Origin of the sequence: Streptomyces sp. B21-105 (genome assembly GCF_036898465.1) — a bacterium.
Lineage (GTDB): Bacteria > Actinomycetota > Actinomycetes > Streptomycetales > Streptomycetaceae > Streptomyces.
Genome location: NZ_JARUMJ010000001.1, coordinates 3,553,931 through 3,610,582 on the forward strand (window position 1 = coordinate 3,553,931; position 56,652 = coordinate 3,610,582).

The following is a 56,652-nucleotide window of genomic DNA, read 5'->3' on the forward strand; positions in this document are numbered from 1 at the left end:
ATTTATGCCGACTACTGGTCCGACCCCTCGCAGCAGTTCGGCGTAGAGAGAGTCGAAGGGCGTCCGGTCGGCCGTGGCGAACTGCCGAACGGACTCCGGCTCTCTGCGGTCGTACGGTGTACGCAGCCCTCGTAAGGAGATGGCATACCCCTCGTGCTGGTCGGCCCAGCGCGAAAAGGCCTCCTTCATCCAGGAGTCGAAACTCAGGGCCGACAGAACAGCCGGCGCGACCTCGTCCGCCCGGAAGTACCCCTCGCGGTACGATTCGAGATCGACGGCCTGCCCGCCCCCCACAAGGCCGAAGAAAAATCTCTGATTGACATCGTGGCATGTGACGGTGTGTCCGGAGTTCCGCTCGACGTACCCCTTGAGCAGAGGAAGTGCGGAGTGCGGCATCGCGGGATCATGGGCGGGAGGGAAGACCAGGTCGATGTGCATGGCATGTGCTCCCGGAAGCGTTCCAGTTCAGTGGTGAAGGGTGTACCTGCTCGTCGAATCCATGTGGCGCATGATGTCGACCTGTTCCACTACCTTCCGACCGAACTCACTCCGGCAGTTGGAGGTGATGTAAGCCCGGTTGAGAAGTTCGGTGGCTCCCGATCCGGGGTTCATGAAGAAGTTGATTCCCCAGTAGGCGTCGTCGTCCGCGATGATGCAGTGCATGACCGGGCCGACACGGGTCTCGAAGTACCGGAAGCGGTCCACCACCTCCGGTTGCAGAGTCCCCTCAGCCACTCGGTCACGGCAGATGTCGCTCAAGACGTCACGGTAGTGCTGTTGCTCGCGTCGCATCACGTCGGAACTGCCCAGGGTGAGCATCTTGGACATGCTCGTGTATGTCTCGTCGTTGGCGTCGCATGCGACCGCGAAGACCTCGACCACAAGGTGCGGGTGCTTCTTGAGCTGACGGAAGATCTCCTCCAACAAGCCGACATTGAGCACCCGCGAGTTGCGCCACGTAACGATGCACAAGCGCCGTGTCACGCGTTTTACGGCGTCACTGGCGAAGGCGTCCGTCCAGTACCCGTCACGATAGAGCTGGGTACCCGTGAGGCTGGGGCCGTCGGTGGTTCCCGGTACGAGTATGCGAGTGGCCGCCTCGAGTTCCGCGCTGAGCTTCAGCAGGTCGGACTTGACCAGTTCTTGTTGTCGTGGTGTCGCGCTTCCGTCCAGTGTCTCGGCGTCGGCCGTGAGCGACGAGTTGAGATCTCGCAGCCGCAGAGCCTTGGAGACCAGTTCCCGTTCGTCCTTTCTGGCCGTACTGATCCGCTGGACGCGGAGCAGGATGACAACGGAGACGACGACACCTCCGATGCCGGCCAGGTTCGCGATGAGCCCGATCCAGTCATTGGCGGTATCGCTGACCGGAAGCGCTGTGAGCATCCTCATCCCTTCAGGTACGCCACGAGTCTGTCGATCAGTTCGTTGTCGAGGCGGTCATTGGACTCCACCGTCAGACCCGCCACGTGCGGTGTGACGATCACGTTGGGCCGTTTCACCAGTTCGGGTGCCGCGTGGTCGTAGTCACCGCCGTATGCCGCGAGACGCCCACTGTCAAGGGCCTGGAGGATGGCCTGTTCCTCCACGACCTCGGCCCGTGACGTGTTGACGAGAATCGCACCTGGTCGCACGTCGGCAAGGGTGTCAGCATCGAGGAAGGCGCGGGTCCCTTCGGTCAGGGGCACGCTGACCGAGAGCAGATCACTCTCCTCGAGGACATTCCGCAGAGTGGCGAACCGCACGTTGCCCTCGGTTCCGGACTGCCTGCTACGACTGGTGGCGACCACCCGCATTCCGATCGCGGACGCCAGCCTTCCCAGAGTTTTGCCAATGTTCCCGTAACCGATCAGTCCCAGGGTCTTGCCACTCACCTCGAAGGGCAGCGACGGGAGTTCCGTACGCGGCCTTCCGTCGGAAGCAAGCTTGTCGCCCCACTTCAGATGCTTCGACAGAGCGAGGAGAAGCGTGAGGGCATGTTCAGCCACGGACTGAACGTTGGCTGTCGGGCAGCGTTCGACGTGGATACCCGCCTCGGCCAGTGCTGGCAGGTCCAGGTGGTCCGTGCCGACTGAGAGTGTGCCGACGACACTGGCGCGTACCGATCCCTGCCTCACCATGTCCCCGGTGATCCGCTCGCGTGCGCCGATGACCAGCAGGTCGTACTCGCCGAGGAGTAGTTGCAGCTGATCGTGATCGGGCCGGGCGGGCAGATAGTTCACCTCGTCCGCAATTCCCTTGACTCTCTCGGCGAAATACGGATTGTCCTTGAGACTTTCGATCGCCACCGCTGCACGCATGTGTTACTTCCTGTTGTTCGCTGTCTTTTCGACGGTTTCAGTGGAGGGAAATCGCTCTGCACGCCCAGTATCCAGCCTCCACGACGGTCGCCCTGCGAAAGCACACCGGGACACAGTCCGAGGGAGCGATCAGCGTTTCCGATTCGCCTTTCCTGCCTCGAACGGTCAGTATCGGCAACCCGGCCGACAGCGGTTCTCCCGGCCGGCAGTGAAGGACGACGGCTCCCGAGATGCGGGGAACCAGATCGGTCATGGTGCCCGAGAACTGCGGCGCTCCCTGGGCGTCAAGATCTTTCGACTGCGCGTCGATCTCTCGCATCAGCCGGTCCGACCAGTGGGACACCAGCGCGTCGGTCGGCAGTTCGTGGCTGGGGATCTCCAGGGTGACGGAGGTCCGCACGGCCCCGTCACCATGGGCACGCAGGCGCAGATGACATTCGTCGAAGGCTCCTGGTGTCGGGTCCCCGTACATGACGTGCGGAATGTCGTCCAGTGTGACGAGGCGACGGTCAGCGGAGGTCGCGTAGAGGTGCGGCCAGCCGAACTCGGGGGTGTGGACGTCAATGATGACGTCGTAGGTGTCCGAGAGCCGCCAAAGAGTGGAGGCCAAGGACGCGTCGACGGCCCCGCCCTGCTGGCGGGGATCTGTGAACATGCGGTTCCAGTTGATGCCACCGGCTGAGATGCGCCCCTGGCCGGTTGCCCCGGACGTGAGGTAACGACTCCAGCCGACAGGATTGGCGTTGGGGACCACGCGTACCTGGTTGGCAGGCGCGGCCGACCGTAGTCTGCGCACCAGTTCGTGCAGGACGAGCATGGCGGCGCTCTCATTGGCGTGCAGTTGTCCCTGGAGGTAGACGGAGCGCCCAAGCGCCGGATCCGGCGGCGTGAAGTCGTGCACGGGGATGTCCAGTTCACCCGCCAAAGCGAGTCCGTCGGCCGCCTGCGCGGTCACGTGTGCTGTCCTTCACGGATCCAGTAGCTGGAGAGGATGATCCGGGGGGCGTGCACCAACGGGCGAATCCGGTGCAGGCCTCTGGCGTCGAAAAGGATCAGTGTTCCGGCCTTTCCGGTGACGGTGCGGGGCTCGGTGTGCAGCCGGGCACAGAGGGCCGCCTCTTCGTGCGGCCAGAGACAGCCGACATAGGCCGAGGCCTCATCATGGATGTATCCGTCCACACCGGCCTGAAAAACACGGGCGATGTCTCGGTCGTAGCGTCTCCGCCAGGTCCCGAAATGCGTTCCGGGAATGTAAGTGAAGGGGCCATTGGCCTCCGTCACATCGCAGAGGTACAGAAACGCCTTGTAGCGGGGACGCCAGGAGTCGATATGGAAGAAATGCTCGAAGGCTCCGGTGTGGCCTTCGACAATGCGGTACTGGACGGTCGATCGGTGCATGGCGACTCTGGGGCCGAGTACTGTTCGCATGGTGTCGGTGACGAGATCACACGCGAAAAAGGGACTCAGTTCCGGAATGGTCGCCGCGTCGGAATAGAAGCGGGTCAGTGTGCCCTCGGGGGAGAGTCTGCATTCCTCTACGGAGGGGACAGCCGCCCTCATGCGGTCGACCTGGGCCGCATCGAAGAACTCAGGCAACACGGCCAGTCCGTCCCGAAACAGAATGCTTGCGGGGCTGTCCGTGGTCGCCGCCGAGGAACGAAGCTGTGCGTACTCACGGTGCAGGGAACGGATCTGCCGCTCGTGTCTGATGCGGTGACTCAGCGAGGTACGTAAGGAGAGCCGGCCCGAACGCATGATGGTCCCCCCTGAAGAGCAGGGCCCCATGAGGCCACGCCGACCTGACCGCTCGCGCGTGCAGTTTAGCGGCGCTGGACCGGGCTCGGAAGCAGGTGCGCAGGCAGTCGGCGTCTTGGCGCGATCGCGCTGCGTCTGGTTCCGCTCCGGCGGACCAAGTGACCTCGCCGGAACCAATGGCGAGTGATGAAGCGCCCAACTGCCACCGCCTGGTAGTCACTGACGGTCGCCTGCAGCGGGTGGGCACCCGTAGGCGCGAGCGCCCTCACGCGGCAGCACCGCCCACATCCTGGTGCCGGTGCTCGGCTCGCAGTTCCCGCCGATTCCCCACTCCCCGTCACAGGCTCGCACCACCTGGTCCAACACCTGGAGCGTCACGCCTCGGTGCATCTCGCAGGCGGCCTCCAGATAAACGTTGGCGTGCCGCGGATGGTCGTCGTAGAGCGTGATACGCATCGCTCCGTCCCGGTAGCGAAGCGACACGTACACCTGAGCGGACGGTGAGAACCGGCAGGCGCAGGCGGTCAGTTCGCTCACCACCTGCACGGCCGCGGCCGTCAGTTCCGTCAGGCCGTGCGCGCGCAAGATCGTGCGCGTGGCGGCACGGGCGATTCCGGGGCTCTGCGAAGCGGCGGGAAGGGTGAGGCTGCAGGACAGAGACTCGGGGAGGGGAGGATTGAAGGGGAGTTCGGTGGGGGCGAGGGTCGGGGACAGGCAGAACCCCGAGAACGTGGGCGAGGGGCCCGCGGTGAAATTGCACCGAGGGGCGGGAGAGGGGCCGGACGCGGCTTCTGACTGCACGGCAACTCCTGTGTCGTGTCGTGATACAGGGATCGAGCGGGCGTGAAGTCATGCCGCCCGGACAGCTCGATCGCCGCCAAGGCCCGTGCCGGTGGCTTGTCTCCCTGACGCGGGCCCACCCCTCCCAGGGGAGGAGAAAGCGGGCAGGCACGCGTGATGCGCTTCCGGAGGGTCGTAACGGATTGGCGATCGATCCATCACCGACTATAGAGATCGAAGAGTCACATTGTCCATGCGATTGGAGATAATTACCCCCCCTTATTGGTGGACGAGTGAGTTCCCTACCGGCAGACTTGGGCACCACCGCGCATGAAGGGGCAGCATGGCCACGAGAAGTACGCCGACCGAGCGGCAGAAGCGATTGGGTGCGGAGTTGCGGAAGATGCGCCTCGCAGCGGGAGCCACCACGGAGTACGCCGCTGGGCTCCTGGGCATCGACCGAACCCGACTGTCCAACATGGAGTCGGGAATCCGCCCCTTCTCCGTCGAACGAGTCCGCACCCTGGCCTGCAACTACGCCTGTACGGACGGGAGCTACGTCGAGGCGTTGGCGGCCATGGCCGTCACGGGGGAGAAAGGCTGGTGGGAACAGTATCGCGGCACTCTCCCAGCCGGCCTGCTGGACATCGCCGAACTGGAATGGCATGCGACACGCGTGCGTACCGCTCAGATCATGCACGTGCCCGGACTGCTCCAGACCGAGGACTACGCCCGTGCTGTCTTCACCGCTGTACTTCCTGCCCTGAGCCGGCTGGAGGTCGAACTGCGGGTAAATCACCGCATGGAGCGTCGCAAAGTCTTTCAGCGGCCCGATCCCCTGCCGTACACCGCCTACGTCCATGAGGCCGCTCTGCACATGCCCTACGGCGGTGCCAAGGTGACCCGCCAACAACTGGAGTACCTGGCCACCCAGTCCGAGCAGGACAGCGTCGATGTCCGAGTGATTCCGACGAGCGTCGGCGGCTTCCCCGGGGCGGGACACGCGCTGCTGTACGCCCACGGAACCGTGCCCCAGTTGGACACCGTCCAGTTGGACTCGGCACATGGGCCGGAGTTCACCGGAGCGGAAGGCCAACTCACGAAGTACCGTGCCCACTTGGACTGGATGGACGACGCCTCGCTGACGTCACCGACCTCACGCGACCTCATCCGCGACATCGCTCATGATCTCTGAGGAGCAGCCATGCGAACCGACATCACCTGGGAAGAGCCCTTCTGCGGCGAGGGCAACAACTGCTTCCGCATAGGCACCGACCCCGACGGCAATGCCTACATCGCCATCGCCGGCCGGGAGGACACCCCCCTCACAGATACCCGCGAAGCCCTCCGCACCCTCATCCTGGACATCAAGGCGGGCAAGGCAGACCACCTCCTGTAGGCGGAAAGGGGCCTGTCGGCTACGGCAGCTGTAGATAGGTCTGCCGATGCGCGTCGCTGCTGTTCAGCGGCTTGAGGGGGCGGGTGTGGGCCGGGTGGGCACCTGACCGTGGAGTTCACCGCGCTTGCGGGGCTGCTGGCCTGCCGGATCTTCCAGACCCGCCCTCGCGATCCGGAAGCGAAAGGGCTGGTGGAGCGGGCCAACGGGTACCTGGAGACGTCGTTCCTGCCCGGCCTGACCTTCGCCGGGCCCACCGGCCACGGCCGCGCGGAGATCCGACGGATCAAGGTGGCCACGGTCAACAGCCTGCTCTTCCCCGGAGCCCGGCAGGCCGTCCAGATCAAGCGCCGCCGCACGACCGCAAGACCGGCAGAACCACCATCAAGACCGTTTACGCCGTCACCAGCCCCACCGCTGAGCAAGCCGGCCCCGCCCGGCTGGCGATCCTGATCCTTGATCACTGGCAGATCGAAGCACTGCACCACGTCAGAGACACCACGTTCGCCGAAGACGCCTCACAGCTGCGGACCGGCAACGCGCCCCGGGCGATGGCCACCTGGCGCAACGTCGCCATCGGCGCCCTGCGACTGGCCGGCGCGACCAACATCGCCGCCGCTCTGCGACACAACGCCCGCAACGCGGACCGCGCGCTCGCCCTGCTCGGGCTCAAGTGATCACGAAACGGACGCCCGCCGATTACGCCGAAGCCCTGCCGGATGACGCTAGTTGACGGGATCACGCCAAACCGCGACGTATCGAGCCAACCTCGACACTTGACTTTGTTCCGTCCAGTCCGCGGTGCCTATGGTCGCCGTGTTGTTGATCTTGCAACCAATGCACAGATCTGAGCCATGGCGAAGGGGGAACGAAAGTGTTGAGAAAGAAGCTGATCGTGGCCGCGATGACGGGTGTACTCGTGCTGACAGGGACGAGCGCCTTCGCCTACGGTTCCAAGAGCACGAAGTTGTCCAACGGGGTGCTGAGCATCCACGGAGACGACGGGTGTCTCGTGAGTGGCAACTGCAGCCTGTACTACTCCGCCACCAGCTACAAGAAGACCGGTGGCAGTAAGGTTACGATTCAGCTCGCAATGACCACGGGGGCTGCGCTGTACCTGGATACCCAGAAGTCGATCTCTTCGGGTCAGACGCTGTCACACAGTTGGGGCGGTAAGCGGAAGTCCGACGTTCCCGAGTGCTCGATCGCTGGCTACATGAAGGCAAGCACCGGCAACTACTACACACCCAACCTTGAGGTCTGCTAGCCCACTCCCGCAACGACCGGGGTGCTGGACCAGCACCCCGGTCGCGTGTTTTTCGAAGGCTCCAACATGATTGAAGCATCTATTGCTGCTGTGCCAGGCCTGATCTTCTCTTTTCTTATCCTCGCTGCGCTCATTGCGGTGCCTACTGCTCTCGTGGCCAAGGCGAGGAAAAAACCGTGGCCCCTCAGAATGGCTGTCGCCGCATACCTGGCCGGCATCTTGGCCGTTACTCTGCTGCCGGGCGACGCCGGTTTGCAATCCTGGCAATGCGACACCGGCGCACCCACCCATCTGTTCACGTCAGCGAGTTCCCTGCTGAACATCGCCCTCTTCGCCCCCGGTGCGCTGCTGGCCGTCCTTCTCTTCAAAAGGCCAGTGACGGTCGCGGCTGCCTTCGGGGCCCTCAGCGGGACGGTGGAAATCGCGCAGTCGGCCGGGCATCTGGGCCGCTCGTGCAGTGTGACGGACCTTGCGGCCAATGCGACCGGCGCGCTACTGGGCTCCCTGGCGGGCGCCCTCTGGATTTACTGGCGGCGGCAATCAGTCAAACCGCTGCGCGACCTCGCATGGGGCACGTCGCTTGGCGCACTCGCTGTGCTGGCCATCGGGGGCGTCTTCGAGTCCCGGATCGATCGGGTCGACATCGTCGCCATGGATGACCAGAAGCGTGCTCTTGCCGAATCCGCCGTCCAGGCCGACGAGTGGATTACCGCCGCGGCCAGAGGGGTCTTCGGAAGTGATACACAGGTGCGGGAGACCGAGACCAATAAAGATGGAAACCGTCTGCAGATCACCGCGACGACGAACCACGGCACCATCTCCGGTACTTGGCCGGCGAAGACCCTTGAGAGTGCTTGGTCCTCGAACACCCGTGGAGACGCGGGGAGTCTCAACAAGAACGAAGTCACGGCAGTTGCGGCACAATTCGCGCAAAAGTGGTTCCCTCGCAATGTGGCGGGCAGTGATCAGCGGGTCCGCTCCATCGGCGACGGCCCGACGATGGCTTATACGGTGGTGTACCGGCGCTACGCGGACAAGGTCATGATGCCGATGCGCCTCGACCTTACGATCACCACCACGGGACGGGTCATCGGGTTCTCGGCCAGAACCGTCGACGATCCGGTGCTTCCGCGAGTGACCGTCGACAAGGCCAAGGCCAAGGTGTTGGCGAAGGCCGCAACGGGGCTGCCGAGTGAGTCTGCCCTGCTGCTTGCCCAGCAGGTCAAAGGAGAGTGGCGGCCCGTCTGGCTTGTCGGCAGTGGCAAGCAGGACATCGCGATCGACGCCACGACCGGCGAACGTATCGCGGGCAAGGGGTGAGGGCGCGCACCCGCCGCAGACCCATTTCTTTGACCCGCTCCCCGTGCCTCCGCAGAGGTTTGGACGAGTCACGGCCCGGCTCCGCTGCCCGCAGTGGGGCTCGGCCGTGACCACACGCCGGACGAGATCCAGATTCATGGAGCGCCGACTGCCACCACTCGGCAGTCACTGACGGTCGCCTGCGGCAGGTGGGCATCCGTAGGCGCGGGCGCCCTCACGCGGCAGCACCGCCCACATCCGGGTGCCGGTGCTCGGCTCGCAGGCCCCGCCGATGCCCCACTGTGACAACGCCGTCCACTACATCGCGTACGTCCACGAATGCGCCCTGCGCATGCAGTTCGGAGGGAGACGCACCACCCGGGAGCAACTCCAGCACCTGTGCGAGATGTCCGAACGAGAGAGTATCGACATCCGCGTCCTCACCACCGACGTCGGCGCTTTCCCGGGCGCGGGACATGCGGTTCTGTACGCCCACGGTGCCGTCCCTCAACTGGATACCGTCCAACTGGACTCCGCACATGGCGGAGAGTTCACTCACGCCAAGGCACAACTCGCCAAATGCCGTGCCCATATGACTGGTGGCATGCCAAATCGCTGGACCAACAGGCTTCACGTGACTTCATGCACGACATCGCCCGCCAACTCTGAGGAACAGCCGTGAGAAACGACATCACCTGGGAAGACCCCTTTTGCGGCGAGGGCAACAACTGCTTCCGCATAGGCACCGATCTCGACGGCAACGCCTACATCGCCGTCGCCGGCCAGGAGGACACTCCCCTCACCGACACCCGCGAAGCCCTCCGCACCCTCATCCTGGACATCAAGGCGGGCAAGGCAGACCACCTGCTCTAGGGATTGTCCGGCGGGTCCGTTTCCCGCTCGACATCGCGCAAACCTGTAGGCGGGAAGGCCTGTCGATGGGTCATGCCAGGATGCGCGCATGACTGAAGCAATCGATCACGCGGACCTCGCCCCCCTGAGCCTTTTCGACACATCGCCCGGCAACTACAGCCTGATCCTCGGCGACAACCACTTCGCCGAGGCGAGCGACCTTTTCGAAGCCGTCGGCCAGGAGGTCAGCGGCTACAGCTGGGACGCGGTCGCGCACACTGCGGTGCGCGTCCACGCGCCGGAGCTGGCCGACCGGATCGGCGGTTTCGACCCCGAGGCCGGGATGATGTGCGTCTACGGCAATGACGAGGCGGCGCTGCGGGAGCTCGGGCTGATTCTCAGCGGCGCCTTCCACGACCGCGCCAAGCTGGCCGCGCTGATCGAGGTAACCGACCCCGGAGACTGGGACTGACCCGGATCAATCGTTCCCCACCATCGCCCCAAGCTCCTCGGACACCTCGCCCCTCACGGAGGCCGCACCCGTTCGCCCGGACTACGTCAGAACGACAGGCACGGTGATGGTCAGGCCGGATCCGGGCAGAGCCCGGACGGGGCGCGCGTGCCCGAACGGAGTGCTCGGCAAGGAGCGCGTGCGTCACCTGCCGCGGCGAGCTCACCGCCTGGGTCGGCCGGGCGTCAGACACCCGCCGCCGCCGCGAACGCGCCGCGGGCCATGCGGTGCAGGAGCTGCGCCGTGGCCGCGCGGCCGGGGAGGGAGCCCGGGCGGCCGAGGTGCGGGGTGGAGTTCAGCAGGCCGAAGACCGAGTGGACCGCGGAGCGGGCGGCGGGCTCGGCGAGGTCCGGGTACAGCGCGCGCAGCGCCTCCACCCACAGTTCGACGTACTGCCGCTGGAGCTGGCGGACCAGCTTGCGGTCGCTGTCGCGCAGGCGGTCCAGCTCACGGTCGTGCAGGGTGATCAGGGGACGGTCGTCGATCGCGAAGTCGATGTGCCCCTCGATGAGCGAGTCGAGGACCGCCTCCGCCGGGCTGCCTTCCGCCTCCGCCGGGCTGCCGTCCGTCCCCACCCGGTCGGCGTCCGGCCTCGCCCGGTCGGCGTCGGTGCCGGCCTCGGCCAGGCGGCGTCTGGCGCCGGTCAGCAGCTGGCCGCTGATGCCCACGAGCAGTTCCGCGAGCATCGCGTCCTTGCCGGGGAAGTGCCGGTACAGGCCGGGGCCGCTGATGCCGACCGCGGCGCCTATCTCGTCGACCCCGACGCCGTGGAAGCCGCGCTCGGCGAACAGCCGCGCGGCCTCCCTGAGGATCTGCTCGCGCCGGGTGGGGGCGTCGGTTCTCGTGGCCATGGGAGCAATTCTAGACAGGGAGGTTAGCGGTCGTTAACCTGGAGGAAATGGTTAACGCTCATTAACAGTCGATCACTGGCGTGAGGGGACCGCGAGAATGGAAGAGGCACCGGAGCTGACGAGCGCGGGCGACCCCGCGTCGGAGGCCTGGCGGGCCAACGAGGAGGCGCACCGCGCACTCGCCGAGGAGCTGCGCGGCAAGCTGGCCGCGGCCCGGCTCGGGGGCGGCGAGAAGGCGCGGGCGCGGCACACCGCGCGCGGCAAGCTGCTGCCCCGGGACCGGGTCGACACCCTCCTGGACCCGGGGTCGCCCTTCCTCGAGCTCGCCCCCCTCGCCGCCGACGGGATGTACGACGGGCAGGCGCCGGCCGCCGGCGTCATCGCGGGGATCGGGCGGGTGAGCGGGCGCGAGTGCGTGATCGTGGCCAACGACGCCACCGTCAAGGGCGGCACCTACTACCCGATGACGGTGAAGAAGCACCTGCGCGCCCAGGAGGTGGCGCTGGAGAACCGCCTGCCGTGTCTTTACCTGGTGGACTCCGGCGGGGCGTTCCTGCCCATGCAGGACGAGGTGTTCCCCGACCGTGAGCACTTCGGGCGGATCTTCTACAACCAGGCCCGGATGTCGGGGGCCGGCATCCCGCAGATCGCGGCGGTCCTCGGGTCGTGCACGGCCGGCGGTGCGTACGTGCCCGCCATGAGCGACGAGGCCGTCATCGTGCGCAACCAGGGGACGATCTTCCTGGGCGGGCCGCCGCTGGTGAAGGCCGCCACGGGCGAGGTCGTCACCGCGGAGGAACTGGGCGGCGGCGAGGTGCACTCCCGGATCTCCGGTGTGACCGACCATCTCGCCGAGGACGACGCGCACGCGCTGCGGATCGTGCGGAACATCGTCGCCACGCTTCCCGCGCGCGGGCCGCTGCCCTGGCAGGTGCGGCCGTCCGTGGAGCCCAAGGTCGACCCCTACGGGCTGACCGGCGCCGTGCCGGTCGACTCCCGCACCCCCTATGACGTACGCGAGGTCATCGCGCGCGTGGTGGACGGCTCCCGGTTCGCGGAGTTCAAGTCCGAGTTCGGGCAGACCCTGGTCACCGGTTTCGCCCGGATCCACGGCCACCCGGTCGGGATCGTCGCCAACAACGGCATCCTGTTCTCCGAGTCCGCCCAGAAGGGCGCCCACTTCATCGAGCTGTGCGACCAGCGCGGGATCCCGCTGGTGTTCCTGCAGAACATCTCCGGCTTCATGGTCGGCAAGGACTACGAGGCCGGGGGCATCGCCAAGCACGGCGCGAAGATGGTGACGGCGGTGGCGTGCACGCGCGTGCCGAAGCTGACGGTCGTCGTCGGCGGGTCGTACGGCGCGGGCAACTACTCCATGTGCGGCCGGGCCTACTCGCCCCGCTTCCTGTGGATGTGGCCCAACGCCAAGATCTCCGTCATGGGCGGCGAGCAGGCCGCCTCCGTCCTCGCCACCGTCAAGCGCGACCAGCTGGAGGCCGGCGGCCAGGAGTGGCCCGCGGCGGACGAAGAGGCGTTCAAGGACCCGATCCGCGCGCAGTACGAGCGGCAGGGCAACGCCTACTACGCGACCGCCCGGCTGTGGGACGACGGGGTCATCGAACCGCAGGAGACCCGGCAGGTGCTGGGCCTGGCCCTGACGGCCTGCGCCAACGCGCCGCTGGGCGAGCCCCGGTTCGGCGTCTTCCGGATGTGAGGAGGGGACTTCATGTTTGACACAGTGCTCGTGGCCAACCGGGGCGAGATCGCCGTCCGCGTCATCCGCACGCTGCGCGCCATGGGCGTGCGCTCGGTGGCGGTCTTCTCCGACGCCGACGCGGACGCCCGGCACGTCCGGGAGGCCGACACGGCCGTACGGATCGGCCCGCCGTCCGCCGCCGACAGCTATCTGTCGGTCGAGCGGCTGCTGGACGCGGCCGCGCGGACCGGCGCCCAGGCCGTCCACCCGGGGTACGGCTTCCTGGCCGAGAACGCGGGCTTCGCGCGTGCCTGCGCCGACGCGGGGCTGGTCTTCATCGGGCCGCCCGCCGAGGCGATCGCCCTGATGGGCGACAAGATCCGGGCCAAGGCCACCGTGCGGGAGGCCGGGGTCCCGGTGGTGCCGGGTTCGAGCGGCAGCGGTCTGACGGACGACCAGCTCGTCGCCGCCGCCCACGAGATCGGCGTGCCCGTGCTGCTGAAGCCGAGCGCGGGCGGCGGCGGCAAGGGCATGCGGCTGGTGCGGGACACCGCGGCGCTGGCCGAGGAGATCGCGGCCGCCCGCCGTGAGGCCCGCGCTTCCTTCGGCGACGACACGCTCCTCGTCGAGCGGTGGATCGACCGCCCCCGGCACATCGAGATCCAGGTCCTGGCCGACGGCCACGGCAACGTGGTGCACCTCGGCGAGCGCGAGTGCTCGCTCCAGCGCCGGCACCAGAAGATCGTCGAGGAGGCGCCGAGCGTCCTGCTGGACGAGGCCACGCGCGCGTCGATGGGCGAGGCGGCCGTGCAGGCGGCGCGCTCGTGCGGGTACCGGGGCGCGGGCACGGTGGAGTTCATCGTGCCGGGCGACGACCCGTCGGCGTACTACTTCATGGAGATGAACACCCGCCTCCAGGTGGAGCACCCGGTCACCGAACTGGTCACCGGCCTCGACCTGGTGGAGTGGCAGCTGCGGGCGGCGGCCGGCGAGCCGCTGTCCTTCGGCCAGGAGGACGTCCGGCTGACCGGGCACGCGGTGGAGGCGCGGATCTGCGCCGAGGACCCCGCGCGCGGGTTCCTGCCGTCCGGCGGCACGGTGCTCAGGCTGCACGAGCCGCAGGGCGACGGTGTGCGCACCGACTCCGGGCTCAGCGAGGGCGCCGAGGTCGGCAGCCTCTACGACCCGATGTTGTCCAAGGTGATCGCCTACGGCCCGGACCGGGCGACCGCGCTGCGCAAGCTGCGTGCGGCCCTCGCGGAGACGGTCACGCTGGGCGTGCAGACCAATGCCGGGTTCCTGCGGCGGCTGCTGGCGCATCCGGCGGTCGTGGCGGGCGATCTGGACACGGGGCTGGTGGAGCGGGAGGCGGAGTCGCTCGTCTCCACCGACGTGCCGGAGGCGGTGTACGAGGCCGCGGCGGCCGTACGGCTCGACGCCCTGCGCCCGGTGGGCGACGGCTGGGTCGACCCGTTCTCGGTGCCCAGCGGCTGGCGGCTGGGCGGCACGCCCAGGCCCGTCTCCTTCCCGCTGCGCGTCACCGACCCGGTGGAGCACACCCCGCGCGGCACGCACTCCGTCACCGGCGACCGCGTGTCGGTGACGCTGGACGGCGTCCGGCACACCTTCCACGTCGCCGCCGACTGGATCGGGCGCGACGGCGACGCCTGGCATGTGCGCGACCATGACCCGGTCGCCGCCGCTCTCACCGGCGCCGCCCGCGCGGGCGCCGACTCGCTCACCGCGCCCATGCCGGGCACGGTGACGGTCGTCAAGGTCGCCGTCGGCGACGAGGTGGCCGCCGGTCAGAGTCTGCTGGTGGTGGAGGCGATGAAGATGGAGCACGTCATCTCCGCCCCGCACGCCGGCACGGTCGCCGAGCTCGACGTGTCGCCGGGCTCGACGGTCGCCATGGACCAGGTGCTCGCCGTCATCGCCCCGGCCACTGCCCCGACGGGCGACCCGGGGGCCGATCCGACCGCAGCCCCGGCAGCCGACCTGTCCACCGCCCCGACGGCCGCCACGGCCGCGGCCGCAGCCGTCGTCCCGGCACAGGAGGACCGATGACACTCCCCATGGTCGTACCGGACCCGGACCTGGACCTGCCGGCCCGGGTGCGGATCCACGAGGTCGGCGCGCGCGACGGACTGCAGAACGAGAAGACGACCGTGCCGACGGCCGTCAAGGCCGAGTTCGTGCACCGGCTCGCCGGCGCGGGCCTCACCACCATCGAGGCCACGAGCTTCGTCCACCCGAAGTGGGTGCCCCAACTCGCCGACGCCGAGCAGCTGTTCCCGCTGCTGAGCGACGTGGACGCGGCGCTGCCGGTGCTCGTGCCGAACGAACGCGGACTGGACCGGGCGCTCGCCCTGGGCGCCCGCCGGATCGCCGTCTTCGCCAGCGCCACCGAGTCCTTCGCCAAGGCCAACCTCAACCGCACGGTGGACGAGGCGCTGGCCATGTTCGCGCCGGTGGTGGCCCGCGCGAAGGCCGAGGGCGTGCATGTGCGCGGCTATCTCTCCATGTGCTTCGGCGACCCGTGGGAGGGCGCGGTGCCGGTCGACCAGGTCGTGCGGGTCTGCCGCGCCCTGCTCGACCAGGGCTGCGACGAGCTGAGCCTGGGCGACACCATCGGGGTCGCCACCCCGGGCCACGTCGGGGCCCTGCTGACCGCGCTGAACGAACAGGGCGTGCCCACCGGCGCGCTCGGCGTGCACTTCCACGACACCTACGGGCAGGCGCTCGCCAACACCCTCGCCGCGCTCCGGCACGGCGTCACGACCGTCGACGCCTCGGCGGGCGGTCTCGGCGGCTGTCCGTACGCCAGGTCCGCCACCGGAAACCTCGCCACCGAAGACCTCGTGTGGATGCTGCAGGGCCTCGGCATCGACACCGGGGTCGATCTCGGCCGCCTCGTCGCCACAAGCGAGTGGATGGCCGGCCACCTGGGCCGACCCAGCCCGTCCCGCACCGTACGAGCCCTCGGTAACACGACACAGCCCCACAAGGAGCAGTGACCCCGCCATGGACCACCGTCTCTCCCCCGAACTGGAAGAACTCCGCCGCACCGTCGAGGAGTTCGCCCACGACGTCGTCGCGCCCAAGATCGGCGACTTCTACGAGCGGCACGAGTTCCCCTACGAGATCGTCCGTGAGATGGGCCGCATGGGCCTGTTCGGGCTGCCGTTCCCGGAGGAGCACGGCGGCATGGGCGGCGACTACCTCGCCCTCGGCCTCGTGCTGGAGGAACTGGCGCGGGTCGACTCGTCGGTGGCGATCACCCTGGAGGCGGGCGTCTCGCTGGGCGCCATGCCGATCCATCTCTTCGGCACGCCGGAGCAGAAGCGGGAGTGGTTGCCGCGGCTGTGCTCCGGCGAGATCCTCGGCGCGTTCGGGCTGACCGAGCCGGACGGCGGCTCGGACGCGGGCGCGACGCGTACGACGGCCCGCCTCGACCCCGACACGGATGAATGGGTCATCAACGGATCGAAGTGCTTCATCACCAACTCGGGCACCGACATCACGGGGCTGGTCACCGTCACGGCGGTGACGGGCCGCAAGCCGGACGGCAGGCCGCTGATCTCGGCGATCATCGTGCCGTCCGGCACCCCCGGCTTCACCGTCGCGAGCCCGTACTCGAAGGTCGGCTGGAACGCCTCCGACACCCGGGAGCTGTCCTTCTCCGACGTGCGCGTCCCGGCGGCGAACCTGCTGGGCGAGGAGGGGCGCGGGTACGCGCAGTTCCTGCGGATCCTCGACGAGGGGCGCATCGCCATCGCGGCGCTGGCCACCGGGCTGGCGCAGGGCTGTGTGGACGAGTCGGTGAAGTACGCGAAGGAACGGCGTGCGTTCGGCCGTCCGATCGGCGCCAACCAGGCCATCCAGTTCAAGATCGCCGACATGGAGATGAAGGCCCACACGGCCCGTCTCGCCTGGCGGGACGCGGCGTCGCGGCTGGTGGCCGGCGAGCCGTTCAAGAAGGAGGCCGCGCTGGCGAAGCTGTACTCGTCGACGATCGCCGTCGACAACGCCCGCGACGCCACCCAGGTGCACGGCGGTTACGGCTTCATGAACGAGTACCCGGTGGCCCGGATGTGGCGCGACTCCAAGATCCTGGAGATCGGCGAGGGCACCAGTGAGGTCCAGCGGATGCTGATCGCCCGCGAGTTGGGCCTGACGGACTGATCCGGCGCGGCAGTCGGCCGGGGGGACGGCCGGGTGTCGGCCGGGGGGCTGGCCGGGAGTCCGCCGGGGCCGGCGGCACCGGCACGCCCCAAGGGTGCCGCGTCGCATGCGTGGGTGGCTGGAAACAGCCCTGCCCCACGCACCCCGCGCGCTCGCCCGTCCGACAACTCCCCTACCGCGGCGGCCTCGTTGACGACTCACGAGGCCGCCGCGCCGTTCTTCGCTTCACCGGGGAAACGAGCGAACCACACCCGGTCCACCCCCGTGGCGCTCTCTCCACCCTCGATACACAGGCTGTGCTCGGAAAGCGGGCAGACACCGCTCACGGCGTCCCGCTCTCCGGGGCCGCCTTCTGGACAACAGATGAGGTTAGGCTAACCTACCTTCGAACCGTCCTCGGGTGATCCACCCCGTCCGAAAGTAGCCAGAGACATGTCCAACGTCAGAGCCGCCCGTCTCTCCCGCCGCGGCATCCTCGCCGCCGGTGGCGCCCTCGGCCTCGGCGCCGCGCTCGCAGCCTGCGGGGACGAGGACGCGACGGCCACGGGCTCCGGATCGCCGGCGAGCGCCTCCGCCAAGTCCGGTCCCTGGAGCTTCAAGGACGACCGCGGCACCACGGTGAAGCTGGACGCGATCCCCGCGAACATCGTCGCCTTCACCGGCGTCGCCGCCGCCCTCTTCGACTACGGCATCCAGGTCAAGGGCGTCTTCGGCCCGACGAAGACCGCCGCGGGCAAGGCCGACGTCCAGGCCGGCGACATGGACGTCAGCAAGGTGACCGTCCTCGGCAACGTCTGGGACGAGTTCAACGTCGAGAAGTACGCGGCCCTCGCGCCCGACGTCCTCATCTCCACGACGTTCGACAGCGCCGGCACCCTCTGGTACGTCCCCGAGGCCTCCAAGGACAAGATCGCGAAGCTCGCCCCGAGCGTCGCCGTCTCGGTCTACGACCGTCAGCTGACCGCGCCGCTGCAGCGCATGTGGGAGCTGGCCGAGTCGCTCGGCGCCGACATGACGGCGACCGCGGTCACCGACGCGAAGAAGAAGTTCGAGGCCGCCGCGGCCCGGCTGCGCGCCGCCGCCAAGGCCAAGCCCGACATCAAGGTGATGGCCGGTTCCGCGAGCGCCGAGCTGTTCTACGTCTCCGGCACCGACCTCTCCGTCGACCTGGAGTACTTCAAGTCCCTCGGCGTGAACTTCGTCGAGCCGCCGGAGAGCGCCAAGGCCCAGGGTGGCGGCTGGTACGAGTCGCTGAGCTGGGAGAACGTCGACAAGTACCCGGCCGACATCATCATGATGGACGACCGCTCCTCGACCATCCAGCCCGCCGACATCACCGAGGCGACCTGGAAGAAGCTGCCCGCGGTGAAGGCCGGCCAGGTCATCGCGCGCTCGCCCGAGCCGATCCTGTCGTACGACAAGTGCGTGCCGCTGCTGGACGACCTCGCCGCCGCGCTGGAGAAGGCGAAGAAGGTTTCCTGACCCTCGGGCGGCTCGGGTGAACGCAGCCGGGCCACCCCTCCCCGCCGACAGGAGCACCCCCGTGACCACGGCCGTCGCCGCACCTTTCCGCTTCTTCTCGCTCCGGGTCGTACGGACCGGACGGCCCGGGTCGTCGCTCGTCCGGGTCACCTTCGCCGGGGAGGACCTCGAGCACTTCCTCTCCGACGGGCGCGACCAGTCGCTGTCGCTGTTCCTGCCCCACCCGGGGCAGGACGCGCCCGCCGTCCCCTATGGACTCGGGGAGGGCTGGTGGCAGGCGTGGCGTGAACTGCCGGACGGGGTGCGGGCGGTGATGCGGTCGTACACCCTGCGCGCCCTGCGCCGCGACGCGCTCGGCCGCACCCGGGAGATCGACATCGACTTCGTGCTGCACACCCCGGCCGGTCCCGCCTCCGCGTGGGCCTCCCGCGCGGCCGCCGGGGACCGGGTGGTGCTGCTCGGCCCGGCCGTGGCCGACAACCGGGCGATCCGGTTCCGGCCGCCGCACGACACCGACCTGGTGCTGCTGTGGGGCGACGAGAGCGCCTTGCCGGCTGTCGCGTCGATCCTGGAGTCCCTGCCGGCCGGGCAACGCGCCCGGGTGTGGCTGGAGACGCACGACGCGGGAAACGTACGGGAGTTGGCGACGGCGGCGGACGCCGAGGTCACCTGGTCGGTCGGGGAGGGCTCCGTCGACGCCGTGCGCGCCGCCCGGCTGCCGGCCGCGACGCGTCCGTACGTCTGGATCGCGGGCGAGTCGGGGTGCGTGAAGGCGCTGCGCCGGCACTTCGTCCAGGAGCGCGGCATCGACCGGCGCCGGGTCACCTTCGTCGGGTACTGGCGCCAGGGCATGAGCGAGGAGCAGCTCCGCGAGGCGGAGTAGGCGTCCCGGCGTCCCGGCGTCCCGGCGTCCCGACCACCGTGCCCGCGCGGACAGTTGCGCCGGGCACGGTCGTGATCACGGTCACGGCACAGGCACGACCTCGATCGCTCAACTTAGGTTAGGCTAACCTAAGTTGAATCCTCGATTCCGCCCCTTCGCCGTCCACCCGCGGACCCCGCCCCGTCCCCACCCCCGGAGGACCCCACCATGCGCTCGCACCTGCTCAATGACACGACCGCTGAGCGGTACCGCCGCTCCGTGACCGAAGGAGTCGAGCGGGTCGCCGCCAAACTGGCCACCATCCAGCGGCCGTTCACCGGCATCACGGTCGACGACCTCGCGCCCCGCATCGACGCCGTCGACCTCGACCGGCCCCTGGGCGACACCACCGCCGTACTCGACGAGCTGGAGGAGGTGTACCTCCGTGACGCGGTCTACTTCCACCACCCGCGCTACCTCGCCCACCTCAACTGCCCGGTCGTGATCCCCGCCGTGCTGGGCGAGGCGGTCCTGTCCGCCGTCAACTCCTCCCTGGACACCTGGGACCAGTCGGCGGGCGGCACCCTCATCGAGCGCAAGCTGATCGACTGGACGACCGCCCGCATCGGCCTCGGGCCCGCCGCCGACGGCGTGTTCACCTCCGGCGGCAGCCAGTCCAACCTCCAGGCACTGCTGCTCGCCCGCGAGGAGGCGAAGTCGGACTCCCCGGCGAGACTGCGCGTCTTCGCCTCCGACGTCGGCCACTTCAGCGTGAAGAAGTCCGCGAAGCTCCTGGGCCTCGAGCCGGACGCCGTGGTCTCCGTCCCCGTCGACCACGACAAGCGCATGCAGACGGTCGCGCTCGCCCGCGAGCTGGAGCGCTGCGAGCGGGCCGGACTCGTCCCGATGGCTGTCGTCGCCACCGCCGGCACCACCGACTTCGGCTCGATCGACCCGCTGCCCGAGATCGCCGAGCTGTGCCGGCAGTTCGGCGCGTGGATGCACGTCGACGCCGCGTACGGCTGCGGGCTGCTCGCCTCCGTGAAGCACCGGAACCGCATCGACGGCATCGAGCGCGCCGACTCCGTCACCGTCGACTACCACAAGTCCTTCTTCCAGCCCGTGAGTTCGTCCGCCGTGCTGGTGCGGGACGCGGCCACGCTGCGCCACGCCACCTACCACGCCGAGTACCTCAACCCGCGCCGCATGGTGGACGAGCGCATCCCCAACCAGGTCGACAAGTCCCTGCAGACCACCCGCCGGTTCGACGCGCTCAAGCTGTGGATGACCCTGCGGACCATGGGCGCCGACGGCATCGGCCGGCTCTTCGACGAGGTCTGCGACCTGGCCGCCGAAGGCTTCGACCTGCTGGCCGCCGACCCGCGCTACGACGTCGTGGTCCAGCCGTCGCTCTCCACCCTCGTCTTCCGCTACATCCCCGCCGCCGTCACCGACCCGGCCGCGATCGACCGGGCCAACCTGTACGCCCGCAAGGCCCTGTTCGCCTCCGGTGACGCCGTGGTCGCGGGCACCAAGGTCGGCGCCCGCAACTACCTGAAGTTCACCCTGCTCAACCCCGAGACGACGACCGACGACATCGGGGCCGTCCTCGACCTGATCGCCGGCCACGCCGAGCAGTACCTGGGAGACTCCCTTGACCGCGCTTCCTGAGCCCGAGCCCGCGCCCGTGACCCAGATCCACGACTTCGTGGGCATCGGGCTCGGCCCGTTCAACCTCGGCCTCGCCTGTCTGACCGAGCCGATCGACGCGCTCGACGGCGTCTTCCTGGAGTCCAAGCCGCACTTCGAGTGGCACTCCGGGATGTTCCTGGACGGCGCCCACCTGCAGACCCCGTTCATGTCGGACCTGGTCACGCTGGCCGACCCGACCTCCCCGTTCTCCTTCCTCAACTACCTGAAGGAGAAGGGCCGGCTCTACTCGTTCTACATCCGCGAGAACTTCTACCCGCTGCGCGTCGAGTACGACGACTACTGCCGCTGGGCCGCCGACCAGCTGAGCAGCGTGCGGTTCTCCACGACCGTCGCCGAGGTGACCTACGAGGACGAGCTGTACGTCGTACGGACGACCGCCGGCGAGGAGTTCCGCGCCCGTCACCTCGTCCTCGGCACCGGCACGCCGCCGTACGTCCCGGAGGTCTGCGCGGGACTGGGCGGCGACTTCACGCACAACTCACGCTATCTCCAGCACAGGGCGGAGCTGCAGAAGAAGGAGTCGATCACGCTCGTCGGCTCCGGCCAGTCGGCCGCCGAGATCTACTACGACCTGCTCAGCGAGATCGACGTCCACGGCTACCGGCTCAACTGGGTGACCCGCTCGCCGCGCTTCTTCCCGCTCGAGTACACCAAGCTCACCCTGGAGATGACCTCCCCCGAGTACGCCGACTACTTCCGCGAGCTGCCGGAGCAGACCCGCTACCGGCTCACGGCCGAGCAGAAGGGCCTCTTCAAGGGCATCGCCGGCGACCTCGTCGACGAGATCTTCGACCTGCTCTACCAGAAGAACCTCGGCGGCCCCGTCCCCACCCGGCTGCTCACCAACTCCTCGCTCACCGGGGCGTCCTACGCCGACGGCGCCTACACGCTGTCCTTCCGCCAGGAGGAGCAGGGCAAGGACTTCGAGCTGACCTCCCAGGGGCTCGTCCTCGCCACCGGCTACCGGTACGCCGAGCCGGAGTTCCTCGCGCCCGTCCGGGACCGGCTGCGCTACGACTCCCGGGGCAACTTCGACATCGGCCGCAACTACGCCGTCGACGTCACCGGCCGGGGCGTGTTCCTGCAGAACGCGGGCGTGCACACGCACAGCGTCACCTCGCCCGACCTCGGCATGGGCGCCTACCGCAACAGCTACCTCATCCGCGAGCTGCTCGGCAGCGAGTACTACCCCGTCGAGAAGACCATCGCGTTCCAGGAGTTCGGCGCATGAACACCGTCACCGGCACCGCCACGGCCCGCGCCACGGCCGCCTCCGCCGACACGGACGCCACCCCCACGGCCGCCGTCGGTCCGCTCTCCTTCCGTCCTCTCGACCCCCTCCGGGACGCCGGGCTGCTGCACCGCTGGGTCACGCACCCCAAAGCCGCGTACTGGATGATGCGGGAGGCGCGACTCGTCGACGTCGAGCGGGCTTACATGGAGATCGCGGCCGACGAGCACCACCACGCGCTGCTCGGCCTGCACGACGGCGAGCCCGCGTTCCTCATGGAGTACTACGACCCCCGCCACCGCGAGCTGGTCGGCCTGTACGAGCCGCAGCCCGGTGACGTCGGCATGCACTTCCTGGTCGCCCCCACCGACCGGCCCGTGCACGGGTTCACGCGCGCCGTCATCACCGCCGTCATGGCCCGTCTCTTCGAGGACCCGGCCGTCGCCCGCGTCGTCGTCGAACCGGACGTGTCCAACGAGGCCGTGCACGCGCTGAACGAGGCCGTCGGGTTCGTGGCCGAGCGGGAGATCCAGAAGCCGGAGAAGCCGGCGCTGCTCAGCTTCTGCACCCGCGAGCAGTTCGCCGCGGCCACGGGGGTGACGGCATGAGCCTCGCCGACGCCGTGTCCCACCTCTCCCCCGAACGCTGGGCTCAGGCCAACCGCCTGCTGGTCCGCAAGGCCCTCGCGGAGTTCGCGCACGAGCGCCTGATCACCCCCGACCTGATCACCCCCGAGAAGCAGGACGGCCGGTACGTCGTCCGAGGCGACGACGGGCTGACGGCCTACCGCTTCACCGCCGTCCGCCGCGCCCTGGACCACTGGCAGGTGGACGCCGGCTCGATCACCCGCACCCGCGACGGGGCCGAACTCCCGCTGGAGGCGTTGGACTTCTTCATCGAGCTGCAGAAGACGCTGGGCCTCAGCGACGCGATCCTGCCGGTCTACCTGGAGGAGATCTCCTCCACCCTCTCCTCCACCTGCTTCAAGCTGACCAAGCCGCAGGTCACGTCGGCGGAACTGGTCAGGAGCGGCTTCCAGGCCATCGAGACCGGGATGACGGAGGGACACCCCTGCTTCGTCGCCAACAACGGGCGGCTCGGCTTCGGCGTCCACGAGTACCTGTCGTACGCCCCGGAGACGGCGAGCCCGGTCCGGCTGGTGTGGCTGGCGGCCCACCGCTCACGGGCCGCGTTCACGGCCGGCGTCGGGATCTCGTACGAGTCGTTCGTGCGCGAGGAACTGGGCGAGGAGACGGTCGAGCGGTTCGACGGGATCCTGCGCGAGCGGAACCTCGACCCGTCGGACCACCTCCTCATCCCCGTCCACCCCTGGCAGTGGTGGAACAAGCTCTCCGTCACCTTCGCGGCCGAGATCGCCCGCGGGAACCTGGTGTGCCTCGGCGAGGGCGACGACGAATACCTGGCGCAGCAGTCCATCCGGACGTTCTTCAACCGCTCCCACCCCGAGAAGCACTACGTGAAGACGGCCCTGTCCGTGCTGAACATGGGCTTCATGCGGGGACTGTCGGCCGCCTACATGGAGGCGACGCCGGCCATCAACGACTGGCTGGCCCAGCTCATCGACAACGACCCGGTGCTGAAGGCGAGCGGCCTGTCGATCATCCGGGAGCGGGCCGCCGTCGGCTACCGGCACCTGGAGTACGAGGCCGCCACTGACCGCCACTCGCCTTACCGCAAGATGCTGGCCGCGCTGTGGCGCGAGAGCCCCGTGACCTCCCTCCGGGACGGCGAGTCGCTCGCGACCATGGCCGCTCTGGTCCACGTCGACCACGAGGGCAGGTCGGCGGCGGGCGCGCTGGTCGAGCAGTCCGGCCTGCGCCCCACCGCATGGCTGCGCGCCTACCTGGAGGCGTACTACACGCCGTTGCTGCACTGTTTCTACGCCTACGACCTGGTGTTCATGCCGCACGGCGAGAACACGATCCTGGTGCTGAAGGACGGGGTGGTGCAGCGGGCGGTCTACAAGGACATCGCCGAGGAGATCGCCGTCCTGGACCCGGACGCGGTGCTGCCGCCCGAGGTCCGGCGCATCCGCGTCGAGGTGCCCGACGACACGAAGCTGCTGTCCGTTTTCACCGACGTCTTCGACTGTTTCTTCCGTTTCCTCGCCGCCGGCCTGGCCGACGAGGGAATCCTGGAGGAGGACGGCTTCTGGCGCACGGTCGCCGAGGTCACCCGCGCCTACCAGGAGGCACACCCCGAACTGGCCGACCGGTTCCGCCAGTACGACCTGTTCGCCCCCGAGTTCGCCCTGTCCTGCCTCAACCGGCTCCAACTGCGCGACAACAGGCAGATGGTGGACCTGGCGGACCCGGCGGGCGCCCTCCAGCTGATCGGCACCCTGGAAAATCCCGTCGCGGGGTTCTGATCGGGCGCGCGGGCGCCCCCGGGTACGGTCCCCGGGGGCGCCCGTCGCCGCGTTTGGAAGAATCCCCCCATGGCGGAAATCATCCAGCGCGACGGAACATGGGTCTTCGACGGCGACGCCCTGCGGCTGACCCCGGGCCGGGACAAGAACGTCAGCCTGCTCCGCCGGACGCTGGGCGAACTCACCGTTCCCCTGGGCGCGTTGGCCGGCGTCTCGTTCGAGCAGGGCAAGAAGACCGGACGGCTCAGGCTTCGGCTGCGCGACGGCGCGGACCCCCTGCTGCACGCGACCGGCGGCCGGCTGACCGAACCGCACGACCCCTACCAGCTGACCGTCGAGTCCGACCGGTACGGCGTCGCCGAATACCTCGTGGACGAGGTGCGCCGGGCGCTGCTGCTCGACGGGGTCCCGGCCGGCCCGGTCCACGCCTATCTACTGCCCGGCCCCTCCGTGCCCCTGTCGGTCTCCGCCGGGGACGGCACCGCGGGCTTCGACGGTGAGCGGGTGCGCCTGGAGTGGAACTGGAAGACGGAGGAGTCCAAGTCCTCGGGCGGCGCCCGCAGTATCGGCGTCGCCGAGATCGAGGGCGTGGAGTGGCAGCCCGCGGTCGGTCTCGAGAACGGTTGCCTGCGTTTCCGGCTGCGGCACGCGCCGACGAAGGCGCCGGCCAAGTACGACCCCAACGCCGTGGAACTGTGGGGGTTCAAGAAGGACCCCCTGATGGCGCTCGTCGCCGCTGCCGTGCAGGCCCGGCTGCCCCACCCGGCCGCCGCCCCCGAGAACGCGCTGCCGCCGTCCACATCGTCCATGTCCTCCACGTCGTCGGCGTCGTCCGTGTCGTCCGTGTCGTCCGCGCCGGGCCTGCCGCCGGGGGCCGTGCCCTCGCCCGCGCCCGGCCCGGACCACGACGCCCTGCTGCGCCGACTGCGCGAGCTCGGCGAGCTGCACCGCGACGGCGTGCTGACGGACGACGAGTTCGCGCTGGCCAAGCAGGCGGTCCTGCACCGCATGTGACGCTCATAACACATCCCACGTTCCGCCAGGGGCTCCTCGCCCCACACCTGCCCGAAACCGGGCAGGTTTCTTGCGAAACCGGCTCTGGTACCCCAGGATCTACCGGGTGCACGACGAACTTGTTGATCACCTGACGCGTTCCACGCCCCTCCAGCGGGGCGAGGCGCTGCGGGTGATCCAGGATGTGCTCGCCTACTTCGACGAGACGACCGAGAACTACGTCCGTCGCCGCCACCGCGAGCTCCAGGCCCAGGGTCTGGTGAACGCGGAGATCTTCGGACAGATCGAGGCGGACCTGAAATACCGGGCGGTCGCACCGCCGGAGCTCTCGCTCCGACAGCTGCGGCGCATCGTCTACGGCTGATCGAAAGCTTGGGGATACCCTTATATGTGCGGAATCGTCGGATACATCGGCAAGCGCGACGTCGCGCCCCTGCTGCTGGAGGGACTGCAGCGCCTGGAGTACCGCGGGTACGACTCGGCGGGCATCGTCGTCACCTCCCCGAAGACGGCCGGCCTGAAGATGGTCAAGGCCAAGGGCCGGGTCCGTGACCTGGAGGCCAAGGTCCCGGCGCGCTTCAAGGGCACGACCGGCATCGCGCACACCCGCTGGGCCACCCACGGCGCCCCGTCCGACGTGAACGCCCACCCGCACATGTCGGCCGACCTCAAGGTCGCCGTCGTCCACAACGGCATCGTGGACAACGCCTCCGACCTGCGCAGGAAGCTCGAGGCCGACGGCGTCGAGTTCCTCTCCGAGACGGACACCGAGGTGCTCGTCCACCTCATCGCCCGCTCCCAGGCCGACAAGCTCGAGGACAAGGTCCGCGAGGCGCTGCGCGTGGTCGAGGGCACCTACGGCATCGCCGTCATGCACGCCGACTTCAACGACCGCATCGTCGTGGCCCGCAACGGCTCGCCGGTCGTCCTCGGCATCGGCGAGAAGGAGATGTTCGTCGCCTCGGACATCGCCGCGCTGGTCGCCCACACCCGTCAGATAGTCACCCTCGACGACGGCGAGATGGCCACCCTCAAGGCCGACGACTTCCGCACGTACACCACCGAGGGCACCCGCACCACGGCCGAGCCGACGACCGTCGAGTGGGAGGCCGCCTCCTACGACATGGGCGGCCACGACACCTACATGCACAAGGAGATCCACGAGCAGGCCGACGCCGTGGACCGCGTGCTGCGCGGCCGCATCGACGACCGCTTCTCCACCGTGCACCTCGGCGGCCTCAACCTGGACGCCCGCGAGGCTCGCCAGATCCGCCGCGTCAAGATCCTCGGCTGCGGCACCTCGTACCACGCGGGCATGATCGGCGCCCAGATGATCGAGGAGCTGGCCCGCATCCCCGCGGACGCCGAGCCCGCCTCCGAGTTCCGCTACCGCAACGCGGTCGTGGACCCCGACACCCTGTACATCGCCGTCTCGCAGTCCGGTGAGACGTACGACGTGCTGGCCGCCGTGCAGGAACTGAAGCGCAAGGGCGCCCGGGTGCTGGGCATGGTCAACGTGGTCGGCTCGGCGATCGCCCGCGAGGCGGACGGCGGCGTGTACGTGCACGCGGGCCCCGAGGTCTGCGTCGTCTCGACGAAGTGCTTCACCAACACCACCGTGGCGTTCGCGCTGCTCGCCCTGCACCTGGGCCGCACCCGCGACCTGTCGGTGCGCGACGGCAAGCGGATCATCGAGGGGCTGCGCAAGCTGCCGGGCCAGATCGCGGAGATCCTCTCCCAGGAGGAGGAGATCAAGAAGCTGGCCGAGGAGTTCGCCGAGGCCCGCTCGATGCTCTTCATCGGCCGCGTCCGGGGCTACCCGGTGGCCCGTGAGGCCTCCCTGAAGCTGAAGGAGGTCTCGTACATCCACGCCGAGGCCTACCCGGCCTCCGAGCTCAAGCACGGCCCGCTGGCCCTCATCGAGCCCGCCCTGCCGACGGTCGCGATCGTCCCGAACGACGACCTGCTGGAGAAGAACCGCGCGGCACTGGAGGAGATCAAGGCCCGCAGCGGCCGGATCCTCGCGGTGGCCCACGAGTGCCAGGAGAAGGCCGACCAGACGATCGTCGTCCCGAAGAACGAGGACGAGCTCGACCCGATCCTGATGGGCATCCCGCTCCAGCTCCTCGCCTACTACACGGCGAAGGCGCTCGGCCGGGACATCGACAAGCCCCGCAACCTCGCCAAGTCGGTGACGGTCGAGTAGCCGAGCCGAACCCGACCACGAACCCGGACACGAACCCGGGCCCGGACCCCGAGCGGCCCCCCGCGTGCGCCACCTGCACGCGGGGGGCCGTTCTCGCGCCGGGGACGCCCGCATCCCCGGCGCCGGCTGCCGGTCAGCCCGCGGCCGTCACTCCGGGGCGGGCAGCGCGTCGGGAGAACGCGGTGGGCCAGTGGGCCAGCGCCGCCGTCGCCGCGTACCAGGCGACCGCGCCCGCCGCGACGGCGAACCAGCCGCCCGCCTTGGTGAGACCGTCGCTGTCGGCGAACCGGGCGACGGCCATCAGCACCAGCCCGGCGCAGAACAACCCGTAGGCGCCCTGGCCGAGTTGGTCGCCGCCGGCGAGGGTCAGCGAGAGCGCCACGAGGGCGAACAGGAGCAGGAAGAGCCCCGCCGCGTTGTCGGAGATCTGGGTTCCGGCGGAGACGGCCCAGGTGAACCAGAAGGCGCCGAGGACGGTGTAGGCGGTGCCGGTGGCCGAGTCACGGTCCCGGAGGGCGAACAGGCCGGCGACGAACAGTGCGACGCCGCCGATGTAGTGGGCGATCGATACGGCGTCCGCAGCCGTCACACCGTCGATGAGGTCGGTGTACCCGAGGCCGAAGGCCAACAGGGTGACACCCAGGGCGAGTCGGCCGGCGATCGTGGTGGTGCTGCTTCCCGCAGAGACGTCGTTGTCCACGGCGGGGCTCCCTTCAGGCATGTGCAGTTGTGTGAGCGATATATGCCCTTCACAAAGGCACAAACACCCCTACGCGTCAGTAGTTTCGCGCTGCGCGACACAAGGGGCGGGGGTACGGCCGGGGGTACCCACATCTCATCTCACCTGGGAGAAGGGCGAGTTACGGAATGACAACGACGGGTCGCTTCGCCCGCTTCGCGAGCCGCCCCGCGACGGAGCCGAAGATCCGCCCGACGAGGCCGTGCGTCGAGCCGACGACGATCGCGTCGGCCTCGTACTCCCGCCCCACCTCTTCGAGTTCGTGGCAGATGTCACCGCCGCGCTCGACCAGGATCCACGGCACCTCGGCGAGGTAGTCCGCGCACGCCAACTCCAGACCGAGCACCTCGGTGCGATGGTCCGGCACGTCGACGAAGACCGGCGGCTCACAGCCGGCCCACACCGTGGTGGGCAGCCGGTTGGCGACATGGACGATGATCAGCCCCGAGCCGGAGCGATGCGCCATGCCGATGGCGTACGCGAGAGCGCGCTCGCTGGACGTGGAGCCGTCGAAGCCGACGACCACGCCGTGCTTGAAGGCGGGATCGCAGGAATGACGTGCTTGTTCCGCCGCCAGGGGCTCGGCCGCCGTGGGATCGGCGACGGGCCGCTTACGGTCCGCTGGTTCGAAGAATTCGTGACCGGCCATGGCTGTCTCGGCGTATCGATCCTTATACGGGTGCGACGGCGGTGAGCGGCGGAGCTGTCCGGGAACGGTCTTCCCAACCCCGTACCCCCAAGGGTACGGCGGCACGCCTCCTGGGCCCAGAGCCCGCACACCCTCGGTGGGGGTTCCAGGGAGCATGCACGAGCGGACGCCCGTAACGCAATGGTTGCTGCCCCGTACAGGCGGTTTGCACAGAGTTCGCTCGCACCGGACGCGCCGCGGCAGTGACCGACGGCTCGAGCAGGCGTTGAACCCCTTGCACCGCCGCCCGCCCCACCGCCACCCGCCCCACCAACACCGGCCCCACGACCGGCCGCCCGCCCCACGACCGGCCGCCCGCCCGCCGCCGGCCACCCACGACCCGATCACCCGCCCGCCCCGCCTCCGACCGCCCCTCGTCCCGCTCTCCAGTCACGCCACCGCCGACCGCCAGTCACCCCGCCGCAGCCACCCCGCCGCCAGTCGCCAGTAGCCCGTCGCCCCGCCGTCCGGGAAGGAGCCCGCCCCGTGCCGTCGCCCCGCGTCCGCCCCGAGAACCGCCCCGGCGACGACCGGACCACCGACCTGATCCGCTGGGCGGCCTTCACCTGCGTCCTCGTCCCGGTGATCCTTCTCTGGTACGGGACGTCACTGGCCGGCACGACCGGAACCGCCGTCGGCCTCGCCGCCGTCACGGCCGTCTGCCGGCTGCTGCTGCGCCGGTCGGAGCGGTATCCGGCCCGGTCGCTCGCCGAGGAACAGGCGCCGCAGGCACACCACCGCGGGCGCCGCCAGCGGGCCGGATCGGGGTCGCACCGTGGCGGTCGTCACTCCGGGGGAAACTCACCGGTCGGTTGACCGGTTTTCACACATGGACCCGATTCTTTTCAGCCAACTTCCGGTCCGTGCGCTTCTCTTGCCGTAACTACCCCCCACCCCCCGTTCCACCTGCACGGAAAGGGTCTTCGGGGCCCTGCGCACCCTACGGGGATTGGCCACCACACCGAGGCGCACTTCCCTGCACGGCCCACGAGTGCAACGCTTCGTGATCGAATGCTTCACGCCAAGTTGCCATGTCGACAATCCGCCGGGTGGTGAACTGGCCACGCCGGCATTGTGCGACACGTTAGATTCGATCTTGACTGTCTACGGCGGGGGACTCGTGCAGGACCGAGGGGAAACGTGCAGGAGCGACAAGCCCGACAAGTTAGGGGCGCCGCGACCACCGAGGGGGGCTTAGCAGGATGAGCCACGACTCCACTGCCGCGCCGGAAGCCGCGGCCCGGAAGCTCTCCGGGCGACGCCGCAAGGAGATCGTCGCGGTGCTGCTGTTCAGCGGCGGCCCCATTTTCGAGAGTTCCATTCCGCTGTCGGTGTTCGGGATTGACCGCCAGGACGCCGGCGTGCCGCGCTACCGCTTGCTGGTGTGCGGCGGCGAAGAAGGCCCGCTGCGGACCACAGGGGGCCTGGAACTCACCGCGCCACACGGCCTGGAGGCGATCGCGCGGGCGGGCACGGTCGTCGTGCCGGCCTGGCGTTCGATCACCTCGCCGCCGCCGGAGGACGCGCTCGACGCACTGCGCCGGGCGCACGAAGAGGGCGCCCGCATCGTGGGCCTGTGCACCGGCGCGTTCGTGCTGGCCGCGGCAGGCCTACTGGACGGCCGGCCGGCGACCACCCACTGGATGTACGCGCCGACGCTGGCCAAGCGCTATCCGTCGGTGCACGTCGATCCACGAGAACTCTTCGTGGACGACGGCGACGTGCTGACGAGCGCCGGCACCGCGGCCGGAATCGACCTCTGTCTGCACATCGTGCGGACGGATCACGGCAACGAGGCGGCCGGCGCGCTGGCCCGTCGCCTGGTCGTCCCGCCGCGCCGATCGGGCGGTCAGGAGCGCTATCTCGACCGGTCTTTACCCGAGGAGATCGGCGCCGACCCGCTGGCCGAGGTCGTCGCCTGGGCGCTGGAGCACCTCCACGAGCAGTTCGACGTGGAGACGCTGGCGGCACGCGCCTACATGAGCCGCCGCACCTTCGACCGCCGTTTCCGGTCGCTGACCGGCAGCGCGCCGCTGCAGTGGCTGATCACCCAGCGGGTGCTGCAGGCGCAGCGGCTGCTGGAGACCTCGGACTTCTCGGTGGACGAGGTCGCGGGCCGGTGCGGCTTCCGCTCACCGGTGGCTCTGCGCGGGCACTTCCGCCGTCAGCTCGGCTCGTCGCCCGCGGCGTACCGGGCGGCCTACCGGGCGCGCAGGCCGCAGACCGAACGCTCGCCGGACAGCGAGCCGCCGCCGCCACCGCCGCCTTTGCCGTCGTCGTACCCGGAGACGCCCGGCCCGGTGCCGCCGCAGGTCCGGCGCACGGCCGCGGCGACGGCCGGCCCGGTGGGCGCGTCGGCGTCGCTGCCGTCCGAGCACGCCCGCGACTCCTATCTGGCGTCGCGCGCGAGCCTTCCGGGGCAGCGCAGCGGTCTGTGACCGGATGACAGCAGTGTGTGGACGCCGGACGGGCATCTCGCCCCGTCCGGCGTCCGCGTCCACGGCCGGCGAGCCCCGGGCCTGCCGCGGACGCATCAAAAGCCGACGTCAGCTTTAGGGTGGGTCGCATGAACGATCGCATGGTGTGGATCGACTGCGAGATGACCGGCCTCTCGCTGTCGGACGACGCTCTCATCGAGGTTGCCGCCCTCGTCACCGACTCCGAGCTGAACATCCTCGGCGACGGCGTGGACATCGTCATCCGGCCGCCGGCCAAGGCGCTGGAGACGATGCCGGAGGTGGTGCGTCAGATGCACACCGCGTCCGGACTGCTCGACGAGCTGGCGGGCGGCACGACGCTCGCCGTTGCCGAGGAGCAGGTGCTGGCGTACGTCCGCGAGCACGTGAAGGAGCCGGGCAAGGCGCCCCTGTGCGGGAACTCCGTCGGCACGGACCGCGGATTCCTGGCCCGGGACATGACGGCCCTCGAGGGCTACCTGCACTACCGGATCGTGGACGTCTCCTCCATCAAGGAGCTCGCCCGGCGCTGGTACCCGCGGGCGTACTTCAACAGCCCCCCGAAGAACGGCAACCACCGCGCCCTCGCCGACATCCGCGAGTCCATCGCGGAACTGCGGTACTACCGCGAAGCGGTCTTCGTGCCGCAGCCCGGGCCCGACTCCGACACCGCGAAGTCGATCGCCGCGAAGCACGTCCTGCCCGCCCCGTAGAAAGCCGTGCGCGAGCACCCCTGCGGACCCTGTACACTTTTTCTCGGCCGGTAGGGAGACCACAAAGTCAACTGCCGGACGTGGTGGGTGTAGCTCAGCTGGTAGAGCACCTGGTTGTGGTCCAGGATGCCGCGGGTTCGAGTCCCGTCACTCACCCTGAGTCATCAGCCGGTGACTTCCCGTAAGGGAGGTCACCGGCTGATGTGTTTCCCGGGAGCAGCCTCATGTGCCCAACCTTCCGCCCCGAGCCGATCCGCACCGCCCGGCTCGATCTCCTCCCGCTGCGCGTCGAGCACGCGGCCCGTATGGCGGTCGTCCTCGCCGATTCCGCCCTGCACACCTTCATCGGCGGCGCGCCCAGCACGCCCGAGGAGCTCCGCGCCCGTTACGAGCGCCTCGTCGCCGGCTCCCCCGACCCGTCCGTCTCCTGGTGCAACTGGGTGCTGCGGACACGGGACGACGGCCACAGCGGCGGCGACGGCAGCCTCGCCGGGACGGTCCAGGCGACGGTGACCGGCCAAGGGGCGGTGACCGGTTGGACCGAGGCCGAGATCGCCTGGGTCGTGGGCGTCCCCTGGCAGGGGCGCGGCCTCGCCTCCGAGGCGGCCCGCGGACTCGTCGGATGGCTGCGGGAGAAGGACGTGCGGACGGTCGTCGCCCATGTCCACCCCGACCACCGGGCCTCCGCCGCGGTGGCCGCCGCGGCCGGGCTCTCCCCCACACGGGAGGAGCAGGACGGCGAGATCAGGTGGCGTTCCGAAAGCCCCGGGCAGGCCTGACGTCCCCGGGCCCCGGCCCCCGTAACCCGTTCGTGCACGTCCGTCCGTCCGTCAGGAAGACGTCCGGCCCACCAGCTCCGTCGCCAGCACCACCTGTCGGCGCTCCAGGCCCCGGGAGACCGCCGGGCGGCGGTCCGCGATCTCGGTGAGGAGGAGGTCCAGCATTCTGCGGCCCATCTCCTCGATGGGCTGCCGCACGCTCGTCAGCGGCGGGTCCATGTGACGGGCTATCGCCGAGTCGTCGTAGCCGACCAGGGCCACGTCCTGCGGAATGCGGCGGCCCGCCTCGCGCAGGGCCTGGCGGGCGCCCGCCGCCATGACGTCGGAGCCCGCGAAGACCGCGTCGAGCGTGGGGGTGCGGGCGAGGAGTTCGCGCATCGCGCGGTGACCGCCCTCCTCGGTGAAGTCGCCCAGGGCGATGAGCCCTTCGTCCACCGGGTGCCCCGCGTCGCGCAGCGCGTCCCGGTAGCCGTCGACGCGCCGCTGAGCGCCGTAGACGTCGAGGCGGCCGGTGATGTGAGCGATGCGGGTACGGCCCCGGGACAGCAGGTGCTCGACCGCCGAGCGGCCGCCGCCGTAGTTGTCGGAGTCCACGGACGGGAGCGTCTCCGCGGCGGAGCGCGGGCCGCTGATCACCGCCGGGATCTCCAGCTGTGACAGCAGATCGGGCAGCGGGTCGTCGGCGTGCACCGAGACCAGCAGGACGCCGTCCACCCGGTGCGCCGCCAGGTACTGGGCCAGCCTGCGGCGTTCGCGATCGCTACCCGCGAAGATCAGCAGCAGCTGCATCTCGGTCTCCGCGAGCTCCGCGCCGACGCCGCGCAGCATGTCCGAGAAGTACGGCTCGGCGAAGAACCGGGTCTCCGGTTCGGGGACGACGAGGGCGATCGCGTCCGTGCGGTTGGCCGCGAGCGCGCGGGCGGCGGTGTTCGGGACATAGCCGAGCTCGGCGACAGCCGCCTCCACCGCCGCGCGGGTCGCGTCGCTGACCCTCGGCGAACCGTTGATCACCCGGGAGACCGTGCCCCGGCCGACGCCGGCACGCGCGGCCACCTCTTCCAGGGTCGGCCGGCCCCCGCTGCGCCCCCGTACTCCGTGGCCTGCCATGGGCTCCGCCTTCCGTCGTTCGCACTCGCCTGGAATCTAACAGTCCTGCCCGTCGGGCCCCCGGTCGCCGGGAGCCCCGGTGACCGCGGGCCCGACCCCCCGACGCCCCCGGCCCCCGGCCCCGGCTCCATGCCCGGGACCCGCTGACGCCTGCCGCCGACCGGGATCCTCGGATCCGCGTCACTTCAGACATCCGGCGGACCATTTATGCCGAACTGTGCTTTATGGGCGCCGCTTCACCTGGTTAGCTAACAGGCCGATAACTGAACGCATCTCTCCACGCTCCCACCCTTGACACCCCCGCCGGAACCGACGACTCTTCAACACATCACCTGTGGGAGCGCTCCCACGGTACCTGACACATACACATCCCGCACGTTCCCCGCCCGAGCCGCAGCGAGTAACTGACGGGCCCAACATTGCAGTTGGCCGGGGGGTCGGCACGTCAGGGCAACAGGAGGACGTAATGCGAGCACGTACCCGAACCGCCCGCCGGGCGGTTGTCCTCGCGGCCGTCGCGTCGTTGGGCGCCGGCCTGCTGGCCGGCTGTGCCGACGACGGCGGCGACGACAAGGCTTCCGACGGTTCGTCGTCCGGCAGCGGCAAGGGCAAGACCACGATCACTCTCGGTCTGTTCGGCACCTTCGGCTACAAGGAGGCCGGGCTCTACGCCGAGTACGAGAAGCTCAACCCGAACATCAAGATCGCCGAGAACGTGATCGAGCGGAACGAGAACTACTACCCCGCGCTCGTCAACCACCTGACCACCAACAGCGGTCTGATGGACGTCCAGGCCATCGAAGTGGCCAACATCGCCGAGGTCGTCGCGACCCAGGCGTCCAAGTTCCAGGACATGTCCAAGGCCGCCGGGGTGAGCAAGAGCAACTGGCTGGAGTGGAAGTGGGCGCAGGCCACGGCCAAGGACAACAAGACGATCGGCCTCGGCACCGACGTCGGCCCGATGGCCCTCTGCTACCGCACGGACCTCTTCAAGCAGGCCGGTCTGCCCACCGACCCCAAGGAGGTCGGCGCGCTGTGGGCGGGCGACTGGAACAAGTTCCTCTCGGTCGGCGAGCAGTTCAAGAAGAAGGCGCCCGCGGGCACGTACTTCATGGACTCCCCCGGCGGGCTGCTCAACGCGGTCCTCAGCAGTGAGAAGGAGAAGTTCTACGACTCCTCCGGCGAGATCATCTACAAGACGAACCCCGCCATCAAGGCCGGCTTCGACCTGACCGCGAAGGCCGCCGCGGCGGGCCTGGTCCAGCCGCAGACGCAGTTCCAGCAGGCCTGGGACACGACGATCGCCAACAGCAAGTTCGCCACCATCGCCTGCCCGCCGTGGATGCTGGGCACGATCAAGGGCAAGTCGAAGCCCGAGTCGTCCGGCAAGTGGGCCGTCGCGGTGGCGCCGAAGTCCGGGAACTGGGGCGGCGCCTTCCTGGGCGTGCCCTCCGCCGGCAAGAACGTGAAGGAAGCCGAGAAGCTGGCCGCCTGGCTGACCGCGCCCGAGCAGCAGGCGAAGCTGTTCAAGGTGCAGGGCAACTTCCCGAGCGCGCCGGGCGCGTACACGATGCCCGAAGTCACCGACGCGAAGAACCAGATGACCGGTGAGCAGAACATCGGCACGATCTTCGCGGAGGCCGCCAAGACCGCCCCGGTCCAGGTGATCGGCCCGAAGGACCAGATCATCCAGCAGGGTCTGAGCGACAACGGCGTCATCCTGGTCACGAAGGGCAAGTCGGCGGCGGAAGCCTGGGAAGCGGCGACCAAGACCATCGACAACAACCTGGACAAGTGACCCGAATGGCCACCCGCCACGACACCGCCGCGCCCCCCGCCAAGGAGGGGGGCGCGGCCCCGGGCCGCCCGCCCGCCGTCCTCACGGACGCGGATCAGCGGCGTCGGGCCCGGCTCTCCCGCCGCTGGCAGCGGGACAAGCGCTGGAGCCCGTACGCGTTCGTCTCGCCGTTCTTCCTGCTGTTCCTCGCGTTCGGCCTGTTCCCGCTGCTCTACACCGGCTGGGCCTCGCTGCACCAGGTGGAGCTGACCGCGCCCACCGACATGACGTGGGTGGGGATGCGCAACTACACGCGCATCTTCGACGACGACTTCTTCTGGAACGCGGCGAAGAACACCCTGACCATCGGGATCATCGCCACCGTTCCGCAGCTGCTGATGGCCATGGGCATCGCCCACATCCTGAACTACAAGCTGCGGGCCTCGACCTTCTACCGGGTCGCGATGCTCGCGCCGTACGCGACCTCGATCGCGGCCGCCTCACTGGTCTTCGTCCTGCTCTTCGGCCGTGACTACGGCATGATCAACTGGGCGCTGCACTTCGTCGGGATCGACGCGATCGACTGGCAGAACGACAAGTGGCCGTCGCAGATCGCCGTCTCGTCGATCATCATCTGGCGGTGGACCGGTTACAACGCGCTGATCTACCTGGCCGCGATGCAGGCCATCCCGCAGGACCTGTACGAGTCGGCGGCGCTGGACGGCGCGAGCCGCTGGAGGCAGTTCCTGCACGTCACGCTGCCGTCGCTGCGGCCGACGATCCTGTTCACGGTCGTCGTGTCGACGATCGGCGCGAGCCAGGTCTTCGGCGAGCCGCTGCTGTTCGACGCCAACAAGGGCGCGTCGGGCGGCGCGGAGCACCAGTTCCAGACGCTGGGCCTGTACCTGTACGAGCAGGGCTGGGTCAACCAGCACCTGGGCCGGGCCTCGGCGATCGCCTGGACGATGTTCCTGATCCTGATCGTGGTCGGCATCGTCAACTACGTCATCTCGCGCCGGCTGCGCGCCAGTAGTTAGGAGTACCGGCCGTGACGACGACGACAACGACCGCGAAGACCGCGGAACCCGAGGACGCCGTGCCGAAGGCCCGCAAGGTGCGGCGCCCGAAGTCCGCGCAGGCCGGCGGGCACATGCACGGCGGCCCGATCGCCTACATCATCCTGACCGTGTTCACCATCGTGTCGCTGTTCCCGCTGGTGTGGACGGCGATCGCCGCCTCCCGGGACAACAACCGGCTGGCGCAGAACCCGCCCCCGTTCGTGTTCGGCTCGAACCTCTTCCACAACCTGGACGTGGCCTGGAACGACGCGAACCTGGGCACGGCGTTCGTCAACACGACGATCGTGGCGGGCACGTCGGCGGCGACGATCGTGTTCCTCTCCACGATCGCCGGGTTCGCCTTCGCCAAGCTCCGCTTCCGGGGCCGGGGCGCGCTGATGCTGATCGTGATCGGCACGATGATGGTGCCGCCGCAGCTGAGCGTGATCCCGCTGTACATGATGGTCGCCAAGCTGGAGTGGACCGACCAGCTGCAGGCGGTGATCCTGCCCTCGCTGGTGAGCGCGTTCGGCGTGTTCTTCATGCGGCAGTACCTCATCCAGGCGCTGCCCGACGAGATCATCGAGGCCGCCCGGGTGGACGGCGCGAGCAGCTGGCGCGTGGTGTGGCACGTGGTGTTCCCCGCGGCGCGGCCCGCGATGGCGGTGCTCGGCATGCTGATGTTCGTGCAGACCTGGAACGACTTCCTGTGGCCGTTCCTGGTGCTGAGCCAGACCGGCAACCCCACCGTGCAGGTCGCCGTCGCGGGCCTGGGCCGTGGCTACACCCCGGACCAGTCCCTGATCATGGCGGGCGCGCTGCTCGGCACGCTGCCGCTGCTGCTGGTCTTCGCGATCTTCGGCAAGCAGATCGTGGGCGGCATCATGCAGGGCGCGGTGAAGGGCTGAGTTGGGCTGAGTCGCCCCCGCGCGATCAGGACGCCCATCGCACCGACACCAGGACGCCCACCGCTCACGGCGTCGGCGGCCCAGGCGACGGCCGTCATGCGTCCATGAATCTCCCGGGGGCCGGGTCACCGCCGCCTCGGCCCCCCGTCGCACCACTTCCCCCCTCAACCTCCGTCGGTCTCGACGACCACTCATGGGAGCGCTTCCATGCCTGAGCCCGTTTCTCCGGTGACCTTTCCCCCCGCCTTCCTCTGGGGCGCGGCGACCTCCGCGTACCAGATCGAGGGGGCGGTGCGGGAGGACGGCCGTACCCCCTCGATCTGGGACACCTTCAGCCATACCCCCGGCAAGACGGCGGGCGGCGAGCACGGTGACATCGCTGTCGACCACTATCACCGCTACCGCGACGACGTCGCCCTGATGGCGGACCTGGGCCTGTCGGCGTACCGCTTCTCCGTCTCCTGGTCCCGGGTCCAGCCGACCGGCCGCGGTCCCGCGGTGCAGGTGGGCCTGGACTTCTACCGCCGTCTGGTGGACGAGCTGCTGGCGAAGGGCATCAAGCCCGCCGTCACCCTCTACCACTGGGACCTCCCGCAGGAGCTCGAGGACGCGGGCGGCTGGCCGGAGCGGGACACGGCCTACCGGTTCGCGGAGTACGCGCAGATCGTCGGCGAGGCGCTGGGCGACCGGGTGGAGAACTGGATCACGCTGAACGAGCCGTGGTGCAGCGCCTTCCTGGGCTACGCGTCCGGGGTGCACGCGCCGGGCCGTACGGAGCCGGTGGCCTCGCTGAAGGCTGCGCACCATCTGAACCTGGCGCACGGGCTGGGCACGTCGGCGCTGCGCGCGGCCATGCCGGCCCGCAACGCGGTGGCCATCAGCCTCAACTCCTCGGTGGTACGCCCGCTGTCCCCGGGCGACCCGGCGGACCTGGCCGCGGTGCAGAAGATCGACGACCTCGCCAACGGGGTCTTCCACGGTCCGATCCTGCGGGGCGCGTACCCCGAGACGCTGCTCGCGGCGACCTCTTCGCTGACGGACTGGTCGTACGTCCTCGACGGCGATCTGCGCGCCATCCACCAGCCGCTGGACGCGCTGGGCCTCAACTACTACACGCCCACGCTGGTCTCGGCGGCGGACGCGTCGGTGCGCGGCCCCCGCTCGGACGGTCACGGCGCGAGCGACCACTCGCCGTGGCCGGCCGCGGACGACGTCGCGTTCCACCTGACGCCCGGCGACCGCACGGAGATGGGCTGGTCCATCGACCCGACCGGTCTGCACGAGCTGATCATGCGCTACACCCGGGAGGCGCCGGGCCTGCCGCTGTACATCACGGAGAACGGCGCGGCCTACGACGACAAGCCCGACGCGGACGGCCGTGTCCACGACCCGGAGCGCATCGCCTATCTGCGCGGCCACCTCGCTGCCGTGCGGCAGGCGATCGCGGACGGCGCCGACGTGCGCGGCTACTACCTGTGGTCACTGCTCGACAACTTCGAGTGGGCGTACGGCTACGAGAAGCGGTTCGGCGCGGTGTACGTGGACTACGCGACGCTGACCCGCACGCCGAAGTCGAGCGCCCTCTGGTACAGCCAGGCGGCGCGCACCGGTTCGCTGCCCGAGGCCGAGACCGCCTGACCGCCGGGCCGCCACCGTCTGACGGTGGCGCGAAACCGCCTGTGGGCGGTGGAGGCCGCCTGACGGTGGCCGGGACTGCACAGAGACCGCCTGACCCGGGGGGCAGGGGGAGGGGCGCGGCACGCCGTGGGGGCGTGCCGCGCCCTCTGCGTGCCCGGACACGGGACACAACCCGAAGGTGAAGCCGGTCTGAAGGACGGGGCCGCAGCAAGCGGCGTCCGCGTAGTTCGTGGCTCCGCCGGGACACCGCCTGTCCCGCATCGCCCGGCCACGTGGACAACCGGCCGAGCCCCTTGGCCTTGGCGAAGGCGACGAGCCGGGAGAACAGGCCGCTGACGGTTTCGACGCCACGCTCGCCACGTCCGGCCCTTGACCGAGGCCGGCACTGATGCGGCTGGGCGACCTCAGGCGGCGCCGGCTTCGCGCCCACTCCGCGGAGTGATGGACAGCGCCATCGGGGCCGGACCTTGCCCGGACGGGCCGGCACGCAAAAGCAGGCTGCGTGATCTGCGTCACCCTTGCAACTGCAGGTGAAATTGCACCTTTCCGCAAATTTTCATTGAAACCTGTACGGACTGGCGGATTGCCAGCTTGCGCGCGGGTAGCGCCTTCGGGCGCGGGGTGGCGAACCGTGGCGTTGCGCCACTGCAAATCCGCTGACGAGCACGCCGGGTGCCGCTGGTCGAGGGGCTGCGAAAACGGTTGCTGGAAGGAGCGCCATCGGATGGTCGGGTCCGCTTAGATCTGTTCTCCAGAGCAATCACGCTCCGGCGCCGACCACGCTGAAACCGGGTGCGTGACGGCCGGGGGCGGGCATCAGCGAAGCCGGGGCCCCCAAGGGGCCCCGGCTCGAGAGAGACCGGTGCATGGATCAGTCATGGAGCCTGAAGTACGCACATCGCCTGCAGGATCCGACAGTGGTGACATCCCTACGGCTGGCCCGGTCCGCCCGAAGGGCGTTCCTGCAGCGCCGTCGCCACCTGCCGCTGGGCCGAGGCGATGTAGGCCTCGCTCGCCGCGCGGAAGTCGGCGCCGGCCACCCGGTCGCGCACCCAGGCGTCCATCCCCGCCCTGATGACGGCGTTGGCGCTGGTTGACTCCACCGCCGCGATGGCGTGGATGCGGTCCAGGAGGTGACGGGGGAAACGGACCGACACCACAACCTGCTGGTCCTTCTCCTCGGGCTTCTCGTTCTTCCTGGGCATGTGCCTTCCCTTCATCGGGCCGCATGCCCTGCTCGTGTCAGGGACAGGGCATGCCGTTCCCGGTTCACGGGCGCGAGCGGCGTGTCGGCCGAGCGCCCTTGCTGACAACGCCTCACACACTAAGCCACTACAGAACTACGAGATGTACTGTGCGTAACATTTTTATTGCGCACATAGGTTCTGACTCACCGAGAGTCAAGCTCTGGCTGTGAGTTACAACACCTCATGAAGTTCATCGATGTCGATTCGTTGATGTAGTAGCAAGTGGGATGCTCTTTACGAACTACACGACTACATCAAGTATGGTGTGTCGCTACACAGTGAGATCAGACGAGTGCACACCGCTACACCACGGGGTGCACACCCCGGACGAACAAGGAGTTCGCGTGTACTTCCCCTTCGACGGCGACGGTCAGCTGGTCCCCCTCGGCGCAGATGGCATAACAGCCCGCGCCGCACACGCCGCGCTGGCCGAACTCCAAGCCCTGGGACGCGAATCCGCCCGGGGCCAGGACCTCACCCAGGAGCTGCCCGAGACCGAGAAACTCGAAAAGGTCCTCGCCCTGCGCACCCTGTGGCAGCCCGACCGGAACCGACCGCCTTCGGGCATCGCCAGCCAGACCGAATACTGGAACGACAGAGCCGTCCAGGCCCGGCGCCGCCTCACCGAAGCCGTCGAGAAGAACCTGCGCGAAGCGTTGAACACCTCCGGTAAGCGGGTGACCGTACTGGGCGCCGACGGCTGCCTGGAGGAGCGCACTCACCGCTTCCGCGCCTGCATCACCCAGGGCCTGCCCGTCGTCTCCGTCTCCGACAGCGGTTGCCTGCGCCGTTGGCTCTCCACCAACGACACCAGCGCCACGTCGCTGTCGATCCTCACGTTCGTTCCCGGCCGCCCCCTCTACGCCGCCGTGGTCACCGCTGGAACCGCCCTGCTGTCGGACTGCTCCGGCTCCTGGCGACTGACCCTCGCCGACGGCTGGCAGGCGATGACCGGCGAACCCCTGGTCGCCGACCCCGACCCCAACTACATCGTCCTGCCCCGCGACCTGGAACACCTCGCGCCCGCTCTGCGCAAGCACTACGAAGAACCGATCTTCCCCCGCGACACCAGCTCCGCCATCGCCCAGGCCGTCCTCGGCGGAGCCGTCCCCGTCGCCGTGCACTTCACCGAGCACGTCCTCAACTCCGCGATCTTCCCCGTCGCCGTCGGCCACGGCATGGCCGTCCGCGTCGACAGCGGCAAGCTCATAGAGAAGCCCTGGGACGCCAGCCGCCACCTCTACAAAGCCCTCACCGGCGACATTCCCTTCGGCGACGAACACGTCATCGCCCGCGACCTGTGGGCCATCAAACGGGCCACCAGCGTCCTCTCCCGCGAACGAGACCTGGCCGCACAGACACACCCCCTCGACGCGCCCTTCGACGCCGCGTACGAGGACGACCTCTTCGACTTCGGCTTCGACGATGAAGACAGCTGAGCGTCACGCCGCCGCCACAGCCGCACCGACCGGCGAACCCGCCCGCCTCCCCAAGGACAGTGACGTGACCGACCACCTCAGCATCGTCACCGACGAACCGGCCGCCAGCGGATGGCGCTTCAGCGTCATCCCGCCCAAGCAGATGTGGAGCACCTGGTACCAGCGCGCAAAAACCATTCGCCGCCCCGCCGGCAGTCTCGCCCTGCCCGCGATAGCCACCACCGCCACCTTGCACTTCACCCACACCATGCACCACGGCGACAGCCTCATGGCGCTCGCCCTCACCACCCTCACCGTCAGCTACGACGGGGTCATCGCCGTGTGCCGCACCTGGCAGAAGACCGCCGCCCGACAGCACCCCGCCACACACCACAGCACCGGCCACCAGGCGGCCTGACCCCCGGTCGGCATGCGCTGCCTCGCTCCTCCGCAGTGCTCCGCGCCGGTCCCGTCAGTGGAACGCCGAGGGGGGCGGCGCGGGTGAGGGCACCGCCGACGCGTCCGCCACCGCCGCCGCGCCGCCGGTGAAGTCGGTCAGCGCCCTGCCGTGCTCGACCCGGCCGGGGTGCGGATCGGAGGCGGCCCGACGGGTCAGTTCGGCGATCGGCAGCGGCAGGTCCGAGGCGACGAGCACGGCGTTGCCGAACCGTTTGCGCCGCAGCACGGTCGGGTCGGCGACCAGCGCGAGTTCGAGGAAGCGGGCGGCGGCGGTGGCGATCTGGCCGCGCAGATGCGCGAGCGGCGGGCCGTCGGCGAGGTTGGCGGCGTAGACCCCGCCGGGCCTCAGCGCCCTGCGGACCTCGTCGAGGAACTCGGTCGAGGTGAGGTGGGCAGGGGTCCTGGCGCCGCTGAACACATCGGCCACGACGAGATCGGCCCATCCGTCCGGCACCTTGGCGAGACCTTCGCGCGCGTCGAGGGCCCTGACCCTGATCCGGGCCCCCGGGTCCAACGGCAGTTCCCGGCGCACCAGGCGGACGAGGGCGGCGTCGCGTTCGACGACCTGCTGGGTGGAGCGGGGGCGGGTGGCGGCGACGTACCGGGCGAGGGTGAACGCGCCGCCGCCGAGGTGCACGGCATGCAGGGGCTTGCCGGCCGGGGCGGCAAGGTCGATGACATGGCCCAGGCGCCGCTGGTACTCGAAGGAGAGGTGCCCGGGATCGTCGAGGTCGACGTGCGACTGGGGGGCGTCGTCGATGAGCAGCGTCCAGGCGCGGGGCCGGTCCCGGTCGGGTACGAGCCGGGCGAGTCCGCCGTCGACGGGCTCGACGACGGCGTCGGCGTCCCTCTCGCGCCGGGTGTTCCTGGACTTTCCCATGCCCGCATTTTCGCAGGCCGCGACGGCACCCCGCGCACCCGGCGCTCACCGCGCACCCGGGGGCCCGGGGCGGACACGGCCTAACGGCAGCTGTCCGCCGCCTCGATCAGCCGGGCCGCCTCGCCCAGCGCGCGGCGCAGCACCGCCGGATCCGTCGCGAGGTCCGCCTGGCCGGGGGGCACCAGCCAGTCCGAGCCCTCGACGGGCGGCTCGGGGGCGGGTCTCAGTCGCCGGCCGTCGGTCCTGGTGCAGACGCTGCCCGGCACGTCCCACGCCGCCGCGGTGCCGGGCGGCACCACGAAGCCGAGCGTGTCGCCGCCGCCGTCGTGCAGGACAGGACCCACCGCGTCCCCGGCCGACCCGCGCCGCAGGATGTCCACCGCCTCCAACCCCTGCCGGGTCCCCACCGTCACCAGGTCGCATGCCGCCACCGACGACATACGACGATCGTTGCTCTGGCTGGTCTCCATTCCGGCCTCCACCGCACAGCCCGCCCGTAGTCCACAGGGCTCAACGCGTCATGGCGTCAAGGGCTACGGCGGAAGTCCGCCGCAAAGGATGGCAGTTCATGGCAGATCGCGGATGAGATATCCGTTTTGTAGCCAAACACCGCATGGCGGCCCGACCACAGCAGGTACGTTCTTGCCCGCCGGGAACAAGGGTGCCACTCGGACAACTCACCCCTGGTCCGGCATGGTTCGACGGTTCGCACGAGAGGACCCGGCCATGGCGTCGTCAACGGTGACCCCAGCTCGGCCCGACCGGCCGGCACGGCCCAACTCCGTCTTCCGGCAACTGCGCGGACAGCGCTCGCCGGGCGAGTTCGCCGCGCTGGTACGGCGGGCCGCGCGCGAGATCGGCGAGCGGGTCAGCTGTGACGCGCGCTACATCGGGCGGGTCGAGGCGGGCGAGATCCGCTGCCCCAACTACGCCTACGAGCGGGTGTTCCTGCACATGTTCCCCGGCCGCACACTCGCCGATCTGGGGTTCGCGCCCCGCTCGTCCGTACGCGGCCGAGGGGCGCGCGGCACCGAGGACACCCCCGCGGCTCACCCCGCGGGACCGGCGCGCGCCACCGGTGACGAGCGGCACGCGGATGAGACGCGCCGGGCGCACGAGCCGTATGACACGCAGGACCCGTACGACATGCACCACGACCACGAGGAGAGCGACGTGCTGCGTCGCGCATTCATGACCGGCGGAGGCGCCACCATGGCCGCCGCCACCCTGGGCCCCTTCTCCCTCGCCCACGACGCCTCGGCGGCGGCACGCCGGGGACGTCGCGCGGGATCGAGCGAGGCGGGCGCACTCGAAGAAGCGGTCCGCAGAATCCGGCTGCTGGACGACCGGCACGGCGCCGACGGCCTCTACCGGCGCGCGGCCGCTCCGCTGCGCGCCGCCTTCGCGCTGCTGGACGCCGGGACCACCCGGCAGACGACCGCCGACCGGCTCCACTCGGGCGCGGGGGAACTCGCCATCTCGGTGGGCTGGCTGGCGCACGACTCGGGCCGGTTCGACGACGCGCGCTCGCACTACGCGGAGGCTCTGGCGACGGCCCGGGTGACCGGGGACGAGGCGCTGGAGGCGCACGCCTTCTGCAACACGGCGTTCCTCGCGCGGGACGCGGGCCGCCCCCGCGAGGCCGTCCGCGCCGCCCAGGCCGCCCAGCGCGTCGCCCGCCCGCTGGGCTCCCCCCGGCTGATGTCGCTGCTGGCGCTGCGCGAGGCGGGCGGCTGGGCGGGGCTCGCCGACCGCACCGGCTGCGAGCAGGCCCTCGTCCGCGCTCAGGCCCTCTACGACCGCGACCGCTGCGACCACGACCCCGAGTGGATGAGCTTCTACGGCGAGGCCGAGCTGGAGGGGCTCACGGCGCAGTGCTGGTCCGCGCTGGGCGACTGGCCGCGCGCGGCCCGGCACGCGAGACGGGCCGCGGACCTCCAGGACCCGCACTTCACCCGGAACATCGCCCTGTACACGGCCGAGCTGGCGGACGACCTCGCGCGCGGGGGACGTCCCGACGAGGCCGCGGTCGCGGGGCTGCGGGTCCTGGATCTGCTGGACCAGGTCCAGTCGTCGCGGATCCAGACCATGCTCGCGGGGACGGCGCGGGTGCTGCTGCCGCACCGCAGGGCGGGCGGCGTCTCTACGTTCCTGGAGCGGCACGCCTCGACGCCGCGGACGGTGTGAGCGGCGGGCCGTGCGAGTGGCGGACGGTGTGAGCGGCGGCCTGCCGCCCCTGCGCGCGTGGCCGGACGGGTCAGACGAGGTGGCCGAGGTCGTTCCAGCTCTCGATCGCCGGCTCGCCGTAGGCCCAGCCCAGGACCGACACCGACGTGGGGTTCAGACGGATCCGCGCCGCGAAGTCCAGCGGCAGACCCAGCCAGCGTGCCCCGATGGAGCGGAGGATGTGCCCGTGGGCGAAGACCACCACGTCCCGGTCGGCCGAGCGGGCCCAGGCGACGACCTCGTCCGCGCGGGCCGTCACCTCGGCCAGGGTCTCCCCCTCGGGAACGCCGTCACGCCAGATGAGCCACCCGGGCCGGACGGCCTGGATCTGCGCGGGGGTCATCCCCTCGTAGGCGCCGTAGTGCCACTCCATCAGGGTGTCCCACACCTCGGCGCGCTCGCCGAAGCCGGCGAGCGCGCACGTCTCCCGCGCGCGGACCAGCGGGCTGGTGCGTATCTCGGCGTCGGCGAGGCCGTCGAAGGGCGGCCGGTGCAGCCGCTCCCCCAGCAATTTGGCCCCCCGGCGGCCCTCCTCCAGGAGGGGCACATCGGTCCGGCCGGTGTGCTTGCCGGACAGCGACCACTCGGTCTGCCCGTGCCGGGCCAGCAGGATGCGCGGTGCCATGGGGGACCTTTCCGGGAGAACCCTGGGAGGGACCAGGGGAAAAACGGGGGCGGATCCCCTCCATCATCGCTCACGCTGGACAGGGGCAACCCGGCGGGCGATCTCAGCGTCTTTGACATCCGGGGCCCCTCGTGAGGGGCGCGTCCGTCGGCCGTAAAGTGGCACATCCCGTGCCACCGGCGCCGCAGTGACCGAATCGGCGCCCGGACAGCACTCGGGCAGCGACCGCACATACGACCAGACAGCGACCGGACACCACCAGAAGGGGGAGGCAATCGGATGCCGCAGACCGAGACACCAGGCACCGAGGCGGCCCCGCGGACAGCACGGCTGCGCTGGTGGACCGAGCTGCCCCTGCTGGTGCTGGTGTACCTCTGCTACTCGGGGGGCCGGCTGCTCGCGCGCGGTGACGTCTCCACCGCCGTCGACCACGGTCTGGCGATCCTGCGCGTCGAGAAGGCCCTGTACCTCAACGCCGAGCATCCGCTGAACCGGCTGTTCACGGCCCACGCCTGGATCGGCGTGCCGGCCGACTTCTGGTACGCGTCGCTGCACTACCTGGTCACCCCCGCCATCCTCGTATGGCTGTTCCGGTCCCGGACGCTGCCCTACCGGGCGGCCCGCACCTGGCTGCTGGTGTCGACCGCCATCGGCCTCATCGGCTTCACGCTGATGCCGACCTGCCCGCCCCGGCTGCTGTCGGCGGGGCACGGCTTCGTGGACACGATGGCCCAGTACAGCTCGTACGGCTGGTGGGGCAGCGAGGCCAGCGCCCCGCGCGGCATGGGCGGCATGACCAACCAGTACGCGGCCATGCCGAGCCTGCACGTCGGCTGGGCCCTGTGGTGCGGGGTGATGCTGTGGCGCCACGGCCGCACTCCCCTGGCGAAGACGGCGGCCGTCGTCTACCCGCTGGTGACCACGCTCGTGGTGATGGGCACCGCCAACCACTACTTCCTCGACGCCGCCGCCGGTGCGGCCGTGATGGGCGTCGGACTGCTGCTGACGCCGTGGGCGATGCGCTCCGCGGACCGCGCCCGGGTGTGGTTCGCGTCCCGCACCCCGGCGCCCGCCCCGGCTCTCCCGGCGGACTCCCCCTCCCCTTCGGCCTCGGTTGTCAGTGGCGGATGCCAGACTTCCCCGGGTGAGCGAATTCCACGGCAGCGCGAGTCACGGCTCCACCCCGGAGTCGAACCGGACGCCTCTCCCTCGGAAGCGGGGGACGGCGCTCCGGCAACGGCTCGCTGAGCTGCGCGGCCCCGACACACCGGCCAAGGCGCTGGACGCGCGCGCTCTCGCCGCGCTCGCCGCGAACCCGGGCTGCAAGCGGCGCGCCATACTCGACGGCGCCGGTGTGAACAAGGCGGCCCTGGCGGGCGCGCTGGGCTCGCCGTCGGCCTTCGGCCAGTCCCAGTTCGCCCTCACCCGCGGCAACGCCTTCGAGGCGAAGGTCAAGGCGGACGGCGGCGCGGAACTGCTGCGGCTGGTGCACGAACGGCTGGACCCGGCCGCGCCGCCGCCCGTCGGCGCGGCCGTGCCCGACCTGTCCGCGATCGGCCCCGAGGGCCGCACGGCCCGCACCGCGCTGGCGCTGCGCGAGGCCGCCTCGGCCTCGGCCGAAGCCGCCGAAGCCGCCGGGTCCGGGTCCGGCGGCTGGACGCTCCTCGACCACCCGATGATCGCCCTCGACGTGGCGGGCTCCCCCGCCTTCCTCGAGCCGGACGCCGTGGTGGTCCACCCGGACGGCAGCTGGACGGTCGTGGAGATCAAGTCCTTCCCGATGCTGGACGGCGCGGCGGACCCCGCGAAGGTGGGCGCCGCCGCCCGGCAGGCCGCCGTGTACGTGCTGGCCCTCGAGGAGGTCGCCGCCCGTCTGGAGCCCGCCCCGCGCGTACGCGACCGGGTGCTCCTGGTCTGCCCCAAGGACTTCTCCAACCTGCCCACCGCGTCCGCCGTGGACGTACGCAAGCAGCGTGCCGTCACCCGCCGCCAGCTCGCGCGCCTCACCCGGATCCAGGAGATCGCCGACGCGCTGCCCGACGGCGTCTGCTTCTCCCCCGAGCTGCCCGCCGAGCAGCTCACCGAGGCCGTCGAGGCGGTCCCCGCGGCGTACGCGCCCGAGTGCCTGGCCGCCTGCGAGCTGGCGTTCCACTGCCGTGACCGCTCCCGCGCGGCCGGCGCGGTCACCTCGCTGGGCCGGTCGGTGCGGGCCGAACTGGGCGGGCTGAGCACCGTCGAGGACGTCCTGGCGGCGGCCCGCGGCGAGGCCGGCGATCCGCGGGACCCAGCCGTCGCCGCCCTGCGCCGGGCCGCGGAGCTGCGCCGGGAGGCCCTGGGGGCGATGTGTCCCTGATCACCGCCCTGGCCCGGCTGGAGGCCGTCGCCACCGGCCGCGCCCAGCCCGCCGCCACCGTCCGGCACCGGCATCTGTCCGAGCGGCCGCTGGTGTTCGTGCCGCTGACCACGGCCGGTGAGTCCGGCGCCCCGCTCGGCGCGCTGGTCGGCACCGACCGGGACGCGCCGCGGCTACTGGTCGTGCCGCAGCCACGCGACCGCGACCTGCGGTTCGCGTTCCTCGCCGAACTGGCCGACGTCGTCCTGCCCTACCTCGACTCCTACGCCGACGACGTGGAGGCCGCCGAGCGGGCCGAGACCGACCCGGAGACCGGCAAGCGCGTCAAGGTCGAGGTCGAGCTGTGCGCCGACGCGCCCCAGCTGATCGTCCCGAGCCGCGCGGGCGTCGACCTCGTGCGCCTGCTGGGCCGCTCCATGCGCTTCCGGCGGACGGCCGAGCAGGACCCGGAGACTCCGCATCCCGCACCCCCGCGCGTGCCGCTGCTCGGGCGGTGGCTGACGCACTTCGGGGAGAGGTCCCGGGTGCCCGGTTCCTCGCTGCTGCTGGCCCTCACGGAGGTGCTGGGCCGGCACTGGGCGACCGGGCAGTCCAGCCTGGAGGACCAGCACCTCGGCGCGCTGCTCGCCTGGATCGACCCGCCGCCCGGCGAGACGGGCGCGCGGGCGGCGCTGCACGCGGAGCTCGCGCGGGACGCCGACGGGCAGTTGCGGTGCCCGCCGGCCGGTCCGGCCACCGACCCGGCGTTCGACAACAAGCTGCTCGCCCCCGCCGTCGAACGCTACGACCGCGCGCGCACCGCCCTGGCCGCCGCCGAGGACGGCCTGCAGGCCGACGACCGGCTGGGCGCGCTCGCCGCCGCCGAGCGGGAGATCCACGAGCTGGTGCGCAGCCGGACGCTGCCCACCTGGAACGCGGTGTGGGCGGGCCTGGACCTGCTGCGGACCCTGCCCGAGGGCGCGCACGTCGAGGAGCGGTGGACGCGCGACCGCTGGTCGTTCACCGGCCACCGCGACCGGGTGGTCGCCGGCGAACCCCCGCAGCCGCGCCGGGACGACGCGGTCACCGCAGCCAACAAGCTCGCCACGCGCGAACGCGAACAGGCCCGGCTGGAGGCCCAGGAGGCGCTCGACGACCCGCTGGCCATGGCGGGCCGCCGACTGGCCGGGGAGGCCTTCGCGGGCGAGGTCGTCGACGTCGTCATGGCGTACGGCGAGGGCAGGCGGCCGACCCCCCGCCCGCTGGTCACGGTCCGGACGGACGACCGGCCGCATCTCGCCGAGCGGGCGAAGGCGTACCGGTCGCTGGACGGGAAGCCGCAGGCGGCCGAGTTCGTGGAGCGGCCCGCGGAGGACCTGGTCGTGCTGCGGATCGTCGACAAGATGGGCCGCGGCAAGGAGCCCGAGGCGGGGTCGGTGCCGGAGAAGGGCGACCGGCTCTGCTTCACCCTCTTCGAGCACGAGCAGCGCGGCGGCGCGAAGCTGCCCGACCCGGAGGACACCCCGTGGACGCACGGCGGTCCGCCCGGTGAGCAGGCGCCCGAAGCCCCCGACTCCGTCACCCAGGAGGACGTCCTGTGACTGCCGAGGCCGCTCTCGACCCCGGTACCGCCGCCGCCCGCGCCACCGACGCGATCCTGCGCGACACCCTGCACGCCACCGCGCGCGGGGTGGTCGTGGACTCCCCGCCGGGTGCCGGCAAGTCCACGCTCGTCGTCCGGGCGGCGCTCGAACTGGCCGACGCGGGGCGGTCGTTGATGGTGGTCGCGCAGACCAACGCGCAGGTCGACGACCTGGTGCTGCGACTCGCCGAGAAGAGCCCCGACCTGCCGGTGGGGCGGCTCCACAGCAGTGACGCCGACCCCTACGACAAGGCGCTCGACCAGCTGCCGAACGTGCGGAAGTCGGCGAAGGCGGGCGAGCTGGCCGGGCTGCCGGTGGTGATCTCCACCGCCGCCAAGTGGGCGCATGTGAAGACCGACGAGCCGTGGCGGCACGCCATCGTCGACGAGGCGTACCAGATGCGGTCGGACGGGCTGCTGGCCGTGGCCGGGCTGTTCGAGCGGGCGCTGTTCGTGGGCGATCCCGGGCAGCTGGACCCGTTCTCGATCGTCGGCGGCGAGCAGTGGGCGGGGCTGTCGTACGACCCGTCGGCGTCGGCGGTGAGCACCCTCCTCGCGCACAATCCCGAGCTGCCGCAGCACCGGCTGCCGGTGTCCTGGCGGCTCCCGGCGTCGGCCGCGCCGCTGGTCTCCGCCGCGTTCTACCCGTACACGCCGTTCCGCAGCGGCACCGGGCACGGCGACCGCCGTCTGTCCTTCGCCGTCCCGTCGGACGGCTCCGGCGCCGACCGGGTGATCGACGAGGCGGCGGAGTCCGGCTGGGGCCTGCTGGAGCTGCCCGCCCGGCACACGCCCCGCACCGACCCGGAGGCGGTGCGCGCGGTCGCCACGGTGGTGCGGCGGCTGCTGGACCGGGGCGGGGCGGCCGTCTCGGAGCGTTCCGCCGACCCGACCCCGCTCACGGCCGGCCGGGTGGCGGTCGGCACCGCGCACCGCGACCAGGCTGCGGCGGTGCGTGCGGCCCTGGCGGAACTGGGCGTCCTCGATGTGACGGTGGACACGGCGAACCGGCTGCAGGGCATGGAGTTCGACGTCACGGTGATCCTGCACCCGCTCTCCGGCCGCCCCGACGCCACCGCCTTCCATCTGGAGACCGGCCGGCTGTGCGTCCTCGCCTCCCGTCACCGGCACGCGTGCGTGGTGGTGTGCCGGGCGGGCGTCGTCGACCTGCTGGACGAGTACCCGTCGACGGAACCGGTCCAGCTGGGCACCCTCGTGAAGTTCCCGGACGGCTGGGAGGCAATGCTCACCACGTACCTTCACTTCCTGGAGCACCGCGTGTCCTGGCGCCCCTGACCAGCAGAAAGCCCCGCCCGCCCGAACCGGGACTTCCCCTCCGAAGACGGGCCGACACGGCGCTCCGGACGAAACGTGATCACGCAACGGCCCCTGAGCCGAAGTCAGTGATCCGCGCCATGCTCGTCACCCCGGCTTACGGGTGACGAGCATGGCGCGGATGTGAGGTCAGAGTTTACCGTTCACCGCGATCCCGTCGTACTCTCGCTCCCGGATGTTGGCCTGCCAGTAGCCCCATCTCACGTTCGGGTCCCAGGTGTATACGTGACCGGCCTGGTTGAGGCCAAAGGTGCATGTCTTGTTCTGGTTGACCCATCCGCCCACATAGTCGCCCGACTTCCACCGACGCTGGACCACCTGCCACGGCTGACCAAACCCATTAGGGGGGATCGGCTGCTCGAACGTCTCCGTGGTGCTGATCGTGGACGACTTTTGGATCGAGGGGATGAGAGACAAAACGAAGTTGTACCACTTCTTGCTCGGCGAACTAGCATTACCGAGGCTGACCTGACCACCTACAGCCCAACCAAAGTTTGTGGTCTTGTTGACGCTCCAGGAGTAATTGCAGTTGCCCGGAGAGTTGGATGCGCACTTCTTTTCAGTCCCCCTCCAGACCACGTCTTGCCAGCTGTTCCGGTCTTGCTGCCGCGCCACGGACCTGGCTTGCTCCTTGAATGAAGCAGCTTTCGGAGCGATTTTCACCTGATCCGTGTCCCCGTCACGGAGGCAACCTCCCACCGCTTGGGCAGGGTTCGCCGAGAAAAGAATCACGGCGGCTAGGAACGGAGCCGTAGCCAGTGGACGGGTCCACAACTTCTTGTTCATTCTCGTCCTCTCCCCACGGAAAACCTGACGTATACAGACAGGTGCGACTCTGCATGCCAGGAATCACGTGGACATGATGGCACTATCGGGGCCTCATCGCGCCCAATGCGTTCCAGCACGGAAGGAACCTCTGCATTCGAGGGGCGATGCCTTCTGACGTGATGAATATGGCACTCACCACTTACGCAGTCAACACTGCCGGTCAGCTTTGAAGGGATTTCAGCGAGCGTACAGAGAATGCATTTTTCGGGCAGGCTGAAGCGACCTTCCCTCTTTTCGCGAATGATGAAATTGGAGCGCGAAAAAGTGCACGGGAAGGTGGGTGAAGGACTTGCGCGCACGGGCGTGGGGGTCGGGTAGGGCTGCCGCCGCAAGCGCAAAAGCCCTGTAGGCAAAGGGAGTTGACGGCTTCTGCGATCGCGATCTTGTAGCAAGCCGTCTCCGGCGTCAAGCGCTGGGCAAGGAACGAAAAGAACGAAACGCTACCGGGACCGCGTCTCGATCGAACCGAACGGTAACTTGACGCGGGCGATTCGAGTACATGCTCACCGCCTCCCTCTCGATGGCTCCTCGTAGCGGTCGCCGATGACCTTCATATCCGCCGTTACGCCGTAAGAGGCTCGGTTTTCTGACGGTGCGTGGGGGGGGCGGCGAAGAAGGCCCGACCTCCCGGAGTGACCGCGGCGGCCCCGGTAACGCGGCCCCACGTCGCCCGGTCCGCGAGTTCGCGATGTGCTTCACCTCGTCCACGCGGGGGGCGCGACTCGCCCGGCGCCTCGTCCAGAACCAGCGCTCCTCCTCCCACCGTCCCCGCCATCCGGACTCCGTCAGCCCGACCTCGTCCAGGTGGTGACGGGTGCCGGCCAGTTGCTTGCCGCCGCGTACGACGTGCACGATGCCGCCCTCACGGTCGGCCCGCGCAACAGCCAGCCGGTGTTCGAGCACTCGCAGCCGCCGCGACTTCGCATGCCACTCCCGCCGGGACCGGTATCCCCCGGGTGCATTCTTCGCGCCCTTCGCCGACCGGCAGCGGCGGGCCAGCGCCCACTGGCCGTGCGTGGCCTTGGTGATCGCCCCCGCCCACCGCGAAGACGACAGCGGCGTCAGCTCTCTCTTACTCACCGCCCACGCCTCACCGGAATGCGAAAGACCGTCCCCGACAGCGCGCCTTGAGGTCCTTCGCCGCCAACGAGCACCACCCGTGAAGGTCACCCGTTCGATGAAGAACGTCAGTACCCCACCGAAGCCCCCACAGCCACGACACACGACCCGGCACAGACCACCCACACTCCAGCACGAGCAGCTCCGACCCCAGGAGGTCAATTTGGTGATCCCGTCTTCCCAGGGCTGGGAGGCCAGCCGCGCGGTGCTGGCGCGTCTCGGGGAACATCGGGTCGTCGGGAAGCCTTGAGAGTCCGGGCCGAATGTCTCTTGCGCCATCGGGGGAGAATGGAAGGCGGTCCGCATCCGAACCGTACGAGGAGGAGAAGACATGGCGGAGCCCACGCCGCGTCGGAACGAACCGCGGCTACGCCCCGCGCCCCTGCTCTTCGAGCCCGCCGAGGCGGCCGGCGACCCTGAGCACTTCTTCGACCTGGAGTCGATAGACGATCCGGGTGCGCTGCTGAGCCGGGCGACGGAGCTGACGCTCGCGTTCCGGGCGGCGGCCGACCGGGCGCTGGAGTTCCAGGCGATGGCGGCGGCGCAGCTCGCCGATCCACGCCGCTTCGACCGGCTGACGACGGCGGACATCGCCGATCGGGCCGAGTGGACCGAGGACTACGCGAAGAAGATGGTCGAGTTCGGCCGGGATCTTCTGCGGGGCGACGCCGACGGACGGGGGCACGCCGACCCCGTCTGAGGTGCGGCGACACACGACCTCACCAGTGGCATATGCCGGGCGGGCAAGATACTCCCTCCGCGTCCCTGCCGTCCCGATTTCGCGCAACCCTTTGAAACCACCTGCTCACAGCCGGTACACATGTGGGCATGAGCAGCGCATACGACGAAGCCCTCGGCGTCACCCCGGACGGCGCCGCCTGGCTGGCCTCCGCCGGAACGTATCCGCGCAGCACGCTCGCCTTCTGGGAGGAGCGGCCGCACGCGCCGGTCGTCCTGCCGTGCGGCGCGGTGTTCGACGTCGTCAGCGCGCCGGCGGTGTTCGGGCGGCTGATGCTCGACCGGCTGTGGGGCGAGGGGGCGGGCTCCGGACCGGTCGCCGCGTTCCGCGGCCGGACGCTGCTGTTCGCGGCGCCGGGCACGGCCCAGCGGCTGCCCTCGCTGCTGGAGTGGGAGGAGTGGGGCGCGGAAGGGCGCCGGGACGGCCGGGCCGCGACCGTGCCCCCGCTGCTGTGTCACGGCACCGGAGACGCGGTGACCGTGCCCGCGCTGGTGCCGTCGGATCCGGGGTGCGGCACCCGCTGGGTGGTCGCCCCGGACTCCCGTCATCCCTGGCTTCCGGGGCCCGAGATCCTGCTGTGGGCGGCGGTGCGAGCGGCCCGTTCGGCGGTGCGCATATCGATTTCTCCTCCCCCCGACCAGGATGCTAAGGTCTACGACGTCAGCAGGCGCCGCTAGCTCAGTTGGTTAGAGCAGCTGACTCTTAATCAGCGGGTCCGGGGTTCGAGTCCCTGGCGGCGCACGACAGTGAAAGGCCCCTCGCGCGAGCGGGGGGCCTTTCTCGTGCCGTCAGTGCTTCGCCCTGGGGGTGATTCGCAGCGTCCACGCCCCCGACGCCGAGCGGCTCTCCACGTCCACGCGGACACCCTCACCCGGGACGGTGAAGCTCTCGCCGAGGGCGACCGGGGCGTCGGCGAGCGGCGGATAGACGGAGTTCTCCCAGCAGGCCTCGGTGCGCGGGTGGGCGTCCAGCACCTCGACCGGTCCGCGGCCCGACCGGGCGGCGCTGCTGACGCGGTAGACGAGGATGCCGGCGCGGCAGGCGGCGCGGTCGTTGCCCACCGGGCCGCGCGCCTCGAAGGCGAGCGCGCTGTCGGGGCCGGTCCGGACCACCGCGAGCCTGGCGCCCCCGCCGGGCACGGGAGCCGACCGCGCGGGGGCCGGCGGCGCGGTGACCGGCTGCACGGGGGCGGGGGCCGGCTGTACCGGGGCCGGCACCTCGGGGGCCGGGGGCTGCGCGGGGGCGGGGGCCGGTTGCCCGAGGGCTTGTGCGGCCTGCTCGCCGGACCCGGCGGCCGGTGGTCGCGTGAGGGCTTGGGCGGTCGGCGTGCCCGGTGCGGCGGCGAGCGGTTCCAGCGTCAGCCGGGTCGGGCCGGGTTTCCGCAGACACAGCACCTGGCGCGGGTCCAGCCAGCCCAGCTTCCACTTGTGCCAGGCGAACAGGTCGGGGGCGAGTCCGAACTGGCTGCCCATCAGGTCCCAGTCGCCGACGTAGGTGTCCCAGTCGCCCTTGCCGTCGACGGGGCGGTGGTAGAGGTCGGGCAGGTCGAAGACGTGGCCGGTCTCGTGGGCGAGCACGAGCCGGTCCGGGGGATGCTTCTCGAACACGGTGACGACCCGGCGGATGTCGGTGCCGTCGGCGTGCAGCGGGTCGTCCAGGTTGACGACTTTCGTGGCGTCCGAGTCGACGCCGGGGGCGTCCGGATCGGCCACGAAGTAGACGACGTCGTAGCGGGAGAAGTCGACGTGGGGGTCGGCGGCGGCCAGGGCGTCGTGCAGGTAGGCGGCCCGGCCCTCGGGGCTCCAGTCACGCCGTATGGCGTAGGCGGTGGACGGCTTCGGCATGCGGATCCACTGCTTCAGCGGATGGGAGCGCAGGGAGAACCTGCCGTACGAGGCCTGCTCGAAGAAGCGGCTGGTGGCCGGGAAGTGGTCGGCGGCCAGTTCGGCGGGGGAGGGCGAGGGGGTCCAGTCGGGGAAGGACAGGAACACCATCACCGCGTCCAGCGAGCGGGCCGGGCGGGGGTAGGCGGCGTTCCAGGTGTCCAGGCCCTCCGAGTGGTGGGCCGCGGTGCGGGCCAGGGCGCAGGGCTCGGCGGAGAAGGGCTCGGCCACCGAGGGGTTGCCGATCAGGGAGGTCGCGGCGAGCGCGGT

The 56,652-nt window shown here is 70.2% G+C and carries 55 protein-coding genes, 2 tRNA genes and 1 pseudogene (2 of these 58 only partly in view); 41 read left to right on the forward strand and 17 right to left on the reverse strand.

Going from position 1 to position 56,652, the window contains the following annotated elements:
- From QA802_RS15945 to QA802_RS15970, 6 genes are all read right to left on the reverse strand, one after another.
- Positions 1-438, reverse strand: partial view of a B12-binding domain-containing radical SAM protein gene (locus QA802_RS15945; protein WP_334522752.1) — the 5' end (the start) only. 1,275 nt of this gene lie to the left of the window's left edge; only the first 438 of its 1,713 coding nucleotides appear in the window; it begins with the start codon at positions 436-438; its stop codon lies beyond the left edge, outside the window.
- Between the two features lie 27 nt (positions 439-465).
- Positions 466-1,383 carry a hypothetical protein gene (locus QA802_RS15950; RefSeq protein WP_334522755.1) on the reverse strand — a complete coding sequence of 306 codons (918 nt, stop codon included), beginning with the start codon at positions 1,381-1,383 and terminating at the stop codon, positions 466-468.
- A 2-nt stretch (positions 1,384-1,385) separates the two neighbouring features.
- Positions 1,386-2,297 carry a 2-hydroxyacid dehydrogenase gene (locus QA802_RS15955; protein WP_334522757.1) on the reverse strand — a complete coding sequence of 304 codons (912 nt, stop codon included), beginning with the start codon at positions 2,295-2,297 and terminating at the stop codon, positions 1,386-1,388.
- A 37-nt stretch (positions 2,298-2,334) separates the two neighbouring features.
- On the reverse strand, positions 2,335-3,252 hold the full coding sequence (locus QA802_RS15960; protein WP_334522761.1) for a M14 family metallopeptidase: 918 nt from the start codon (positions 3,250-3,252) through the stop codon (positions 2,335-2,337).
- Positions 3,249-4,052, reverse strand: coding sequence for a phytanoyl-CoA dioxygenase family protein (locus QA802_RS15965; protein ID WP_334522764.1), 804 nt, complete (start codon positions 4,050-4,052; stop codon positions 3,249-3,251). The genes QA802_RS15960 and QA802_RS15965 overlap by 4 nt, the downstream gene beginning before the upstream one ends.
- Positions 4,053-4,268: 216 nt before the next feature.
- On the reverse strand, positions 4,269-4,853 hold the full coding sequence (locus QA802_RS15970; protein WP_334522767.1) for an ATP-binding protein: 585 nt from the start codon (positions 4,851-4,853) through the stop codon (positions 4,269-4,271).
- Positions 4,854-5,175: 322 nt separating this feature from the next.
- On the opposite strand from QA802_RS15970, the gene QA802_RS15975 reads away from it, so the two are divergent.
- The 9 genes from QA802_RS15975 (at position 5,176) to QA802_RS16015 (ending at position 10,118) form a co-directional block, all read left to right on the forward strand.
- Complete coding sequence (locus QA802_RS15975; protein WP_334522770.1) at positions 5,176-6,027, forward strand: helix-turn-helix domain-containing protein; 852 nt, start codon at positions 5,176-5,178, stop codon at positions 6,025-6,027.
- 9 nt (positions 6,028-6,036) lie between these two features.
- Positions 6,037-6,231, forward strand: coding sequence for a hypothetical protein (locus tag QA802_RS15980; RefSeq protein WP_334522772.1), 195 nt, complete (start codon positions 6,037-6,039; stop codon positions 6,229-6,231).
- 108 nt (positions 6,232-6,339) lie between these two features.
- Positions 6,340-6,681, forward strand: a complete 342-nt coding sequence (locus QA802_RS15985) for a hypothetical protein (protein ID WP_334535211.1) — start codon at positions 6,340-6,342, stop codon at positions 6,679-6,681.
- Between the two features lie 98 nt (positions 6,682-6,779).
- The gene (locus tag QA802_RS15990) at positions 6,780-6,905 is read left to right on the forward strand and encodes a hypothetical protein (RefSeq protein WP_334522775.1); all 126 of its coding nucleotides are present in this window, start codon (positions 6,780-6,782) and stop codon (positions 6,903-6,905) included.
- Positions 6,906-7,105: 200 nt separating this feature from the next.
- On the forward strand, positions 7,106-7,495 hold the full coding sequence (locus QA802_RS15995; protein ID WP_334522778.1) for a hypothetical protein: 390 nt from the start codon (positions 7,106-7,108) through the stop codon (positions 7,493-7,495).
- A 45-nt stretch (positions 7,496-7,540) separates the two neighbouring features.
- Positions 7,541-8,815, forward strand: coding sequence for a VanZ family protein (locus QA802_RS16000; protein ID WP_334522781.1), 1,275 nt, complete (start codon positions 7,541-7,543; stop codon positions 8,813-8,815).
- Positions 8,816-9,146: 331 nt separating this feature from the next.
- The gene (locus tag QA802_RS16005; protein ID WP_334534671.1) at positions 9,147-9,476 is read left to right on the forward strand and encodes a Scr1 family TA system antitoxin-like transcriptional regulator; all 330 of its coding nucleotides are present in this window, start codon (positions 9,147-9,149) and stop codon (positions 9,474-9,476) included.
- Positions 9,473-9,667 carry a hypothetical protein gene (locus tag QA802_RS16010; protein ID WP_334522784.1) on the forward strand — a complete coding sequence of 65 codons (195 nt, stop codon included), beginning with the start codon at positions 9,473-9,475 and terminating at the stop codon, positions 9,665-9,667. The genes QA802_RS16005 and QA802_RS16010 overlap by 4 nt, the downstream gene beginning before the upstream one ends.
- An 88-nt stretch (positions 9,668-9,755) precedes the next feature.
- Positions 9,756-10,118, forward strand: a complete 363-nt coding sequence (locus tag QA802_RS16015) for an Imm51 family immunity protein (protein ID WP_334522787.1) — start codon at positions 9,756-9,758, stop codon at positions 10,116-10,118.
- Between the two features lie 224 nt (positions 10,119-10,342).
- On the opposite strand, the gene QA802_RS16020 is transcribed toward QA802_RS16015, so the two are convergent.
- The gene (locus QA802_RS16020) at positions 10,343-11,008 is read right to left on the reverse strand and encodes a TetR/AcrR family transcriptional regulator (RefSeq protein ID WP_334522790.1); all 666 of its coding nucleotides are present in this window, start codon (positions 11,006-11,008) and stop codon (positions 10,343-10,345) included.
- A 97-nt stretch (positions 11,009-11,105) separates the two neighbouring features.
- Here QA802_RS16020 and QA802_RS16025 point away from each other — a divergent pair, with 97 nt between their 5' ends.
- The 13 genes from QA802_RS16025 to glmS all read left to right on the forward strand — a co-directional run bounded on the left by QA802_RS16025 (position 11,106) and on the right by glmS (position 27,786).
- The gene (locus QA802_RS16025; protein WP_334522793.1) at positions 11,106-12,722 is read left to right on the forward strand and encodes a carboxyl transferase domain-containing protein; all 1,617 of its coding nucleotides are present in this window, start codon (positions 11,106-11,108) and stop codon (positions 12,720-12,722) included.
- Between the two features lie 12 nt (positions 12,723-12,734).
- Positions 12,735-14,771 carry an acetyl/propionyl/methylcrotonyl-CoA carboxylase subunit alpha gene (locus QA802_RS16030; RefSeq protein ID WP_334522796.1) on the forward strand — a complete coding sequence of 679 codons (2,037 nt, stop codon included), beginning with the start codon at positions 12,735-12,737 and terminating at the stop codon, positions 14,769-14,771.
- Positions 14,768-15,721: a hydroxymethylglutaryl-CoA lyase gene (locus QA802_RS16035; protein WP_334522799.1), complete on the forward strand. Its 954-nt coding sequence runs from the start codon at positions 14,768-14,770 to the stop codon at positions 15,719-15,721. Before QA802_RS16030 ends, QA802_RS16035 begins: the two co-directional genes overlap by 4 nt.
- A 7-nt stretch (positions 15,722-15,728) precedes the next feature.
- Positions 15,729-16,889: an acyl-CoA dehydrogenase family protein gene (locus QA802_RS16040; RefSeq protein ID WP_334522801.1), complete on the forward strand. Its 1,161-nt coding sequence runs from the start codon at positions 15,729-15,731 to the stop codon at positions 16,887-16,889.
- Between the two features lie 432 nt (positions 16,890-17,321).
- Positions 17,322-18,371 (forward strand): ABC transporter substrate-binding protein, encoded by a 1,050-nt coding sequence (locus QA802_RS16045; RefSeq protein ID WP_334522804.1) that lies wholly within the window; start codon positions 17,322-17,324, stop codon positions 18,369-18,371.
- 61 nt (positions 18,372-18,432) lie between these two features.
- The gene (locus QA802_RS16050; protein WP_334522807.1) at positions 18,433-19,254 is read left to right on the forward strand and encodes a siderophore-interacting protein; all 822 of its coding nucleotides are present in this window, start codon (positions 18,433-18,435) and stop codon (positions 19,252-19,254) included.
- 207 nt (positions 19,255-19,461) lie between these two features.
- Positions 19,462-20,904 (forward strand): lysine decarboxylase DesA, encoded by a 1,443-nt coding sequence (gene desA / locus QA802_RS16055; RefSeq protein ID WP_334522810.1) that lies wholly within the window; start codon positions 19,462-19,464, stop codon positions 20,902-20,904.
- Positions 20,888-22,177 (forward strand): lysine N(6)-hydroxylase/L-ornithine N(5)-oxygenase family protein, encoded by a 1,290-nt coding sequence (locus QA802_RS16060; RefSeq protein ID WP_334522813.1) that lies wholly within the window; start codon positions 20,888-20,890, stop codon positions 22,175-22,177. Before desA ends, QA802_RS16060 begins: the two co-directional genes overlap by 17 nt.
- Positions 22,174-22,785 (forward strand): GNAT family N-acetyltransferase, encoded by a 612-nt coding sequence (locus QA802_RS16065; RefSeq protein ID WP_334522816.1) that lies wholly within the window; start codon positions 22,174-22,176, stop codon positions 22,783-22,785. Before QA802_RS16060 ends, QA802_RS16065 begins: the two co-directional genes overlap by 4 nt.
- Entirely contained in the window at positions 22,782-24,566 is a 1,785-nt protein-coding gene (locus QA802_RS16070) for an IucA/IucC family protein (RefSeq protein WP_334522819.1), read from the forward strand. Before QA802_RS16065 ends, QA802_RS16070 begins: the two co-directional genes overlap by 4 nt.
- A 69-nt stretch (positions 24,567-24,635) precedes the next feature.
- Positions 24,636-25,580, forward strand: a complete 945-nt coding sequence (locus tag QA802_RS16075; RefSeq protein ID WP_334522822.1) for a DUF4429 domain-containing protein — start codon at positions 24,636-24,638, stop codon at positions 25,578-25,580.
- 106 nt (positions 25,581-25,686) lie between these two features.
- A complete protein-coding gene (locus QA802_RS16080; RefSeq protein ID WP_057574519.1) occupies positions 25,687-25,944 on the forward strand; it encodes a hypothetical protein in 258 nt (85 codons plus the stop codon).
- 24 nt (positions 25,945-25,968) lie between these two features.
- On the forward strand, positions 25,969-27,786 hold the full coding sequence (glmS, locus tag QA802_RS16085) for a glutamine--fructose-6-phosphate transaminase (isomerizing) (RefSeq protein WP_334522825.1): 1,818 nt from the start codon (positions 25,969-25,971) through the stop codon (positions 27,784-27,786).
- A 133-nt stretch (positions 27,787-27,919) separates the two neighbouring features.
- On the opposite strand, the gene QA802_RS16090 is transcribed toward glmS, so the two are convergent.
- A complete protein-coding gene (locus QA802_RS16090; RefSeq protein WP_334522828.1) occupies positions 27,920-28,486 on the reverse strand; it encodes a GPR1/FUN34/YaaH family transporter in 567 nt (188 codons plus the stop codon).
- 160 nt (positions 28,487-28,646) lie between these two features.
- Positions 28,647-29,174, reverse strand: a complete 528-nt coding sequence (locus QA802_RS16095) for a universal stress protein (protein WP_334522831.1) — start codon at positions 29,172-29,174, stop codon at positions 28,647-28,649.
- A gap of 525 nt (positions 29,175-29,699) precedes the next feature.
- Between QA802_RS16095 and QA802_RS16100 the strand changes: the two genes are divergently transcribed.
- The 5 genes from QA802_RS16100 to QA802_RS16120 all read left to right on the forward strand — a co-directional run bounded on the left by QA802_RS16100 (position 29,700) and on the right by QA802_RS16120 (position 33,161).
- Positions 29,700-30,029: a hypothetical protein gene (locus tag QA802_RS16100; RefSeq protein ID WP_334522834.1), complete on the forward strand. Its 330-nt coding sequence runs from the start codon at positions 29,700-29,702 to the stop codon at positions 30,027-30,029.
- A gap of 386 nt (positions 30,030-30,415) precedes the next feature.
- On the forward strand, positions 30,416-31,651 hold the full coding sequence (locus tag QA802_RS16105; protein WP_334522837.1) for a helix-turn-helix domain-containing protein: 1,236 nt from the start codon (positions 30,416-30,418) through the stop codon (positions 31,649-31,651).
- A gap of 128 nt (positions 31,652-31,779) precedes the next feature.
- Positions 31,780-32,382, forward strand: coding sequence for an oligoribonuclease (gene orn / locus QA802_RS16110; RefSeq protein ID WP_334522840.1), 603 nt, complete (start codon positions 31,780-31,782; stop codon positions 32,380-32,382).
- 83 nt (positions 32,383-32,465) lie between these two features.
- Positions 32,466-32,538: transfer RNA gene (locus QA802_RS16115), tRNA-His, on the forward strand.
- A 68-nt stretch (positions 32,539-32,606) separates the two neighbouring features.
- Positions 32,607-33,161, forward strand: coding sequence for a GNAT family N-acetyltransferase (locus tag QA802_RS16120; protein WP_334522843.1), 555 nt, complete (start codon positions 32,607-32,609; stop codon positions 33,159-33,161).
- A gap of 51 nt (positions 33,162-33,212) precedes the next feature.
- On the opposite strand, the gene QA802_RS16125 is transcribed toward QA802_RS16120, so the two are convergent.
- Positions 33,213-34,268 (reverse strand): LacI family DNA-binding transcriptional regulator, encoded by a 1,056-nt coding sequence (locus QA802_RS16125; protein ID WP_334522845.1) that lies wholly within the window; start codon positions 34,266-34,268, stop codon positions 33,213-33,215.
- Positions 34,269-34,734: 466 nt separating this feature from the next.
- Here QA802_RS16125 and QA802_RS16130 point away from each other — a divergent pair, with 466 nt between their 5' ends.
- From QA802_RS16130 to QA802_RS16145, 4 genes are all read left to right on the forward strand, one after another.
- Positions 34,735-36,066, forward strand: coding sequence for an ABC transporter substrate-binding protein (locus QA802_RS16130; RefSeq protein WP_334522848.1), 1,332 nt, complete (start codon positions 34,735-34,737; stop codon positions 36,064-36,066).
- A gap of 5 nt (positions 36,067-36,071) precedes the next feature.
- Positions 36,072-37,082 carry a carbohydrate ABC transporter permease gene (locus QA802_RS16135; protein ID WP_334534673.1) on the forward strand — a complete coding sequence of 337 codons (1,011 nt, stop codon included), beginning with the start codon at positions 36,072-36,074 and terminating at the stop codon, positions 37,080-37,082.
- Between the two features lie 59 nt (positions 37,083-37,141).
- Positions 37,142-38,011: a carbohydrate ABC transporter permease gene (locus tag QA802_RS16140; RefSeq protein ID WP_334534675.1), complete on the forward strand. Its 870-nt coding sequence runs from the start codon at positions 37,142-37,144 to the stop codon at positions 38,009-38,011.
- A 207-nt stretch (positions 38,012-38,218) separates the two neighbouring features.
- Entirely contained in the window at positions 38,219-39,649 is a 1,431-nt protein-coding gene (locus QA802_RS16145) for a GH1 family beta-glucosidase (RefSeq protein ID WP_334522851.1), read from the forward strand.
- A gap of 929 nt (positions 39,650-40,578) precedes the next feature.
- On the opposite strand, the gene QA802_RS16150 is transcribed toward QA802_RS16145, so the two are convergent.
- A complete protein-coding gene (locus tag QA802_RS16150) occupies positions 40,579-40,854 on the reverse strand; it encodes a hypothetical protein (RefSeq protein WP_334522854.1) in 276 nt (91 codons plus the stop codon).
- 386 nt (positions 40,855-41,240) lie between these two features.
- Here QA802_RS16150 and QA802_RS16155 point away from each other — a divergent pair, with 386 nt between their 5' ends.
- Together QA802_RS16155 and QA802_RS16160 are read left to right on the forward strand one after the other, a co-directional pair.
- On the forward strand, positions 41,241-42,335 hold the full coding sequence (locus QA802_RS16155; RefSeq protein ID WP_334522856.1) for a hypothetical protein: 1,095 nt from the start codon (positions 41,241-41,243) through the stop codon (positions 42,333-42,335).
- Positions 42,322-42,732 carry a hypothetical protein gene (locus QA802_RS16160; RefSeq protein ID WP_334522859.1) on the forward strand — a complete coding sequence of 137 codons (411 nt, stop codon included), beginning with the start codon at positions 42,322-42,324 and terminating at the stop codon, positions 42,730-42,732. The genes QA802_RS16155 and QA802_RS16160 overlap by 14 nt, the downstream gene beginning before the upstream one ends.
- A gap of 54 nt (positions 42,733-42,786) precedes the next feature.
- Here QA802_RS16160 and QA802_RS16165 read toward each other — a convergent pair whose 3' ends face one another.
- Both QA802_RS16165 and QA802_RS16170 read right to left on the reverse strand, forming a co-directional pair.
- Positions 42,787-43,653, reverse strand: a complete 867-nt coding sequence (locus QA802_RS16165; protein ID WP_334522862.1) for a spermidine synthase — start codon at positions 43,651-43,653, stop codon at positions 42,787-42,789.
- 80 nt (positions 43,654-43,733) lie between these two features.
- Positions 43,734-44,123, reverse strand: a complete 390-nt coding sequence (locus QA802_RS16170) for a hypothetical protein (RefSeq protein WP_334522865.1) — start codon at positions 44,121-44,123, stop codon at positions 43,734-43,736.
- A gap of 256 nt (positions 44,124-44,379) precedes the next feature.
- Between QA802_RS16170 and QA802_RS16175 the strand changes: the two genes are divergently transcribed.
- A complete protein-coding gene (locus QA802_RS16175; RefSeq protein WP_334522867.1) occupies positions 44,380-45,840 on the forward strand; it encodes an NsdA family TPR-like regulatory protein in 1,461 nt (486 codons plus the stop codon).
- A gap of 70 nt (positions 45,841-45,910) precedes the next feature.
- Here QA802_RS16175 and QA802_RS16180 read toward each other — a convergent pair whose 3' ends face one another.
- Positions 45,911-46,504, reverse strand: coding sequence for a histidine phosphatase family protein (locus QA802_RS16180; protein WP_319168165.1), 594 nt, complete (start codon positions 46,502-46,504; stop codon positions 45,911-45,913).
- 279 nt (positions 46,505-46,783) lie between these two features.
- On the opposite strand from QA802_RS16180, the gene QA802_RS16185 reads away from it, so the two are divergent.
- Genes QA802_RS16185 through QA802_RS16200 form a run of 4 tightly spaced genes read left to right on the forward strand, consistent with a single transcriptional unit; the run spans position 46,784 to position 51,774 of the window.
- A complete protein-coding gene (locus tag QA802_RS16185; RefSeq protein WP_319168164.1) occupies positions 46,784-47,752 on the forward strand; it encodes a phosphatase PAP2 family protein in 969 nt (322 codons plus the stop codon).
- Positions 47,649-48,857 (forward strand): hypothetical protein, encoded by a 1,209-nt coding sequence (locus QA802_RS16190; RefSeq protein ID WP_443042124.1) that lies wholly within the window; start codon positions 47,649-47,651, stop codon positions 48,855-48,857. Before QA802_RS16185 ends, QA802_RS16190 begins: the two co-directional genes overlap by 104 nt.
- On the forward strand, positions 48,848-50,437 hold the full coding sequence (locus QA802_RS16195; RefSeq protein ID WP_334522872.1) for an amino acid adenylation domain-containing protein: 1,590 nt from the start codon (positions 48,848-48,850) through the stop codon (positions 50,435-50,437). The genes QA802_RS16190 and QA802_RS16195 overlap by 10 nt, the downstream gene beginning before the upstream one ends.
- Complete coding sequence (locus QA802_RS16200; RefSeq protein WP_334522875.1) at positions 50,434-51,774, forward strand: AAA family ATPase; 1,341 nt, start codon at positions 50,434-50,436, stop codon at positions 51,772-51,774. The genes QA802_RS16195 and QA802_RS16200 overlap by 4 nt, the downstream gene beginning before the upstream one ends.
- A gap of 168 nt (positions 51,775-51,942) precedes the next feature.
- On the opposite strand, the gene QA802_RS16205 is transcribed toward QA802_RS16200, so the two are convergent.
- The gene (locus tag QA802_RS16205) at positions 51,943-52,599 is read right to left on the reverse strand and encodes a hypothetical protein (protein ID WP_334522878.1); all 657 of its coding nucleotides are present in this window, start codon (positions 52,597-52,599) and stop codon (positions 51,943-51,945) included.
- A gap of 783 nt (positions 52,600-53,382) precedes the next feature.
- Positions 53,383-53,788, reverse strand: a pseudogene (locus QA802_RS16210) (IS200/IS605 family accessory protein TnpB-related protein); the annotation flags it as partial.
- 303 nt (positions 53,789-54,091) lie between these two features.
- On the opposite strand from QA802_RS16210, the gene QA802_RS16215 reads away from it, so the two are divergent.
- From QA802_RS16215 to QA802_RS16225, 3 genes are all read left to right on the forward strand, one after another.
- Entirely contained in the window at positions 54,092-54,460 is a 369-nt protein-coding gene (locus tag QA802_RS16215) for a DUF8844 domain-containing protein (RefSeq protein ID WP_334522881.1), read from the forward strand.
- A 128-nt stretch (positions 54,461-54,588) separates the two neighbouring features.
- Positions 54,589-55,176: a bifunctional DNA primase/polymerase gene (locus QA802_RS16220; protein ID WP_334522883.1), complete on the forward strand. Its 588-nt coding sequence runs from the start codon at positions 54,589-54,591 to the stop codon at positions 55,174-55,176.
- Positions 55,167-55,240 (forward strand) — tRNA-Lys (locus tag QA802_RS16225). Before QA802_RS16220 ends, QA802_RS16225 begins: the two co-directional genes overlap by 10 nt.
- A 47-nt stretch (positions 55,241-55,287) precedes the next feature.
- Here QA802_RS16225 and QA802_RS16230 read toward each other — a convergent pair.
- Positions 55,288-56,652 carry the 3' portion of a M6 family metalloprotease domain-containing protein gene (locus QA802_RS16230; protein WP_334534677.1) on the reverse strand. It continues 108 nt past the right edge of the window, so the window shows 1,365 of its 1,473 coding nt (coding positions 109-1,473); its start codon lies off the right edge, out of view; the stop codon is at positions 55,288-55,290.

Bases quoted from the DNA above. Each gene is read 5' to 3' on its own strand.
- desA (WP_334522810.1), top strand. From the start codon at position 19,462: ATGCGCTCGCACCTGCTCAATGACACGACCGCTGAGCGGTACCGCCGC.
- QA802_RS16160 (WP_334522859.1), top strand. From the start codon at position 42,322: ATGAAGACAGCTGAGCGTCACGCCGCCGCCACAGCCGCACCGACCGGC.
- QA802_RS16065 (WP_334522816.1), top strand. From the start codon at position 22,174: ATGAACACCGTCACCGGCACCGCCACGGCCCGCGCCACGGCCGCCTCC.
- QA802_RS16170 (WP_334522865.1), bottom strand. From the start codon at position 44,123: ATGGAGACCAGCCAGAGCAACGATCGTCGTATGTCGTCGGTGGCGGCA.
- QA802_RS16020 (WP_334522790.1), bottom strand. From the start codon at position 11,008: ATGGCCACGAGAACCGACGCCCCCACCCGGCGCGAGCAGATCCTCAGG.
- orn (WP_334522840.1), top strand. From the start codon at position 31,780: ATGAACGATCGCATGGTGTGGATCGACTGCGAGATGACCGGCCTCTCG.
- QA802_RS16180 (WP_319168165.1), bottom strand. From the start codon at position 46,504: ATGGCACCGCGCATCCTGCTGGCCCGGCACGGGCAGACCGAGTGGTCG.
- QA802_RS16130 (WP_334522848.1), top strand. From the start codon at position 34,735: ATGCGAGCACGTACCCGAACCGCCCGCCGGGCGGTTGTCCTCGCGGCC.
- QA802_RS16145 (WP_334522851.1), top strand. From the start codon at position 38,219: ATGCCTGAGCCCGTTTCTCCGGTGACCTTTCCCCCCGCCTTCCTCTGG.
- QA802_RS16220 (WP_334522883.1), top strand. From the start codon at position 54,589: ATGAGCAGCGCATACGACGAAGCCCTCGGCGTCACCCCGGACGGCGCC.
- QA802_RS16015 (WP_334522787.1), top strand. From the start codon at position 9,756: ATGACTGAAGCAATCGATCACGCGGACCTCGCCCCCCTGAGCCTTTTC.
- QA802_RS15950 (WP_334522755.1), bottom strand. From the start codon at position 1,383: ATGCTCACAGCGCTTCCGGTCAGCGATACCGCCAATGACTGGATCGGG.
- QA802_RS15955 (WP_334522757.1), bottom strand. From the start codon at position 2,297: ATGCGTGCAGCGGTGGCGATCGAAAGTCTCAAGGACAATCCGTATTTC.
- QA802_RS15965 (WP_334522764.1), bottom strand. From the start codon at position 4,052: ATGCGTTCGGGCCGGCTCTCCTTACGTACCTCGCTGAGTCACCGCATC.
- QA802_RS16120 (WP_334522843.1), top strand. From the start codon at position 32,607: ATGTGCCCAACCTTCCGCCCCGAGCCGATCCGCACCGCCCGGCTCGAT.
- QA802_RS15980 (WP_334522772.1), top strand. From the start codon at position 6,037: ATGCGAACCGACATCACCTGGGAAGAGCCCTTCTGCGGCGAGGGCAAC.
- QA802_RS16185 (WP_319168164.1), top strand. From the start codon at position 46,784: ATGCCGCAGACCGAGACACCAGGCACCGAGGCGGCCCCGCGGACAGCA.
- QA802_RS16005 (WP_334534671.1), top strand. From the start codon at position 9,147: ATGCAGTTCGGAGGGAGACGCACCACCCGGGAGCAACTCCAGCACCTG.
- QA802_RS16125 (WP_334522845.1), bottom strand. From the start codon at position 34,268: ATGGCAGGCCACGGAGTACGGGGGCGCAGCGGGGGCCGGCCGACCCTG.
- QA802_RS16030 (WP_334522796.1), top strand. From the start codon at position 12,735: ATGTTTGACACAGTGCTCGTGGCCAACCGGGGCGAGATCGCCGTCCGC.
- QA802_RS16150 (WP_334522854.1), bottom strand. From the start codon at position 40,854: ATGCCCAGGAAGAACGAGAAGCCCGAGGAGAAGGACCAGCAGGTTGTG.
- QA802_RS16175 (WP_334522867.1), top strand. From the start codon at position 44,380: ATGGCGTCGTCAACGGTGACCCCAGCTCGGCCCGACCGGCCGGCACGG.
- QA802_RS16070 (WP_334522819.1), top strand. From the start codon at position 22,782: ATGAGCCTCGCCGACGCCGTGTCCCACCTCTCCCCCGAACGCTGGGCT.
- QA802_RS16105 (WP_334522837.1), top strand. From the start codon at position 30,416: ATGAGCCACGACTCCACTGCCGCGCCGGAAGCCGCGGCCCGGAAGCTC.
- QA802_RS16040 (WP_334522801.1), top strand. From the start codon at position 15,729: ATGGACCACCGTCTCTCCCCCGAACTGGAAGAACTCCGCCGCACCGTC.
- QA802_RS16095 (WP_334522831.1), bottom strand. From the start codon at position 29,174: ATGGCCGGTCACGAATTCTTCGAACCAGCGGACCGTAAGCGGCCCGTC.
- QA802_RS16205 (WP_334522878.1), bottom strand. From the start codon at position 52,599: ATGAACAAGAAGTTGTGGACCCGTCCACTGGCTACGGCTCCGTTCCTA.
- QA802_RS15990 (WP_334522775.1), top strand. From the start codon at position 6,780: ATGGCCACCTGGCGCAACGTCGCCATCGGCGCCCTGCGACTGGCCGGC.
- QA802_RS16215 (WP_334522881.1), top strand. From the start codon at position 54,092: ATGGCGGAGCCCACGCCGCGTCGGAACGAACCGCGGCTACGCCCCGCG.
- glmS (WP_334522825.1), top strand. From the start codon at position 25,969: ATGTGCGGAATCGTCGGATACATCGGCAAGCGCGACGTCGCGCCCCTG.
- QA802_RS16165 (WP_334522862.1), bottom strand. From the start codon at position 43,653: ATGGGAAAGTCCAGGAACACCCGGCGCGAGAGGGACGCCGACGCCGTC.
- QA802_RS15975 (WP_334522770.1), top strand. From the start codon at position 5,176: ATGGCCACGAGAAGTACGCCGACCGAGCGGCAGAAGCGATTGGGTGCG.
- QA802_RS16035 (WP_334522799.1), top strand. From the start codon at position 14,768: ATGACACTCCCCATGGTCGTACCGGACCCGGACCTGGACCTGCCGGCC.
- QA802_RS16135 (WP_334534673.1), top strand. From the start codon at position 36,072: ATGGCCACCCGCCACGACACCGCCGCGCCCCCCGCCAAGGAGGGGGGC.
- QA802_RS16025 (WP_334522793.1), top strand. From the start codon at position 11,106: ATGGAAGAGGCACCGGAGCTGACGAGCGCGGGCGACCCCGCGTCGGAG.
- QA802_RS16045 (WP_334522804.1), top strand. From the start codon at position 17,322: ATGTCCAACGTCAGAGCCGCCCGTCTCTCCCGCCGCGGCATCCTCGCC.
- QA802_RS16075 (WP_334522822.1), top strand. From the start codon at position 24,636: ATGGCGGAAATCATCCAGCGCGACGGAACATGGGTCTTCGACGGCGAC.